60 protein-coding genes, 2 tRNA genes and 1 other RNA gene (1 of these 63 running past the window's edge) are annotated in these 56,159 nt (G+C 63.0%); 35 read left to right on the top strand and 28 right to left on the bottom strand.

From position 1 onward, the window contains the following. Positions 1-6 carry the start of a bifunctional [glutamine synthetase] adenylyltransferase/[glutamine synthetase]-adenylyl-L-tyrosine phosphorylase gene (locus G557_RS0107225; protein WP_028245523.1) on the bottom strand. It extends 2,907 nt beyond the left edge of the window, so the window shows 6 of its 2,913 coding nt (coding positions 1-6); the start codon lies at positions 4-6; its stop codon lies off the left edge, out of view. 17 nt (positions 7-23) lie between these two features. Beyond that, positions 24-1,361 carry a type I glutamate--ammonia ligase gene (gene glnA / locus G557_RS0107220; protein WP_028245522.1) on the bottom strand — a complete coding sequence of 446 codons (1,338 nt, stop codon included), beginning with the start codon at positions 1,359-1,361 and terminating at the stop codon, positions 24-26. 98 nt (positions 1,362-1,459) lie between these two features. Here glnA and panB point away from each other — a divergent pair, with 98 nt between their 5' ends. Next, positions 1,460-2,272 carry a 3-methyl-2-oxobutanoate hydroxymethyltransferase gene (gene panB, locus G557_RS0107215; RefSeq protein WP_028245521.1) on the top strand — a complete coding sequence of 271 codons (813 nt, stop codon included), beginning with the start codon at positions 1,460-1,462 and terminating at the stop codon, positions 2,270-2,272. Here panB and G557_RS0107210 read toward each other — a convergent pair. Continuing rightward, entirely contained in the window at positions 2,266-2,451 is a 186-nt protein-coding gene (locus G557_RS0107210; RefSeq protein WP_028245520.1) for a hypothetical protein, read from the bottom strand. The genes panB and G557_RS0107210 overlap by 7 nt on opposite strands. A gap of 35 nt (positions 2,452-2,486) precedes the next feature. Between G557_RS0107210 and map the strand changes: the two genes are divergently transcribed. Beyond that, positions 2,487-3,368 carry a type I methionyl aminopeptidase gene (gene map / locus G557_RS0107205; RefSeq protein ID WP_028245519.1) on the top strand — a complete coding sequence of 294 codons (882 nt, stop codon included), beginning with the start codon at positions 2,487-2,489 and terminating at the stop codon, positions 3,366-3,368. Between the two features lie 36 nt (positions 3,369-3,404). Further along, a complete protein-coding gene (ppgK, locus tag G557_RS0107200; RefSeq protein ID WP_028245518.1) occupies positions 3,405-4,163 on the top strand; it encodes a polyphosphate--glucose phosphotransferase in 759 nt (252 codons plus the stop codon). 62 nt (positions 4,164-4,225) lie between these two features. Here ppgK and rnpB read toward each other — a convergent pair. From rnpB to G557_RS13430, 4 genes are all read right to left on the bottom strand, one after another. Beyond that, positions 4,226-4,601: RNase P RNA component class A (rnpB, locus tag G557_RS13440), an RNA gene on the bottom strand. Between the two features lie 46 nt (positions 4,602-4,647). After that, positions 4,648-5,454: a Nif3-like dinuclear metal center hexameric protein gene (locus tag G557_RS0107195; RefSeq protein ID WP_028245517.1), complete on the bottom strand. Its 807-nt coding sequence runs from the start codon at positions 5,452-5,454 to the stop codon at positions 4,648-4,650. 22 nt (positions 5,455-5,476) lie between these two features. Beyond that, positions 5,477-6,415 (bottom strand): FKBP-type peptidyl-prolyl cis-trans isomerase, encoded by a 939-nt coding sequence (locus tag G557_RS0107190; RefSeq protein ID WP_169337761.1) that lies wholly within the window; start codon positions 6,413-6,415, stop codon positions 5,477-5,479. A 77-nt stretch (positions 6,416-6,492) separates the two neighbouring features. Then, positions 6,493-7,035, bottom strand: coding sequence for an ECF transporter S component (locus G557_RS13430; protein ID WP_051224824.1), 543 nt, complete (start codon positions 7,033-7,035; stop codon positions 6,493-6,495). A gap of 141 nt (positions 7,036-7,176) precedes the next feature. Here G557_RS13430 and G557_RS12285 point away from each other — a divergent pair, with 141 nt between their 5' ends. The 14 genes from G557_RS12285 (at position 7,177) to G557_RS0107115 (ending at position 18,392) form a co-directional block, all read left to right on the top strand. Then, entirely contained in the window at positions 7,177-8,850 is a 1,674-nt protein-coding gene (locus G557_RS12285; protein WP_156877128.1) for a glycosyltransferase family 2 protein, read from the top strand. A gap of 43 nt (positions 8,851-8,893) precedes the next feature. Then, positions 8,894-9,625, top strand: coding sequence for a ParA family protein (locus tag G557_RS0107175; protein ID WP_028245515.1), 732 nt, complete (start codon positions 8,894-8,896; stop codon positions 9,623-9,625). Positions 9,626-9,726: 101 nt separating this feature from the next. After that, positions 9,727-10,503 carry an ABC transporter substrate-binding protein gene (locus G557_RS0107170; protein WP_051224822.1) on the top strand — a complete coding sequence of 259 codons (777 nt, stop codon included), beginning with the start codon at positions 9,727-9,729 and terminating at the stop codon, positions 10,501-10,503. A gap of 86 nt (positions 10,504-10,589) precedes the next feature. Then, positions 10,590-11,414, top strand: a complete 825-nt coding sequence (locus G557_RS0107165) for an amino acid ABC transporter permease (RefSeq protein WP_028245513.1) — start codon at positions 10,590-10,592, stop codon at positions 11,412-11,414. Then, entirely contained in the window at positions 11,411-12,169 is a 759-nt protein-coding gene (locus G557_RS0107160; protein WP_028245512.1) for an amino acid ABC transporter ATP-binding protein, read from the top strand. Before G557_RS0107165 ends, G557_RS0107160 begins: the two co-directional genes overlap by 4 nt. Further along, a complete protein-coding gene (locus G557_RS0107155; protein ID WP_028245511.1) occupies positions 12,169-12,639 on the top strand; it encodes an acyl-CoA thioesterase in 471 nt (156 codons plus the stop codon). The genes G557_RS0107160 and G557_RS0107155 overlap by 1 nt, the downstream gene beginning before the upstream one ends. Positions 12,640-12,649: 10 nt before the next feature. Next, positions 12,650-13,513, top strand: a complete 864-nt coding sequence (locus tag G557_RS0107150; RefSeq protein WP_028245510.1) for an aldo/keto reductase — start codon at positions 12,650-12,652, stop codon at positions 13,511-13,513. 39 nt (positions 13,514-13,552) lie between these two features. Then, the gene (cmtR, locus tag G557_RS0107145) at positions 13,553-13,921 is read left to right on the top strand and encodes a Cd(II)/Pb(II)-sensing metalloregulatory transcriptional regulator CmtR (RefSeq protein ID WP_028245509.1); all 369 of its coding nucleotides are present in this window, start codon (positions 13,553-13,555) and stop codon (positions 13,919-13,921) included. Beyond that, a complete protein-coding gene (locus G557_RS12280; RefSeq protein WP_051224820.1) occupies positions 13,911-15,794 on the top strand; it encodes a heavy metal translocating P-type ATPase in 1,884 nt (627 codons plus the stop codon). The genes cmtR and G557_RS12280 overlap by 11 nt, the downstream gene beginning before the upstream one ends. 69 nt (positions 15,795-15,863) lie before the next feature. Continuing rightward, positions 15,864-16,841, top strand: a complete 978-nt coding sequence (locus G557_RS14445; protein ID WP_084627060.1) for an NAD-dependent epimerase/dehydratase family protein — start codon at positions 15,864-15,866, stop codon at positions 16,839-16,841. A 252-nt stretch (positions 16,842-17,093) separates the two neighbouring features. Then, positions 17,094-17,345, top strand: coding sequence for a type II toxin-antitoxin system Phd/YefM family antitoxin (locus G557_RS0107130; RefSeq protein ID WP_028245507.1), 252 nt, complete (start codon positions 17,094-17,096; stop codon positions 17,343-17,345). After that, entirely contained in the window at positions 17,345-17,599 is a 255-nt protein-coding gene (locus G557_RS0107125) for a Txe/YoeB family addiction module toxin (RefSeq protein WP_028245506.1), read from the top strand. Before G557_RS0107130 ends, G557_RS0107125 begins: the two co-directional genes overlap by 1 nt. Positions 17,600-17,707: 108 nt before the next feature. After that, on the top strand, positions 17,708-18,061 hold the full coding sequence (locus G557_RS0107120; RefSeq protein ID WP_028245505.1) for a type II toxin-antitoxin system RelE/ParE family toxin: 354 nt from the start codon (positions 17,708-17,710) through the stop codon (positions 18,059-18,061). Position 18,062: 1 nt separating this feature from the next. Then, entirely contained in the window at positions 18,063-18,392 is a 330-nt protein-coding gene (locus G557_RS0107115; protein ID WP_028245504.1) for a helix-turn-helix domain-containing protein, read from the top strand. 143 nt (positions 18,393-18,535) lie between these two features. Here G557_RS0107115 and G557_RS0107110 read toward each other — a convergent pair. Together G557_RS0107110 and G557_RS0107105 are read right to left on the bottom strand one after the other, a co-directional pair. Continuing rightward, a tRNA-Val gene (locus G557_RS0107110) sits at positions 18,536-18,609 on the bottom strand. Between the two features lie 105 nt (positions 18,610-18,714). After that, positions 18,715-19,176, bottom strand: a complete 462-nt coding sequence (locus tag G557_RS0107105) for a peroxiredoxin (RefSeq protein WP_028245503.1) — start codon at positions 19,174-19,176, stop codon at positions 18,715-18,717. A 115-nt stretch (positions 19,177-19,291) separates the two neighbouring features. Here G557_RS0107105 and aceE point away from each other — a divergent pair, with 115 nt between their 5' ends. The 14 genes from aceE (at position 19,292) to G557_RS0107030 (ending at position 31,122) form a co-directional block, all read left to right on the top strand. Further along, a complete protein-coding gene (gene aceE, locus G557_RS0107100) occupies positions 19,292-22,015 on the top strand; it encodes a pyruvate dehydrogenase (acetyl-transferring), homodimeric type (protein WP_028245502.1) in 2,724 nt (907 codons plus the stop codon). Further along, the gene (locus G557_RS0107095; RefSeq protein ID WP_028245501.1) at positions 22,008-23,192 is read left to right on the top strand and encodes a PucR family transcriptional regulator; all 1,185 of its coding nucleotides are present in this window, start codon (positions 22,008-22,010) and stop codon (positions 23,190-23,192) included. Before aceE ends, G557_RS0107095 begins: the two co-directional genes overlap by 8 nt. Positions 23,193-23,301: 109 nt before the next feature. Beyond that, positions 23,302-24,249, top strand: coding sequence for an ACP S-malonyltransferase (locus G557_RS0107090; protein ID WP_028245500.1), 948 nt, complete (start codon positions 23,302-23,304; stop codon positions 24,247-24,249). Positions 24,250-24,279: 30 nt separating this feature from the next. After that, a complete protein-coding gene (locus G557_RS0107085; protein ID WP_028245499.1) occupies positions 24,280-25,281 on the top strand; it encodes a beta-ketoacyl-ACP synthase III in 1,002 nt (333 codons plus the stop codon). A 44-nt stretch (positions 25,282-25,325) separates the two neighbouring features. Next, the gene (locus tag G557_RS0107080; RefSeq protein WP_028245498.1) at positions 25,326-25,574 is read left to right on the top strand and encodes an acyl carrier protein; all 249 of its coding nucleotides are present in this window, start codon (positions 25,326-25,328) and stop codon (positions 25,572-25,574) included. Positions 25,575-25,622: 48 nt separating this feature from the next. Further along, positions 25,623-26,864, top strand: coding sequence for a beta-ketoacyl-[acyl-carrier-protein] synthase family protein (locus tag G557_RS0107075; protein ID WP_028245497.1), 1,242 nt, complete (start codon positions 25,623-25,625; stop codon positions 26,862-26,864). An 81-nt stretch (positions 26,865-26,945) separates the two neighbouring features. After that, entirely contained in the window at positions 26,946-27,506 is a 561-nt protein-coding gene (locus G557_RS13425) for a PadR family transcriptional regulator (RefSeq protein WP_051224819.1), read from the top strand. A gap of 87 nt (positions 27,507-27,593) precedes the next feature. Then, positions 27,594-28,151 carry a YceI family protein gene (locus tag G557_RS0107065; RefSeq protein WP_028245496.1) on the top strand — a complete coding sequence of 186 codons (558 nt, stop codon included), beginning with the start codon at positions 27,594-27,596 and terminating at the stop codon, positions 28,149-28,151. 105 nt (positions 28,152-28,256) lie between these two features. Next, a tRNA-Ile gene (locus G557_RS0107060) sits at positions 28,257-28,330 on the top strand. 168 nt (positions 28,331-28,498) lie between these two features. Next, the gene (locus tag G557_RS0107055; protein WP_028245495.1) at positions 28,499-28,711 is read left to right on the top strand and encodes a helix-turn-helix transcriptional regulator; all 213 of its coding nucleotides are present in this window, start codon (positions 28,499-28,501) and stop codon (positions 28,709-28,711) included. A gap of 97 nt (positions 28,712-28,808) precedes the next feature. Beyond that, positions 28,809-29,903, top strand: coding sequence for a tyrosine-type recombinase/integrase (locus tag G557_RS0107050; RefSeq protein WP_028245494.1), 1,095 nt, complete (start codon positions 28,809-28,811; stop codon positions 29,901-29,903). 37 nt (positions 29,904-29,940) lie between these two features. Continuing rightward, on the top strand, positions 29,941-30,369 hold the full coding sequence (locus G557_RS0107045) for a hypothetical protein (protein WP_028245493.1): 429 nt from the start codon (positions 29,941-29,943) through the stop codon (positions 30,367-30,369). After that, on the top strand, positions 30,366-30,596 hold the full coding sequence (locus tag G557_RS0107040; RefSeq protein ID WP_156877126.1) for a hypothetical protein: 231 nt from the start codon (positions 30,366-30,368) through the stop codon (positions 30,594-30,596). Before G557_RS0107045 ends, G557_RS0107040 begins: the two co-directional genes overlap by 4 nt. Positions 30,597-30,783: 187 nt before the next feature. Then, a complete protein-coding gene (locus tag G557_RS0107030) occupies positions 30,784-31,122 on the top strand; it encodes a hypothetical protein (protein WP_028245491.1) in 339 nt (112 codons plus the stop codon). A gap of 3 nt (positions 31,123-31,125) precedes the next feature. On the opposite strand, the gene G557_RS0107025 is transcribed toward G557_RS0107030, so the two are convergent. The 14 genes from G557_RS0107025 to G557_RS0106960 form a co-directional block, all read right to left on the bottom strand. After that, positions 31,126-31,602, bottom strand: a complete 477-nt coding sequence (locus G557_RS0107025; protein ID WP_028245490.1) for a prepilin-type N-terminal cleavage/methylation domain-containing protein — start codon at positions 31,600-31,602, stop codon at positions 31,126-31,128. Next, positions 31,602-32,048 carry a hypothetical protein gene (locus tag G557_RS0107020; RefSeq protein WP_028245489.1) on the bottom strand — a complete coding sequence of 149 codons (447 nt, stop codon included), beginning with the start codon at positions 32,046-32,048 and terminating at the stop codon, positions 31,602-31,604. The genes G557_RS0107025 and G557_RS0107020 overlap by 1 nt, the downstream gene beginning before the upstream one ends. Positions 32,049-32,110: 62 nt before the next feature. Then, the gene (locus G557_RS13420; protein ID WP_051224817.1) at positions 32,111-32,563 is read right to left on the bottom strand and encodes a prepilin-type N-terminal cleavage/methylation domain-containing protein; all 453 of its coding nucleotides are present in this window, start codon (positions 32,561-32,563) and stop codon (positions 32,111-32,113) included. A 63-nt stretch (positions 32,564-32,626) separates the two neighbouring features. Beyond that, entirely contained in the window at positions 32,627-33,184 is a 558-nt protein-coding gene (locus G557_RS13415; protein ID WP_051224815.1) for a RuvC family protein, read from the bottom strand. Further along, positions 33,181-36,228: a hypothetical protein gene (locus tag G557_RS0107005; RefSeq protein WP_028245488.1), complete on the bottom strand. Its 3,048-nt coding sequence runs from the start codon at positions 36,226-36,228 to the stop codon at positions 33,181-33,183. The genes G557_RS13415 and G557_RS0107005 overlap by 4 nt, the downstream gene beginning before the upstream one ends. 9 nt (positions 36,229-36,237) lie before the next feature. Further along, complete coding sequence (locus tag G557_RS14130) at positions 36,238-37,284, bottom strand: ArdC family protein (RefSeq protein WP_169337759.1); 1,047 nt, start codon at positions 37,282-37,284, stop codon at positions 36,238-36,240. Positions 37,285-37,303: 19 nt separating this feature from the next. Next, complete coding sequence (locus tag G557_RS14125) at positions 37,304-38,101, bottom strand: endonuclease/exonuclease/phosphatase family protein (protein WP_169337758.1); 798 nt, start codon at positions 38,099-38,101, stop codon at positions 37,304-37,306. A 21-nt stretch (positions 38,102-38,122) separates the two neighbouring features. Beyond that, positions 38,123-38,371, bottom strand: coding sequence for a hypothetical protein (locus G557_RS0106990; protein ID WP_028245486.1), 249 nt, complete (start codon positions 38,369-38,371; stop codon positions 38,123-38,125). 257 nt (positions 38,372-38,628) lie between these two features. After that, entirely contained in the window at positions 38,629-39,396 is a 768-nt protein-coding gene (locus G557_RS0106985; RefSeq protein ID WP_028245485.1) for a hypothetical protein, read from the bottom strand. Positions 39,397-39,437: 41 nt separating this feature from the next. Then, on the bottom strand, positions 39,438-39,911 hold the full coding sequence (locus G557_RS0106980; protein ID WP_028245484.1) for a hypothetical protein: 474 nt from the start codon (positions 39,909-39,911) through the stop codon (positions 39,438-39,440). Between the two features lie 134 nt (positions 39,912-40,045). Next, positions 40,046-42,121 (bottom strand): Ig-like domain-containing protein, encoded by a 2,076-nt coding sequence (locus G557_RS0106975; protein WP_028245483.1) that lies wholly within the window; start codon positions 42,119-42,121, stop codon positions 40,046-40,048. A gap of 40 nt (positions 42,122-42,161) precedes the next feature. After that, a complete protein-coding gene (locus tag G557_RS0106970) occupies positions 42,162-43,727 on the bottom strand; it encodes a cutinase family protein (protein WP_028245482.1) in 1,566 nt (521 codons plus the stop codon). Positions 43,728-43,775: 48 nt separating this feature from the next. Continuing rightward, positions 43,776-45,512, bottom strand: a complete 1,737-nt coding sequence (locus tag G557_RS0106965) for a P-loop NTPase family protein (RefSeq protein ID WP_028245481.1) — start codon at positions 45,510-45,512, stop codon at positions 43,776-43,778. After that, entirely contained in the window at positions 45,512-46,423 is a 912-nt protein-coding gene (locus G557_RS0106960) for a hypothetical protein (RefSeq protein ID WP_028245480.1), read from the bottom strand. Before G557_RS0106960 ends, G557_RS0106965 begins: the two co-directional genes overlap by 1 nt. Before the next feature lie 37 nt (positions 46,424-46,460). Here G557_RS0106960 and G557_RS0106955 point away from each other — a divergent pair, with 37 nt between their 5' ends. After that, positions 46,461-46,772, top strand: a complete 312-nt coding sequence (locus G557_RS0106955; protein ID WP_028245479.1) for a hypothetical protein — start codon at positions 46,461-46,463, stop codon at positions 46,770-46,772. 7 nt (positions 46,773-46,779) lie between these two features. Here G557_RS0106955 and G557_RS12255 read toward each other — a convergent pair whose 3' ends face one another. The 5 genes from G557_RS12255 to G557_RS0106925 all read right to left on the bottom strand — a co-directional run bounded on the left by G557_RS12255 (position 46,780) and on the right by G557_RS0106925 (position 53,897). After that, entirely contained in the window at positions 46,780-47,052 is a 273-nt protein-coding gene (locus G557_RS12255; protein ID WP_051224810.1) for a glutaredoxin domain-containing protein, read from the bottom strand. 52 nt (positions 47,053-47,104) lie between these two features. Beyond that, complete coding sequence (locus G557_RS0106945) at positions 47,105-47,680, bottom strand: DUF2637 domain-containing protein (protein ID WP_028245478.1); 576 nt, start codon at positions 47,678-47,680, stop codon at positions 47,105-47,107. Continuing rightward, positions 47,677-52,257, bottom strand: a complete 4,581-nt coding sequence (locus G557_RS12250) for a helicase-related protein (protein WP_051224808.1) — start codon at positions 52,255-52,257, stop codon at positions 47,677-47,679. The genes G557_RS0106945 and G557_RS12250 overlap by 4 nt, the downstream gene beginning before the upstream one ends. A gap of 13 nt (positions 52,258-52,270) precedes the next feature. Continuing rightward, complete coding sequence (locus G557_RS0106935) at positions 52,271-52,993, bottom strand: S8/S53 family peptidase (protein ID WP_028245477.1); 723 nt, start codon at positions 52,991-52,993, stop codon at positions 52,271-52,273. A 613-nt stretch (positions 52,994-53,606) separates the two neighbouring features. Further along, the gene (locus G557_RS0106925) at positions 53,607-53,897 is read right to left on the bottom strand and encodes a hypothetical protein (RefSeq protein WP_028245475.1); all 291 of its coding nucleotides are present in this window, start codon (positions 53,895-53,897) and stop codon (positions 53,607-53,609) included. 102 nt (positions 53,898-53,999) lie between these two features. Here G557_RS0106925 and G557_RS0106920 point away from each other — a divergent pair, with 102 nt between their 5' ends. From G557_RS0106920 to G557_RS13410, 3 genes are all read left to right on the top strand, one after another. Further along, entirely contained in the window at positions 54,000-54,527 is a 528-nt protein-coding gene (locus G557_RS0106920; protein ID WP_028245474.1) for a hypothetical protein, read from the top strand. Positions 54,528-54,538: 11 nt separating this feature from the next. Continuing rightward, positions 54,539-54,871 (top strand): nucleotidyltransferase family protein, encoded by a 333-nt coding sequence (locus G557_RS12245; protein WP_169337757.1) that lies wholly within the window; start codon positions 54,539-54,541, stop codon positions 54,869-54,871. 752 nt (positions 54,872-55,623) lie between these two features. Then, a partial coding sequence (locus G557_RS13410; RefSeq protein WP_156877122.1) for a transposase occupies positions 55,624-56,159 on the top strand: 536 nt, incomplete at its 3' end.

Below are 56,159 nucleotides of genomic sequence, written 5' to 3'. Positions count from 1 at the left end.
GGGCATGGCCTCCGCGGCGGGGCTCACAGGCGGTTCAGATTGTGCCGCAGCTCGTAGTCGGTCACCTGGGCGCGGTAGTCCTTCCACTCCTGCCGCTTGTTCAGCAGCACGTAGTTGAAGACCTGCTCCCCCAAGGTCTCGGCGACGAGTTCTGATTCCTCCATGATGGCCAGCGCCTGCTCAAGGCTGCCGGGCAGGTCGGCGATGCCCATGGCGCGGCGCTCAGCCGGCGTGAGCTCCCACACGTTGTCCTGCGCCTCGGGCGGCAGATCGTAGTCTTCCTCGATGCCTTTGAGGCCTGCAGCGAGCAGCAGCGCATAGGCAAGGTATGGATTGGCGGCTGAGTCGATGGCCCGGTACTCGATGCGAGTGCTCTGGCCTTTGCCCGGCTTGTACAGCGGCACGCGAACGAGTGCCGAGCGGTTGTTGTGCCCCCACGCGATCGAACTCGGTGCTTCGTCTTCGCCCCAGAGGCGCTTGTATGAGTTGACGAACTGGTTGGTGATCGCGGTGATCTCGGCGGCATGGTGCAACACGCCGGCCATGAACTGGCGCGCGGTGTGCGACAGTTCGTACTCGCCGGCCGGATCGTAGAACGCGTTGTTATCGCCTTCGAACAGGGAGAAGTGTGTGTGCATGCCAGAGCCCGGCTGATCAGGGAAGGGCTTGGGCATGAAAGTCGCGTGCACGTTCTGTTCGATGCCCACCTCTTTGACCACTGTGCGCAGCGTCTGAATGTTGTCGGCCATGGTCTGGGCGTCGGCATAGCGCAGATCGATCTCGTTCTGCCCGGGCCCGACCTCGTGGTGCGAGTATTCAACCGAAATGCCCAGCTCTTCGAGCACGCCGACGGCGCGGCGGCGGAAGTCGTTGGCGGTGCCACCGGGCTCGTTGTCGAAGTAGCCAGCCTGATCGGCCGGGCGCAGCGGCCAGTTCTCGACCGAATCACGCTCAAGCAGGTAGAACTCGATCTCGGGATGCACATAGAACGAGAAGCCGCGCTGTGCTGCCTGATCAAGCGCACGCTTGAGCACGTGGCGGGAGTCGGCTGCGGCCGGCTGCCCGTCTGGCGTAGTGATGTCGCAGAACATGCGCGCAGTGGGATCGACTTCACCGCGCCATGGCAGCAGCTGGAAGGTATTGGGATCGGGGAAGGCCAGCATGTCTGACTCGTACACGCGTGAGAAGCCTTGGATCGCCGAGCCGTCGAAACCGATGCCCTCTTCGAAGGCGCCCTCGATCTCGGCCGGAGACACCGCGACAGATTTCAGTGAGCCGACCACGTCGGTGAACCACAGGCGCACGAAGCGCACTCCACGATCTTCGATCGTGCGCAGCACGAAATCAGTCTGCTTGTCCATTGGAGATCCTTTCGCGAGTCCCACTCAAGCGTAACCGCTCGCGGGCTTCATCGAGGGCCTTTCCGTGCGAGTCGCGACTGCGTCGTAGACTTGTCGCCATGACGACGACGCATGAGCCCAAACGAGTTCGCACCCTGCATCTGCAGCGGTTCAAAGACGAGGGCCGGCCGTTCACCATGCTCACCAGCTACGACGCGCTCACTGCACGGGTGTTTGACCGTGCCGGAGTAGACACCCTGCTGATCGGCGACTCGATTGGCAATAACGTTCTGGGGTATCCGAACACGCTGCGGGTCTCACTCCAACAGATTGCTGATGCAACGGCGGCTGTGTCGGGCGCGGTTGAGCGAGCCCTCGTGATCGCTGATATGCCGTTTGGGTCGTATGAGGCTAGTGATGAGCAGGCGGTCAACTCTGCGGTCAAACTGATGAAGGCTGGGGCCCACGCGGTCAAGCTCGAAGGTGGCCAGCGCATCCGTACGCGCATTGCCGCCATCGTCGACGCCGGAATACCAGTTGTCGGGCATCTGGGCTTCACCCCGCAGTCGGAGCAGCGACTGGGGGGCTTTCGCATTCAGGGTCGAGACGAGCAGTCCGTGGCCGAACTCACCGCCGATGCGCTTGCGGTGCAAGAAGCCGGGGCGATTGCCGTGGTGCTCGAGATGGTGGCCGGCGAGGCTGCCCGCGAGATCACCGCGCAGCTGCGCATTCCCACCATCGGTATCGGTGCGGGCAACGGCACCGATGGTCAGGTGCTCGTCTGGACCGACTTCGCCGGGCTGAACACGCAGGGTGTGCCTCGCTTTGTCAAGCAGTATGCAGATGTGGCCGGGGTGCTGACGCAGGCGGCTGAGGCGTATATCACCGACGTGCGAGATCGCGCATTCCCCGACGAGGCACACACCTACTGATCGCGTTCGGCGTCTTCTTCTGCGGCCCACTCGGCTGACCGGCGGCGCACGATCTCTAAGGCATTGCGGGCCTCTTCTTCGGTGGCGAACGGCCCGATGCGGTCGGTCGCCAGAGACTGCGGGCCGTCTTCGACTTCGTGGGTGCGGGTGTTGAACCAATAACGCTTCGTCTCGCTCATGACAGCTCCTCAGGTGCTCGGCGTAGAATCATCGTATGCCCAAAGATTCCTCTGGTCACCTCATCGGCGGCCTTCACACTCCCCGTCTCGCTGTTCCGGCGAGCATCCCACGCCCTTACTACGTTGACGTCAAAGACTTCGACGAGTCTGGCCACGGCGATCTCTACAACGAAGAAGAGATCGAACGTATTCGCGCAGTCTCTCAGATCGCTGCAGAGACCCTCGACATCCTCACCGCAGAGGTGCGTCCTGGGGTCACCACCGATCACCTCGACCGGGTTGCTCACGAATACATGGTCGATCACGGCGCGTACCCCTCTGACCTGGGCTACCGAGGCTTTCCCAAGAGCGTGTGCACCTCAGTCAACGAGGTCATCTGCCATGGCATCCCCGACAACACAGTGCTTGAAGATGGCGACATCGTCAACATCGATGTGACTGCTTTCAAAGACGGCATGCACGGCGACACCAATCGCACCTACCTGGTGGGCGATGTGCGCCAAGAGGTGCGCGATCTGGTCGACCGCACCCGTGAGGCGACACTGCGTGGCATTCGCGCCGCACGTCCGGGACGTCAGGTCTCGGTCATCGGCCGCGCTATTGAGTCTTACGCCAAGCGCTTCGGCTATGGAGTGATTCGTGAATACACCGGCCATGGCGTTGGCCGCGAGTTTCACTCTGGCTTGATCATTCCTCACTACGACGATCCTGAACGCTTCACTGATGTGATCGAAGAGAACATGGTGTTCACGGTCGAACCCATGCTCACCTTAGGCGGGGCAACTTGGAAGACCTGGCCAGACGATTGGACGGTCGCTACCGCCGACGGCTCCTGGACCGCCCAGTTCGAGCACACCATTGTGGTGCGCGCTGACGGCCCCGAGATTCTCACCGCGTCTCCCGCTGGGCTCGACTGAGCTGCAGCCTCATCAATGACGGCCGAAAGGACTGGCATGGCACAGGCGATCGGAGTCGACGTTGGCGGCACCTCCATCAAGGCGGCCGTTGTCGACACGCTGAGTGGCGAGCTGCGCAGCGAACGCGTGCAGGCAGCCACTCCGGCTCAGGCAACACCAGATGAGGTGGTTGAGATTGTGGCGGCACTGGTTGCCGAGCTGCAGACCGGCAGCGGCGAGCTGCCGGTCGGAGTCGCACTGCCCTCGGTGGTGATTGATGGAATCACGAAGTCGGCTGCCAACATCCATGCCAGCTGGATCGGCCACCCCGCCGCGGCACATTTCAGCCAGGCACTGTGTCGACCGGTCACGCTGATCAACGATGCCGATGCCGCAGGCTGGGCCGAGTCAATCAGCGGCTCTGCCAAAGGTCAGCGCGGCCTCACCGTGGTCACCACGCTTGGCACCGGCATCGGCAGCGCACTCATCTATGACGACATGCTGATTCCCGGCAGCGAACTTGGGCATCTCGAGATCGATGGCCACCCAGACTATGAACGTTTTGCCTCTTCTGTAGCACGCGAGCGTGATGGTCTCGACTATGCCGAATGGGGCATACGTCTCACCCGCTTTTATCAGACGCTCGAACATCTGTTGAGCCCCAGCCTGTTCGTCGTGGGCGGCGGTATCTCAAGTGTGGCCGACCAGTTTCTGCATCTCATCGACGTTGAAACGCCACTGGTCGCCGCGCGATTTCACGAGCATGCCGGCATCGTTGGCGCGGCCGGTTACGCGCTGGCACATCGCGAGGTCTGAGGTACCACGCACGAGGCGGGTGCGCTACGCGCTGTGCGGCGCTGATGTTCTGGCGCACTGAGTGGATGGGATGCCCGATACGCCGGGTTTTGTCGCCGCGTCGAGCCGAAGCTCGGGCGGGTGCGATCATCTCTCTCGGCGGGTCATTGCTGACCAGCTCTAGCAACCTACCCGGAGGTATAGGCGGGCCGCCCACCTCCATGCTTGGTCTTGCTCCGAATGAGGTTTACCCAGCTGATCGTGTTGCCACGACCACTGGTGGTCTCTTACACCACCGTTTCACCCTTACCTGGTCGACCGTGATCGACCGGGCGGTCTGCTTTCTGTTGCACTTGCTCGCGGGTTGCCCCGGGTGGGCGTTACCCACCATCCTGCCCTGTGGAGCCCGGACGTTCCTCGGGCCGAATCTCTTCGGCACGCGATCGCATGGGCATCCCATCCGTGCATCATTGTAGCCCTTGGTGCAGTGGGATGGCCGCGCGGCTCACTGCGCGATGGCGAAGTCCCAGGGGTCGGTGCGCAGATCGCTCACAGTGACTTCGATGCCAGGCACTGCGTGGCGCAGCTGGTCTGCTGCGACAGGAAGCCAGACCCACTCGCTGGCCCAGTGCGAGAGGTTGATCAGGCCTCGCTGACCACGAGCTCGGGCATCGATGCTCACGTGATGGCGCAGATCGGCACTGACGTAGACGTCGGCCGCCCGTGCGGCGGGTTCGTCGAGCAGCGAGTCTCCTGCACCGCTGCATACGGCAACGGTGTGCACGAGTTCATCAAAGTCGCCGGCAACACGTACCTGCGAGGCCGTCGACGGCAGTGCTCGTGCAATGTCGGCGGCGAGCTGACCAAGTGCGGTGGGGGGAGAAAGCGGCCCCACCCGCCCCAGCCCTACGCGTGGGTCATCGTCGTTGGGCACGAGCGGTGTCGGCTCAGAGATGCCGATGAGCCCGGCGAGCACATCGTTGACACCACCGGCGGCACTGTCTGCATTGGTGTGAGCTGAAAAGAGGGCGATGCCGTGCTGAACAGCACGGTAGACCAGCCGACCGGGCCAGCTGACTGTAGTCACCTCTGCCGCCGGGCGAAAGAGCGTGGGGTGATGAGTGAAGAGCACATCTGCTCCGAAGTTGGCGGCCTCGGCGAGCGTCGCGTCCGTGACGTCGAGGGCCAGATGCACATGCGTCACGCGCGAATTGGGGTCGCCGACGGCCAACCCTGGACGATCCCACGGCTCGGCCAGTGCGGCGGGCCACAGCTGGTCTGCTGCTGCGATCAGATCGGACAGTGCGGTCATGGCTGCTCCTGAGGTAGATGTGTCACTCTCCGAGTGACACGGAGTCGATGGTGATGACGAAGACCAGCGTCTCGTGACGCAGCTGTTCGGAAAGACTGTCGCCGGGCCCCTCCGATGGCGGCACCACCACCTCAAGGGTGTCTCCGACATGAGCTGTGCTGAGAGCCTGTTGCAGACCCGCTGGCAGATCAGCCAGACGTCGAGAAGAGGCTCCGCTGGCGAAGTCGTCGCCAACGATGCCGCCGTCGCCCCACGCTGCGGTCAATGCACGAAAGGTGACCGTGTCATCTGCGGTCAGTGCATCACCCGTACCATTGCTCAGCGTACGAGAGACCGTCTGCGCTGGCGGGGCCGTCTGCAATGACGGTGCAACGAGCACCGGGCGAGCACCGTCAAAGGTGACCTCGGGCATCTCATCGTCGGTGAGCGTGGCCACCGTGGTACGATCCTTCGCCGGGTACGCAGAGACATCCATCACCACGACGACGCCTTCCTTAGGCTGCAGGTCATCGATCGGACGATCGTCGCCGAAGAACTGTTCGGCTGTGGCGGTGACCACGACGCGGCTTCCGCTAGGCAGACCCGAGACCACGGAGCGGATGCCCGGTTCGGCGTCATTGAGTGACACCGGATAGGCGTACCGCCACTGATCGCCACTTGAAACTGCAGACCCGTCAGAGGCGCGGTAGACCATCGACTTCATGCTGATGGTGTCGTTGTCACGAAGCGCATCACCGCGACCGCGGGTGATGACTGTGCGCTGCATATCGGAGACTTCGAGCGGCGTGTCGAAGGCCGCCGACGGAGCCACGCTCAGGTCGGCTTCGACGTGTACCGCCTCAGACGTGGCTCCGGAGCTCACAGAAGCACAGCCAACGAGCACCCACGCGGTGCAGAGTACGACGAACGCTGCCAGCACACCCCGAAAACGGCAGGGCTGCACCAATAACGAATTCTGCATCTTCACTCCCCCTTGCGACACCGCAGACCTGCGCGGCTGTCGCACTGTCGCCGCGCAGGTGATCATGCCTCGATTCATCATCTGCCCGATGCGCCCACGCCAGCCGCGCGCAGTCTGTCGGCGATGAACCAACCCAGCCAAGAGAAGAGTACGACGCTGACGGTTGTCGCCACCAGCTGCAGCGCAGCGAGGACGATCTGCCCATGGGAGAACTCGAAAATGTAGGCAAACACGCCACCGAGCAGCAGCCCCGACGCAGTGGCGCCGATCAGGGCGACGCGCCGGGTGCGTCGTCGATAGGCGAAGACTGCGTACGGCAGCTCTTGAAGCACCCCGATCAGCGCCATTGGGCCGAATACCGCCCAACCAAGCGACATGACCGGTGAGAGCGCGGTGAGCACAGCGGCGAAGAGAATTGTGACAACGGCAACGCCGGGTAGGCGGAAGAGCCCTTGGGCAATGGCTCCGGGCAGAAAATACAGGCCGATGAGTGCGCCATAAAGCCAAGGCACCGTCGCGATGACAACAGCGTGCAATGCGCCAGTGAGAACGAAGAGAACGCCGGTAACAATGCTGATCGCGGCACAGCTCAGCAGCACACGGGTGGACAGACGAGGCATGCCGCCAGTCTAGGACAGAGTGCCCGGAATCGCTGCCGAACGTGAATGTTGCCGATTCGTTACCAAACCTGCTTGATGCCTTGACACTGCCGCGATTGTATGGGGTGAGCCTAAAACTGGGCACGATGAGAGGATCTCGCGATGAACAACGAGCTGCCGCTGGGCAACCGCACTTCCGGCTATCGCTTCTTCGAGATGCTGCCGGGTCTTGCCAGCCTCGGCACGCTAGTGGGCCTCGTCGTGCTGTCGTTCGTGCAGCCGACTTGGGCAGCCTATGCATTGCTGGCGCTCGTCGCGCTCATGATGCTTCGTGCCCTTCGCTCAGCCGTTGAAATCGTTGCCGGCAACAGTGCGCTCGAACGTGCCCAAGATGTTGACTGGGCTGCTCGGCTGGCACAGCTCGAGCATCCTTACCAGGCTCGCGTCACAGAGGCACCCAAGGCCTATCAGCTCTCGCGCCATCGTGACAACCTAGCTCGCATCAGCCGTGCGCCTGACCAGTATCCGAAGCCTTCTGAGCTGTTCAACGCGGTGATCATCTCGGCCTATAACGAAGCATACGAAGTCATCACTCCGACCCTCCGCGCGCTGACTCGCACCACCTACGACCCGAAGCACATGATCGTGCTGTTCGCATACGAAGAGCGCGGTGGCGCCGGTATTGAGCAGACGGCTCGTCGGCTGCAGCGTGAGTTCGGCAGCGAGTTCGGCCACTTTGAGCTGGTGCGTCACCCCGCCGATCTGCCGAACGAGCTGCCTGGTAAGGGCAGCAACATCACTCACGCTGGCCGTCATCTGCAGGCTTTGCTCGACGAGCGCGGCATCGACTACGACCGCGTGATCGTTACCACGCTCGACTGCGATAACGTGCCGCATCCGGCATACTTCGACAACGTCACCTACGAGTACATCGTGCATCCGAATCGCAAGCGCATGTCGTTCCAGCCCATCTCGCTGTTCTTGGGCAATATCTGGGATGCTCCGGCCCCCAGTCGCGTCATCGCCAATGCCAATTCGTTCTGGAACATCATCAGCTCGATGCGCCCCATGTCACTGCGCAACTTCGCCTCGCATGCCCAGCCCATGTCGGCGCTGGTCGAGATGGATTTCTGGAGCGTGCGCACCATCGTTGAAGACGGTCACCAGTACTGGCGCAGCTACTTCCACTTCAATGGCGACTACAAGGTGATCAGCATTCATGTGCCGATCTACCAAGATGCCGTGCTCACCGAGTCTTACACGCGTACCCTCACCGCGCAGTTCAAGCAGCTGCGCCGTTGGGCCTATGGGGCCTCTGACGTGCCGTTCGTCGCTCAGCGGGTGTTCTCGCGCGACAACCCGGCCCCGTTCTGGGGCTCGCTGCGGCGCTTCGCTCAGCTGCTCGACAGTCATGTCAGCCTCGCGTGCATCGCGCCCTTGATCGCGTTCGGCGCCTGGGTGCCGTTTGTGATGAGTCTGCGACTGTCGTTCATGGACAGCCTCGTGCTCGATCTGCCCTACGTCATTGGGCAGATGCAGCAAGTCGCCATGTTCGGCATCCTGCTGATGATCTGGTTTGGCTACAACATGCTTCCCGAACGTCCGCGCCGCTACGGCAACAGCCGCTCATTCGGCATGATCGCCCAGTGGGTGCTCTATCCCGCCATCGGCCTGCTCTTCAACTCGCTGAGCGCTATGGCCGCCCAGATGCAGCTGCTGTTCGGTCGATACCGCGAGACCTTCGACGTGACCGAGAAGGCCAACCACGAGTCGCTCAACGCAGGCACCAGCACGGCTGCTGCGCCGATGACCTCGGTGACCGCCCGCGCAGCCTAACGCTGTTCACCTTCGCGACACGGCCATCCATTAGTCTGTCGACATGAGAACCATCGCCGTGTTCAGCACCAAGGGTGGGGTTGGCAAGACCACCACCGCGGTCAATCTCGCCTGGCAGGGGGCGCAGACTCAGCGTGTGCTGCTGTGGGATCTTGATCCCCAGGGCGCCACGACCTATCTGCTGTCGGTGCGCCCCAAGCTCAAAGGCGGTGCTGAGGCCTTGGTGCACGGCGATACCTCTATCAAGAAGGCCATCCGTCGCACCGATGTCGAGCGGCTTGACGTGCTGCCCGCCGATGACTCATATCGTGAACTTGAGGCCAGCCTCGATGACGTGCCCAAGTCGCGCAAGCGTCTGCGCCGACTGCTCGATGCGGTGACCGACGACTACGACGTGGTGATTCTGGATGCCCCTCCCGGAGCCTCGCTGCTGGCTCGCGCCGTGATCACGGCCGCCGACACTGTGGTAACTCCCTTGGTGCCAGCTGCGCTGTCTCTGCGCAGCATCGATCAGGTGCACGAACTGGTCGGCGAGAACAACTCCGGGGCGAAGATCGTGGGCTTCTTCTCGCTGGCCGATCGACGCCGCTGGGCTCAGGCTCAGGCTATTGCTGATCTGCCCGACCTCGATGCGAGTATTCGACCGATTGTGGTGCCATCGGCGTCGGTTGTCGAGCAGATGGGCCTGCGACGTCAGGCGGTCGGTGCCTACGCGCCCCGCAGTGAGGCTGCACAGGCGTATCGGCAGCTCTGGCAGGTGGTCTCTGCCGATTGAGCGTCGCGTGTTTCACACAGATGAAACACAGGGTGCACTAGCATGGGGCAACGTGCCCAGCCACGATCGGGCGCGAAGTAACCCCTATGAGATGAGGCATTATGAACACGTTCTCCAAGCTGAGCACGGCCGCGGGCATTCTTGCGGTCGGCGCACTCGCCTTGGGAGGCTGCACCAGCACCGCAGGCAATGACAAACTGATCAGCAGCGACAAGCTCGTCGCCTGCTCAGAGGCGCAGTACGCGCCGTTCGAGAGCATCCAAGACGGCAAGATCGTCGGCATCGACGCCGATATCGCCGCAGAGATCGCGAAAGACCTCAACGTTGAGCTCGAGCACGTGAACTCCGGCTTTGAGGGTCTGCAGTCGGGTGCCGATCTTGACGCGAAGAAGTGCGACATCGCGATCAGTGCTATCACCATTACCGATGAGCGCGCCACCAAGATGGACTTCTCTGAGCCCTACTTCTCAGACAACCTCGCCGTTGTCGCCCGTGCTGACTCGGGCATCACGAGCACGGCACAGGCCACCGACGGTCAGTACAAGATCGTGGTGCAGCAGGGCACCACTGGTGAAGATCTGGCCGAGGCCAACGGCTGGAATGCCTCAGGCCTCGAAGACGCCGCCCTCGCTGCACAGCAGGTCGAGAATGGCACCGCCGACGTGCTGATCGACCAGATCGCGCCCGCCAAGGAGCACCTGGCCAAGTACCCCGACCTCAAGCAGGTCGACACCATCGAGACCAACGAGCAGTACGGCATCGCGATTCGCAAGGGCAACACCGACCTCCTCGATTCGGTCAACAGCACCCTCGACCGCATCAAGTCCGACGGCACGCTCGACAGCATCCTGTCGAAGTGGGGCGCGAACAACGACTGATCCGCGACCAGCGCGACTAGACTGGGCTGGCGTGCGCACTGTGTGGCGCGCCAGCCCCGTCTGTCCGGCAGAGAAAGCAGCCGATTTTGAGCAGCTCCAGACTCCTCAGCAGCCCCCGGCGCCGAGCGCAGGTGATTCGTGGCGTGCAATACGCCGTGTTGATCGCCGTGGTGCTCGTGCTCGCCGTGGTCACCGACTGGCCCAAAGTGGCCACGACCTTCTTCAACCCGGCCATCGCCGCGGCGCAGTTTCCCGAGGTCATCACCACGGCGCTGCTGAACACGGTGATCTACACCCTGCTGTCGTTCTGGTTCGGGCTTGTCGGCGGCACACTGCTCGCTTTCATGCGCCTGTCGTCGGTGGCGCCATACCGCTGGATCTCGACGGTCTACGTCGAGCTGTTTCGCGGCTTGCCCGCACTGCTGGTGTTCATCGCGTTCGGCTACGGCATTCCCACGGCATTCCAGGTCAACTTGAACATCTACGTCACCGTGATGCTCTCTCTCGGCATGGTGTCGGCCGCATACATCTCTGAAACGCTGCGTGCAGGCCTGCAGGCGGTGCCCCCGGGGCAGCTTGAGGCCGCGCGCTCGCTCGGCATGTCCAAGGGGCGTGCTCTGGTGTCGATCATCTTTCCTCAGGCGTTTCGCCTGGTGCTGCCGCCGCTCACCAACGAGCTGATTCTGCTCACCAAAGATACTTCACTGGTGTATCTGCTGGGGCTGACCATCAGCCAATACGAACTCTCCAAGTTCGGGCGTCAGGCTCTCAGCGGCGCCGATGCCGGCCTCACTCCCCTCGTGGTTGCTGGCGCCTGCTACTTGGTGATCACCGTGCCGCTGAGCTATTTGGCCAAGCGGTTCGAGTTCTCCACCACCCGAACCAAAGCCAAGAGCAAGGCGGCGAAATGAGCGCAATCAGCATCCATGGGGTGACCAAGTCTTTCGGCGACAATCACGTGCTTCGCGGCATCGACCTTGAGGTCGAGCCCGGCCAGGTGGTCTGTTTGATCGGACCGAGCGGTTCGGGCAAATCGACCGTGCTGCGCTGCGTGAACCTGCTCGAGACCCCTGACGAGGGCACAATCACCGTCGACGGTGCAGAACTGACCGACCCCGACGTCGACATCGATGAGGTGCGTCGCCGCATCGGTCTGGTGTTTCAGCAGTTCAACCTGTTTCCCCACCTGACTGTGCTCGAGAACTGCACCATCGCTCAGCTCAAGGTGCTCGGGCGTAGTGCAGAAGAGGCCGAGGCCAAAGCGCGCATAAACCTGCGCAAGGTCGGCTTGGCCGAGAAAGAAGACTCGTACCCGCACCAGCTCTCGGGTGGCCAGCAGCAGCGCGTGGCAATTGCCCGGGCCTTGAGCGTCGACCCACAGCTGATGCTCTTTGACGAGCCCACCAGCGCGCTCGATCCCGAACTCGTCGGCGATGTGCTCGCCGTGATGCGCGAACTGGCCGACGCTGGCATGACCATGCTCGTGGTCACCCACGAGATGGCCTTCGCCCGCGAAGTCGCTGATCACGTCGCATTCATGGACGGTGGGGTCATCGTCGAACAGGGCCCCGCGGCCCAGGTGATCGACACCCCGCAGCATCCACGCACGCGCGAGTTTCTGCGCCGGGTGCTGCACCCGACCGAGGTCACGCTGGCAGAAGACTGATGTCGTACCTCGATGTGCCCATCCAGCTGCGCTGGAGCGATGTCGACGTCTACGGCCATGTCAACAACGTCGCCACGCTGGCGCTGGTTGAACAGGCGCGGGTGAGTTTCTTTGCGCAGGCCCGCTACGGCGAGCACCATCTCCCCCAGCTGCAGCATGTCGAACCCGATATGCCACAGGTGTTTCTGACCGGACAAGCCATCGAATATCGACATCCGATTCGACTGCGACTCGAGTCGGTGCTCGTGCGGCTGTGGGTGACCAGAGTGGGTGCGGCTGATTTCGAGCTCGGTTTCGAGATTCGTCAAACGGTGGATGGCGATCCTGCCGTTGTCTGCGCACATGGTCTGAACGGATTGGTGCTTGTTGACCCACAGAATGGGCGGCCCATGCGCCTGAGCAGTGATGATACGGCCCTCCTGCAGCAATACTTGGGTGCAGCCCCACATCTGCGGCGTCTGGGCCGCTAACGTGGTGGGTATGACAGACGTACCCACCATTGCACTGAACTCCGGCACTTCGATCCCCCAACTGGGGCTCGGCGTATGGCAGACCCCCGACGACGATGCTGAGCGCCTGGTGCGCTTCGCGATCGACGAGGCAGGGTACCGACACATCGACACTGCCAAGATCTACGGCAACGAAGAAGGCGTCGGCCGCGGCATCGCTACCTCGGGCGTGCCTCGCGAAGAGATCTTTCTGACGACGAAGCTGTGGAATGCCGACCATGGGCGCGATCGTGCCCTCGCAGCCTTCGACGAGAGCCTGCAGCGTTTGGGCACCGATTACGTCGATCTGTACCTGATCCACTGGCCACTCGGTGATGACGCCGAGTTCTTGGCGACGTGGCATGCACTTGAGCAGCTGCACAGCGAGGGTCGAGCGCGAGCCATCGGGCTGAGCAACGCGACCATCCGCCATCTCGATCTGGTGCTGGCCGAGCACAGCGTGGCGCCAGCGATCGACCAGGTCGAGCTGCACCCGCACTTTCAGCAGCTGCCGCTTCGCCAGCATGCGCTCGAGCACGGCATCGCCGTCGAATCGTGGAGCCCGCTGGGCGGCACCGGCAACTCGGGCTGGGGCAAGAACAGCCGACCCAACACGGTGCTGGCCAACGAGACCATCGCAGAAATCGCTGCAGAGCACAGCGTCAGCCCGGCACAGGTCGTGATTCGCTGGCACCTGCAGAATGGGCTCGTCGTGATCCCGAAGTCGACGCATGAGCAGCGCATTGCGCAGAACATCGACGTCTTCGGGTTCGAACTGACCGAGCGCGATCTGCAGCGCATCGCTGCACTCGACACCGGTGAGCGGGTTGGTGCTGACCCAGATACTGTGCGGTAGTTCTGTAAATAATTCAGCAGTGAGTGTACTATTCACCACATGCTGAATATTGCTTCGCGTCTCGACGTGATGAGTCGACTGGGGCGTGCGATGTCTGATCCGACCCGGGCGCGCATCCTGCTTGCCCTGCTTGACGGGCCCGCCTACCCCGCTGAGATTGCCCAAACGCTCGAACTCACCCGGCCGAATGTGTCGAACCACTTGGGCTGTCTGCGCGGATGCGGGTTGGTGATTGCGCAGCCAGAGGGGCGGCGAACGCGCTATGAGATCTCCGATGCGCATCTCGCTGCAGCGCTGGAAAGCCTGCTTGAGGTGACGCTCGCTGTCGATGAGGGCGAGCCGTGCCGCGATGCCGGCTGCACTGTGCCCGGTTGTTGCGCGAGCTGTGGCAGCGACGATGCCCTCTGAACTGAACAGAGCCATCACCAGCGGTGTGCTGCTGCTTGCGGGCTGGCTTACTTGTCTGATCGTGGGTGACGCCTCAACGCCTCCGTCGTGGGCGGCCCACGCATTGCTCTGGGCGGCGCTGATCTGCGGAGCGTCGACCTTTGTGCCGGGTGCGCTGACCCGTTTGGGCCGCGGCAGGCTCGGCGTCGGGCTGCTGATGACCATTGCTGCCGTGGGAGCTGTGTGCCTCGGGTATGTGCTTGAGGCCGCGGCGCTGGCCTTCTTGTACTCGATGGCCGAGGCCTTGGAAGACCGTGCCATTGACCATGCGGAAGATGGGTTGGGCGCGCTGCTGTCGTTGATTCCGAGAACTGCACAGGTGCGCCGAGACGGACGCTGGCAGAGCCTGAAGGTGACTGATGTGAAGGCCGGCGATCTGCTGATGGTGGCCGCCGGTGAGCGTATTCCCACGGATGGTCACGTGCGACTGGGGCATTCGAGCCTGGATGTCTCCGCCGTCACCGGTGAGTCACTTCGGGTGACGGTGGCCCCCGGGGAGGCGGTGCTTGCCGGATGCATCAACACGACCGGGGTGCTGCAGATCGAGGCAACGGCGAGTGGTCGCGACAACTCGCTGACGCGCATTGTGGCGCTGGTTCAGGATGCCCGCATCACCCAGGGGCGTCGGGCTCGGCTGGCAGATCGGATTGCCGCGCCATTGGTGCCCGGGGTGCTCATGCTCGCGCTCGGGGTCGCGCTGATCGGTGCGGTGAACGGCGACTGGTCGACATGGATCGAGCGCGCCTTGGTGGTGTTGGTGGCGGCTTCACCCTGTGCGCTGGCGATTGCCGTGCCGGTCACGGTGATCAGCGCTATCGGCGCTGCCACTCGCGGCGGCATGGTGATCAAATCCGGGGCTGCATTCGAACGTCTGGGCAGCGTGCGTCGGGTTGCCTTCGATAAGACCGGCACGCTCACCGTGGGGCGACCGGAGGTCGTTGTCGTCGTTGCCGCCAATGGTGACGAAGCCGAGGTGGTGCGACTGGCGGCGCTGCTCGAGGTGGGCAGTGCGCATCCGCTCGCTCGGGGCATCCTGCATGCTGCGGAAGACGAAGGGTTCGATGCCGAAGCGAGGGGTGAAGCAGCTGGTGAGCGCGTCGCCGATATGACCGAGGTGCCCGGGCAAGGAGTATCCGGCATGATCGATGGACGACAAGTCTGCGTCGGGAATGTCGACTGGGTCGATCGCTCAGCGGCAATGCAGCAGCCCGCTGAAGAACTCGCTGTGCGCGGAATGAGCGTGGTCGCAGTCGCACTGGCTGATGCGAATGGTGTGCAACAGATGCTTGGGTTGATCGGGCTGCGCGATCAGGTGCGCCCGGAAGCCGCGGAGGCGGTCGGCATGCTCAGTGCGCAACGGGTCGCGTCGGTGATGCTGACCGGAGACCGTGTGCGAACGGCCGACGCCATCGCGGCCGAGGTCGGCATCGATCATGTTCAGGCCGAGCTGTTGCCGGTGCAGAAGGCCGACTGCGTCAGGCGGCTCAGCGCGGAGCAGCCCACCGCGATGATTGGCGACGGAATCAACGATGCACCGGCACTCGCTACGGCAACTGTGGGCATTGCCATTGGCGCGCACGGCTCGGCTGCGGCGATCGAGTCGGCAGAGGTGACTTTTGTCGGCGACGACCTGCGATTGATTCCGCCGGCATTGCAGCATGCGAAACGGGCACGCCGCATCATGACGACAAACCTCGTGATGGCGCTGTGCGTGATCGCAGGCTTGATGCCCCTGGCGCTGTGCGGGGTGCTCGGGCTCGCGCAAGTGGTGCTCATTCATGAGCTGGCTGAGGTGGTGATCATCGCCAACGGCATGCGGGCGGCGCGACGCTGAAGGCGTTGTCGGTCTCTCTTTTCTTTGCCTGTGCGGAGGTTTCTGTGGGGAGTCGTGGGGTTCAGCAGGATGTGGCGAGGAGTACATCGTTACACTGTGACCATGACTACTGCTGTGATCGGCGCCACTGGACAGATTGGCTCGGCCGTTGTCTCTGCGCTGTTGCACACAGGGCAACGCGCTGTCGCGATTGCCCGATCTGCACCTCGTCTGGCAGGCAGAGAGAGAATCGAAGGCCGCCAAGTCAGCGCGTACACCGGCGACGAACTTGCCCCTGCCCTCAAGGCATGCGATCGGGCGGTCGTCACCTTGGGGTTGCCATACTCCGCCAAGGTCTGGCTCCGTGACTGGCCACGGCTAATGCGTGAGATAGCGCGCGCTGCGTTGGACTCTCAGATTCCGTTTGTCGTGCTCGACAATCTCTATGTCTACGGTCGATCTCACGGCACTCCATTTACCGAACGCACACCGCTCGAGCCCTGTAGCGCCAAAGGTAGAGCTCGACTGCAAGGGTTCAAAGAACTTCAGCGGGCGCGATCGCAGGGAGCGCAGATCACGGTGTGTCGGTCGGCTGACTTCATCGGCCCCGGTGCCGAAGTCACCGTTGTTCCGTGGAGTGGCCTGCATGCAGTGCTTTCCGAGAACCGTCACTCCCTGCGGTGGATCGGTGATCCGCGGTGTCAGCACTCCTATGCTGATCCACGGCTGGTGAGCCGCGGACTGCTCGCCGTTGCTGCGAGCTCTGGATTGCAATCGCACGACGTGGTCGTTCTCCCTCCGGCAGAGGCATTCAGCGGGGACGACTTGGCACAGGCGCTTTCGCATCGCATTGAGCGCCAAGTGCGACTGGCTCCAGTCGGGCAACGCATGATTCGAGCAGCCTCTCTATTCTCGCGCGCGGCACACGAACAGGTGGAGATGATGTATCAGGTGACTGCTGATTACACAGTTGATGATGCTCTGTTTCGCACGTACCAACCTGACTTCCCACGTTTGTCAGTGGACGACCTGGTGCAGGCTTGGGCACGGAGCCCAGCGAGAGGATGAATCGGAGATCGCGTATCTTGCTGCGTACGTCACCGGGTCAGTCCAATCCTGCGGTTGCACCTCCGGTTGATGATGCGTTAGTTGTCGGTGCACTTGCTGCCACAAGCGGCACTAGTAAAAAGCAACAGTCGACTTCCAGTGCAACCGCGACGTCGCGGACACACTGTGGTACGGGTCCACGACAGTGACTCCGTCTCCAATGACTCGTACGATAATCGGGTACGACTCATCAGATGATTGGAGGTCTCAGCAATGTCCATCAACGCAAGTGAGGCCCGAAAAACGCTCTTCTCATTGATCGAGCGAATCAATGCCGATCGAGATGCGGTAGAAATCGTATCCCGTAAGGGCAACGCCGTCTTGATGCCGGCCGATGAATATGCGGCGTGGCAGGAGACGGCTTACCTCTTCCGGTCTCCCGCAAATGCGCGCAGGCTGCTCGACTCCTACGAGCGGGCACGAGTCGGCGAGGTCGAGGAGCACGAGCTCGACAGAGGCGAATGATGCGTCTTGTCTGGGACAAGTCCGCTTGGGAAGATTACCAACATTGGCAGTCTGCTGATCGTCGCATGCTGAAACGCATCAACTCCCTGATCGATGCATGCCTGCGCGAACCATTCGAGGGCATCGGAAAACCGGAGGAGCTGAAGTACGGCGCGCAAGGAGCTTGGTCACGGCGCATCACCGACGAGCATCGGCTGGTCTATCACGTCTCCGGAGAAGACTTCATCATTCTCCAAGCTCGCTACCACTACTGACCGGCGGTTTTGCGTGGCTCAGACATGTGAGCGGCTGAATGAGAACACGTCGCGAACAATCGCGATCATTTACTTGAGTCAATATCGAGTTGAGTCTATGCTGGTTGCATGTCTTGGGAAGTGCGACTCTGGGAAGACGTGGAGTCGTGGGTGCTTGGGCTAGATGACGAGACCTTCGATCTCATCGCTGCCGCGATCACCCGACTGGAGTCCGAAGGACCCACGCTCGGGAGGCCGACCGCCGATCGGATCAAGAGGTCTCGGCATCACAACATGAAGGAGTTGCGGCCCGGATCGGCAGGGCGCAGTGAAATCAGGATTCTGTTCGCCTTCGACCCGAAACGCAGGGCCATCCTGCTCATTGCCGGAGACAAAGCAGGCAGATGGAAGCAGTGGTACGACCAGAACATCCCAATAGCCGACGACAGATTTGATGAGTGGCTGAACAGCGAGGAGGAGTGAGATGAGCACCAAGACGAAGACCACCGCGTGGAGCGAAGTGCGCGCCAAGCGCCCCATCCACGAGCAGGCCGTTGCCGAGCATGTCGCACGTATGGAGGCTGAGGAGCGCGCCTACCGGCTCCGTGAGATCCGTGAGGAGCAGGGCGTGACTCAGAAGGAACTCGCCGAACGCATGAAGTTGACCCAGCCCACGATTTCTGCGCTGGAGTCTGGTGACCTTGACCGTTCCGGGCTAGCGACTCTCATGTCCTACGTCGAAGCCCTCGGTGGCACCGTAGAAGTCACGGCTACGTTCGGCAGCCGGAAGCTCCTTCTATCCACTCGCGCATAACACTTGCTCAGCTTGACGGCGGCATGTCTTTCGCCGTGCAGCACGTCGACTCCACCGGCGACGAACAAGCACTTCCCCAGTTCGCCGACTCTACGAAACGACAATGTGAACCCCAGAAACGAGTTCGACTACGTCTGAAATTGTGGGCCCAGAGGGACTCGAACCCCCGACCCCCTCGGTGTAAACGAGGTGCTCTAACCAACTGAGCTATAGGCCCCACGCCCTGACGGGCACTCGCAACACATTACCGTATCAGCACCCGGCTGAGGCGCATCACAGGCACGGCGGCATAATGGATGCCCTACTCGCCACCGCGACAGGCTTACTTGCGCAGCTCGGCGAGTTGTTGCTGGTACCACGCGAAATCGCGGGCCTGACCGGGGGCGGTCACCAAGCGGCCCCGCACGATGCCGTCGCCGTTGATCACGAAGGTGGCACGGTTGGCGACACCGGTTTCTTCGAGGAACACGCCATATTCACGAGCTACGCCGCCGTGCGGCCAGAAATCAGCGAGCAGCGTGAAGTCGTAGCCTTCCTGCTCGGCGAACGCGCGCAATGTGTGATGCGAGTCGACGCTGATGGCGAGCAGGTTCACGCCGGGCTCGCTGAACTGCGCGTAGTTGTCGCGCAGGGTGCACAGCTCGCCGGTGCAGATGCCAGAGAAAGCCAGCGGGTAGAAGACGAGCACCACGGGCTGGCCGCGGAAGTCGTCAAGGCGCACTTCTGCGCCGTGCTGGTCGAGCAGAGAGAAGTTGGGTGCTGGGGTGCCGATATCGATGGTCATACGCCCACAGTACCGGGTTGCGCACTTCGTATACGACACGTGACGCTGCACGGGAGCTTTGGTTCAGTCGCTTAGACTGTCTTGTGGATACCAACCAAAAGAAAGTGAGGCAGCGATGACGGTCAACAACCAAGACCCGTACGCCCCTGACTACGTCGACCTCGACCCGAGTGAGACGCAGGAATGGACGCAGTCGCTCGATGAGCTGGTGCAGGCGCACGGTCGAGGCCGAGCCCGCGAAATTCTGATGAGCCTGATCAAGCGCTCCAAAGACCTGCAGCTCAATGTGCCGATCATCCCCACCACCGACTACATCAACACCATCGCTCCCGAGAACGAGCCTGCCTTCCCGGGCGACGAAGAGCTCGAGCGCACCTACCGCCGATGGATTCGCTGGAACGCCGCCGTGCTCGTGCACCGCGCTCAGCGCCCTGGCGTCGGCGTCGGCGGTCATATCTCGACCTATGCCTCTTCGGCAGCGCTCTACGAGGTCGGCTTCAACCACTTCTTCCGCGGCCCCGATCATCCGGGCGGCGGCGACCAGGTCTTCTTCCAGGGGCATGCCTCCCCCGGCATTTACGCACGCTCGTTCCTCGAGGGGCGCCTGAGTCAGGCCGAACTCGACGGCTTCCGCCAGGAGCACTCTGTTGTGGGCGGACTCCCCTCGTACCCGCATCCGCGGCACATGGACGGCTACTGGCAGTTCCCCACCGTGTCGATGGGCATCGGCCCGATGAACGCCATCTATCAGGCACAGGTCAACCGCTACCTGCTCAACCACGGCATCAAAGACACCTCAGACCAGCATGTTTGGGCGTTCCTCGGCGATGGCGAGATGGATGAGCCTCAGAGCCGCGGCCTGCTGCATGTGGCTGCCAACGACCAGCTCGACAACCTCACCTTCGTGATCAACTGCAACCTGCAGCGACTCGACGGCCCGGTGCGCGGCAACACCAAGATCATTCAAGAGCTCGAGTCATTCTTCCGCGGTGCAGGCTGGAATGTGATCAAGGTCGTCTGGAGCCGTGAATGGGATGAGCTGCTTGCCCGTGACACCGACGGTGCGCTGGTGCAGCTGATGAACAACACCCCCGACGGTGACTTCCAGACCTACAAGACCGAAGACGGCGCATTCGTGCGCGAGAACTTCTTCGGCCGCGACCCGCGCACTCTCGAACTGGTCAAGGACTACACCGACGACCAGGTCTGGGCGCTGCAGCGCGGCGGCCACGACTATCGCAAGGTCTACGCCGCCTACAAGTCGGCGATGGATCACAAGGGCTCCCCCACGGTCATCCTTGCCCACACCATCAAGGGCTACGGCCTGGGTCCCTCGTTCGAGGGCCGCAATGCCACGCACCAGATGAAGAAGCTGACCGTCGACGATCTGAAGAAGTTCCGCGATCACATGCGCATTCCGATCACCGACGCCCAGCTCGAAGAGAACGATCACTGGTCACCGCCGTACTACCACCCCGGTTTCGACGCGCCCGAGATTCAGTACATGCGGGAGCGCCGCGCCGAGCTCGGCGGCTACGTGCCGGCTCGCCCCAACAATCCCACGCTGATCGACCTTCCTCCCAAGAAGGCCTACGAGGGCGTCAAGAAGGGTTCCGGTAAGCAGGAGATCGCCACCACCATGGCGTTCGTGCGTCTGCTCAAAGACCTGCTCGCGCAGAAGGGCTGGGAGAAGCGCTTCGTGCCGATCATTCCCGATGAGGCACGTACCTTCGGTCTCGACTCCTTCTTCCCCACCAAGAAGATCTACAACCCGCACGGGCAGAACTACATCTCGGTCGACCGCGAACTGCTGCTGGCCTACAAAGAGAGCCCGCAGGGGCTGATCTACCACGTCGGCATCAACGAAGACGGCGCCGCCAGTGCATTCACCGCGCTCGGCACGTCGTACTCGACGCACGGTGAGCCGATGATCCCAGTCTACCTGTTCTACTCGATGTTCGGCTTTCAGCGCTCGGGCGACGTGCTGTGGGCTGCGGCGGATGCGCGAGCACGCGGATTCCTTCTCGGCGCGACCGCTGGGCGCACCACGCTTACCGGTGAGGGCCTGCAGCACGCTGATGGTCATTCACTGTTGCTGGCCGCCACGAACCCTGCCGTGGTGGCCTACGATCCGGCGTACTCGTACGAGATCGCCCACATCGTCGAGTCTGGCCTGGAACGCATGTACGGTGGCAACCACCCCGAGCCCGACGTGATGTACTACCTCACCGTCTACAACGAGCCGATCGTGCAGCCTGCCGAACCAGCCGATGTCGACGTCGATGGCATCATCCGCGGCATTCACCGCATCTCGACTGCTGCGTCTGGCAAGGCTCAGGCCCAGCTGCTCGCATCGGGCGTGGCGGTGCCATGGGCGCTCGAGGCGCAGCAGCTACTGGCCGCAGACTGGGGTGTGCAGGCCGACGTCTGGTCGGTCACCAGCTGGAACGAACTGCGACGCGACGGCATCGCCGCCGACGAGCACAACTTCCTGCACCCGGAGCGCACACCACAGCGGGCCTACATCGCCGAGAAGCTCGATGGCACAGCCGGGCCGGTCATCGCCGTCAGCGACTTCACCAAGGCGGTTCCCGATCAGATTCGTCAGTTCGTCGAGCAGCCCTTCGCCTCGCTCGGTGCCGACGACTTCGGCTTCAGCGACACCCGCGAGGCAGCGCGACGCTACTTCAAGATCGATGCAGCATCGATCGTGGTGCGCACGCTCCAGCAGCTGGCCGAGGCGGGTGTGGTCGCCGAGAAGGTGCCGGCCGAGGCCATCGAGCGATACGACCTGCTGAACGTGAATGCGGCTCAGCCGCACCCCACGGCGCATGAGTGAATCTGACAAGGAGCGCACTCTTGCGCGTCTGCGGCAGGTCAGCGGAGAGATGGCGACAGCGACGCTGCGTCGTCTCGACGAAGACCTGCCGTGGTACCGCGAGCTGGCCCCGGCCAGACGCTCGGCCATCGGGCTGGTCGCCCAGTCGGGCATCCAGTCGTTCATCAACTGGTTCGACAACCCCGAGGCCGAAGGATGGGTCGCTTCAGACATCTTCGGCAACGCACCTCGCGAGCTGATTCGGTCGGTTTCGCTGCAGCAGACCCTGCAGCTGATTCGCGTGGTCATCTCTGTGGTGCAAGACCAGTTCACCGCCGACGACCCCGAACTGCATCTCGCGTTTCTCAACTACTCGAGAGATGTGGCTTTCGCGGCGGCCGACGTGTACGCACAGGCGGCCGAGGCTCGCGGCCAGTGGGACGAACGCCTTGAGGCGCTCGTGGTCGACTCGGTGGTCAACGGCGAGTCTACTCACGAGCTGCCCAGCCGTCTGGCCGCCCTCGGCTGGTCGACCACCGGGCCGCTGTATGCGGTGGTGGCCGCCAGCAGCGGACTGCCCGATCTGGAGCTGCTGCGGCGTACCGCTCGGGCGGCCGGCGCCGAGATTCTCACCGGGGTGCAGACCGATCGGCTGGTCATGATCCTCGGACAGTCGGCGCCTGAGAACGTCGGCGAGCAGCCACACTCGTTCTCGATCAAAGCCGTGGTGCGAGAGCTTTCGTCGCTGTGCGCCGACGGCCCCATCGTGATCGGCCCGCCCGCGGCCACGGTCATTGAGGCGTCGACCTCGGCCCGTGCGGCGCAGGCTGGCTACCGCGCAGCGGCCGGATGGAAACTCGCACCTCGCCCAGTGCTCGCCGATGATCTGCTGCCCGAGCGTGCACTGGCCGGTGATCCGCTGGCACGTGTGACGCTTATCCAAAAGGCCTATGTGCCGCTGAGCAGACAGTCGACCGACCTGCTGGGCACCCTGCGCTCGTACCTCGACAGCGGCCGCTCGCTCGAAGGCACGGCACGCGACTTGTTCGTGCATCCCAACACCGTGCGTTACCGGCTGCGGCGCATCACCGACGTGCTCGGCTGGGATCCAACCGACCCACGCGACGCGCTTATTCTGCAGATGGCGCTGATTCTCGGCTCGATTAACGCCGATCAGGATGAAGCGGTAGCGCCGTGATGCGCAGCTTTCGACCCGCGGTTTGTGGGGTTCATCCAAAGCGATCTGTCACTTTTGGTGCAGCGATACCACAGGGTCACCGTGACCGATGCGACCAGACTAGGCAGTGATGATTCTTCTCGCCGCGCCCGGACAGGGCTCACAAAAACCCGGCTTCCTCACTCCCTGGCTCGAACGCGAGCAGTCGCGTGAGCTGCTCGAGACCCTTTCTGAGGCTACCGGCATCGATCTGATCGCCGCGGGCTCCACTGCCGACGCGGAGACCATTCGCGACACCGCCGTTGCTCAACCGCTGATCGTGGCCGCGAGCCTGGTCAGTGCCCAGGCGCTGCGCGACGCACTGGCCGCCGCTGGTGTTGCCGCGCCGCAGTTCGGATATGCCGGGCACTCAGTTGGTGAGATCGCTGCAGCAGCACTCGCTGGCGTGTTCACCCCCGAGGTGGCCGCCAAGTTCGTGCGCGAACGCTCGCAGGCGATGGCCAAGGCCTCAGCCGCGCGCCCCACCACCATGGCAGCGGTGATCGGCGGCAATCGAGATGAGATCTTGGCCCGCCTGAGTGAGCTCGGTGCCAGCCCGGCCAACTTCAACAGCGATGCACAGCTGGTGGCCGCCGGCACGGTTGAGCAGATCGAGCAGCTCGCCGCTGAACCCCCGGCAAAAACACGGGTGATCCCGCTGTCAGTTGCCGGTGCCTTTCACACTGAGCACATGCTCAGCGCACGTGAGCACTTGGAGTCGCTGCGCGAGGAGTTTCCCGCCACTGATCCCACGGCACCACTATGGACCAACGCCGACGGCACGATCATCACCTCAGGCACACAGTATCGCGACCTGCTCATTTCGCAGGTGGCATCGCCCGTGCACTGGGATGCCGACCAGCGTTCGTTTACCGAGCACGGCGTCACCGGGCTGATCGAGCTGCTGCCCGGCGGCACGCTCCTCGGCATTGCCAAGCGCCAGCTGCGGGGTCTGCCCGCTGTGGCGATCACCACTCCCGAAGACCTCGAGGCCGCCGTCGCGCTCATCGCCGAACACGGTGACACCGTGGCCGCCTGAACAGCACACACAGAACAAACGAGGCACCCAATGAGCACCACCCTGCGTACGGCAACCGGCCCGCAGTACTCCCGCATTCTCGGCATCGGCGCACAGCGCGGCGATGTCGTGGTCACCAACGACGAGCTGGTCGGCCCGATCGACAGCTCCGACGAATGGATTCAGCAGCGCACGGGCATCATCGACCGGCGTCGCGCCTCAGCAGAGGTCGGCGTCAAAGACCTCGCTTTGGGGGCCGCACGCCAGGCCATCGAGCAGGCGGGCATCGAGCCCAGCCAGATCGGCGCGGTGATCGTGGCGACCGTTACGCATCCATACCAAACCCCCTCGTTGGCCGCATGGCTCACCGAGCAGATCGGCGCCACCCCGGCTGCCGCGTATGACATCTCGGCGGCCTGCGCCGGTTACTGCTATGGCATTGGCCAGGCGGATGCGCTGGTGCGGTCGGGCCTTGCTGACTACGTTTTGGTGATTGGCGCCGAGAAGCTCTCTGACATCGTAGATCCGACAGACCGCTCAATCTCGTTTCTGCTCGGCGATGGCGCCGGTGCTGCCGTGGTCGGCCCGAGTGAGACGCCGGCCATCTCCCCCACACAGTGGGGTTCAGACGGCTCGCACTGGGACACGATTTACATGACCAACTCGCTCAACGAGTTTCGTGAGGGTGACGTGCCGTGGCCGACACTGCGCCAGGTGGGCCGCACAGTCTTTCGCTGGGCGGTGTGGGATATGGCCAAGGTTGCTCGCCGCACCATTGATGCTGCAGGGCTCACCCCCGACGACATCGACGTGTTCGTGCCGCATCAGGCGAACATGCGCATCATCGACGAGTTCGCCAAACAGCTGCATCTGCCCGAGTCGGTCGTCATCGCCCGTGATATCGCTCACAGCGGCAACACCTCGGCAGCATCGATCCCGATTGCGACCCGTGCCCTGCTCGACAGCGGCCAGGCCAAGAGCGGCGATGTCGCCCTCGAGATCGGCTTCGGCGCCGGTCTGGTCTATGGCGCCCAGATCGTCGTGCTGCCGTAGAGCCTTTAGACTGTCCACCGCCAACCAACACAAGGAGAAACACCATGGCACACACCACTGAAGACGTCCTCGCCGGCCTGGCCGAGATCGTCAACGAAGAGACCGGCGTCCCCACCGAGAACGTGACCCTCGAGAAGTCGTTCACCGACGACCTCGACATCGACTCGATCTCGCTGATGACCATCGTGGTCAACGCAGAAGAGAAGTTCGACGTGAAGATTCCCGACGAAGAGGTTCCGAACCTCAAGACGGTGAAAGACGCCGTCGACTTCATCGTGGGCGCCAGCAAGTAGTCGCACCCTCGGCGGGCCTGAGCACAGAGCATCGAGAACTGGAGAGTCATGAGCAAGAAGATCGTCGTCACCGGACTGGGCACCTCAAACCCGTTGGGCGGAGACGTCGCCTCCACATGGCAGGCGCTGCTCGCCGGCGAGTCCGGCGTGTCTACCATCGATGCCCCGTGGGTTGAGCAGTATGACCTGCCCGTGCGTTTCGCCGGGCAGGCCAAGGTTCGCCCCACCGAGGTGCTCACCACCGTCGAGGCCAAGCGCCTCGACCCGTCGGCGCAGTTCGCGATCGTCGCCGCGCGCGAAGCCTGGCAAGACGCTGGTGCTCCTGAGATCGATCCGACTCGTCTCGGTGTCGATTTCGCCACTGGCATCGGCGGCGTCTGGACCCTGTTCAACTCGTATGACGCACTGCGCGAGAAGGGGCCGCGTCGCGTGCTCCCCCTCACCGTGCCGATGCTGATGGCCAACGCCTCGGCTGCTGCGATCTCGCTGGAGTTTCAGGCGCAGGCGTTCGCCCGCACCGTTCTCTCGGCTTGCGCATCATCGGTCGAGTCGATCGTCAACGCGTACGATCACCTGCAGCAGGGCTTTGCCGACGTGATCATCGCCGGTGGCACCGAATCGACCATTCACCCGTTGCCGCTGGCCGCCTTCGCCTCGATGCATGCACTCAGCAAAGACAACGACAATCCGGCCGGAGCATCCCGCCCGCTCGATGTGAGCCGCAACGGCTTCGTCATGGGTGAGGGTGCTGCGGTGCTCGTGCTCGAAACCGAAGAGCATGCCCTGGCTCGCGGCGCGCGCATCTACGCCGAGATCACCGGCGGTGCAGTCACCTCTGACTCGTATCACATCACGGCACCCGACCCCGAGGGGCTTGGGGCAGCGCGTGCCGTCAAGGCCACACTGAAGCAGGCGAACCAGGCCCCCGAGACGGTTGCGCACATCAACCTGCACGCCACCTCAACCCCCGTCGGCGACCCTGCTGAATACAAGGCGCTGCACAGCGTGCTGGGCGATGCCCTCGCCAGCATCCCCGTGGCCGCGACCAAGGGCAACACGGGCCACCTGCTGGGCGGTACCGGCGCCCTTGAGACGCTGTTCACCATCAAGGCTCTGCAGGATAGGGTCGTGCCGCCGATCATCAATCTGCACGAGCAAGATCCCGAGATCCCCTTCTTGGCTCCGACTGGTGAGCCGTACGCGCTGCCCGCCGAGGGCGAGCTGTTCGCCATCTCGAACTCGTTTGGCTTCGGCGGTCACAACGCCGTGGTCGGCGTGCGCACCGTCTGAACCATTCCCCACAGCTGCCTCGTGTCATCGTCCGCGGACCGAGTGCACCCGGTAGACTGATGCACCGGATGAGGAGGCAACGTGGTCGTGCGCTATGGCATCCTCGGCATCCTTGGCGAGTCGCCGTGCTACGGCACACAGCTGCGCACTGAGTTGCTGAGGCGCACTGCTGGGCTGCTCGATGTCAACGCAGGGCAGATCTACTCCACGCTCGATCGCTTGGCCCGCGACGGCTATGTGCGGCAGCTGGGTGAGCCTCAGCATGGCCGTGTGCTCTATGAGCCCACTGAAGCTGGCACTGATCTGTTTCACAACTGGCTAAACACCGTTGACGATTCTGCTTCGACCATCGATACGATCCGCAAGGTCTCGCTGGCAATGTCGCTGCCGAGCGTCGACGGGCAAGCGGTGGCCCAGCGCCATCTCGACTCGTGTCTACAGCGCTCCACTGCTCCTCGCGAAGGGCTGCCCGAACCCATCACCAGCATGGTCTGGCTGGGCTATCACAGCGTGCTCAACGCCGAGACCAACTGGCTGCGCCAGGTCATTCAGCAGGCGGCGCGCACCTCAACGGCCTTTCCCGTCGACCAGGAGCGCCCGCGGCGCGGCCGCCCGCCCAAACGCGTGACGAATTCTGACTGAATTGTTCTGCCATGACTGGCGCGAAAGGCATTTGACACCTACAATAGTTGTAGTATCAACAACATCTTGATTCGAATGGAGCCCCTCATGAGTGAGATCACCGCAGCAAGCATCCCCGGCTACGCCACCGGCACCTGGCAGATCGACCCCGCACACAGCAGTGTCACCTTCAGCATCCGCCACCTGGTGTCGAAGTTCCGTGGCCAGTTCACCGATTTCAGCGCCACGCTGACCACCGCCGACAACCCCACCGATTCGTCGGTGAAGGCCACCATTCAGACTGCCAGCATCAGCACCGGCAACCCCGACCGCGACGGCCACCTCAAGACCCCCGACTTCTTCGACGTCGAGAACAACCCCACCATCGAGTTCGTCTCCACCGGCGTGCGCGTCGACGGTGACGACTGGGCGATTGACGGCGAGCTGACCCTGCTCGGCGTGACCAAACCGGTCACCCTCGAGGCCGACTTCGGCGGCATCACCACCGACGGCTACGGCCGCACGGTCGCCGGCTTCGAAGCCGAGACCAAGATCAAGCGCGAAGACTTCGGCCTGACCTGGAACACTGCACTCGAGACCGGCGGCGTGCTGCTCGGCCCCGAGGTCAAGATCAACATCGAAGCTGAGTTCACCCTCGACAAGTGAGCTGATCGCCGATTACGCTGACGGCCCTCACTGCGGAATTGTTCGCAGTGAGGGCCGTTTTGCTTTGCAGTCGGTAGAATCGATTGTCGGTGCCATGCGCACCTCGGGGCGTTAGCTCAGCTGGTTAGAGCACGGGACTCATAATCCCTTGGTCGCGGGTTCAAGTCCCGCACGCCCCACGTTTTGCCCCGGAATCATGCGGAACGCTCCTGAGTCAAAAGGGCCGCGCATGCTCAAATCCAGCAAAAACCCAGCAAAAACCCCTCGTCAGGGGGGCGGTCGATCTCAAATATCCCGATATATCCCGTTATGTCGCTCATTTGGCAGCCACGCGCATAGACAGTCACATGACACAGAACACCACGGCGGAGCTTCCACTGCTGACCATCAAGGACCTTGCCTCCCTCTTGAACGTTTCCGAGAAGACGATTCGCAACCTGCGCGCAAAGGGCCAGGGTCCACGCGCGGTGAAGATTGGTGGCTCCGTTCGCTGGCGGCGCGAGACGGTCGACCGATACCTCGAGGACATGGAGGCTGCGGACTTGCAGGAAGTGGCCTGAACAGATGAGCAGGCCACCGAAAGCGCCGGGAACTCATTCGCCGATCAGGGCGAGTCGATCGGGCAGAGGATGGATTGCTCGGTGTCGCGTGTATCTGATGGACGGAACTGCACGTCAGGTCGAACGAAAAGGAGCAGACGAGAACGCCGCGCTGGAATCGATCCACAAGGCTTTGGCACAGATTCTCGGCGCCACGCAAGCGCTTGACTCAGGGTCAACGCTCGAAGAGGCCGGACGTCAGTGGCTTGAGGCGTATAAGCGCGCTCACCCGAACGCGGCGGCTGGGACGTTAGCCCAGTATCGGCGATGCCTGAATCGGACTCTGCAGAGCCGCTTGGCACAGATACGCATCAGCGACCTCAATGTACCGCTGCTCGAGGGCGTGGTCACAAGCATCTCCGACGAGAGGGGCGCGTGGAACGCCAAAATGGCTCGTATCGTACTGAGTATGGTGTGTCAGCACCTTGTCCGAATGGGGCATATCGAGCGCGACTTCGCCGCTGCAACGACTCCAGTCCGGCCGGCGAAGACTGAACGGGAGGCGCTAAGCGCCCACGACGTTGACGTGGTACGTCAGGTGCTCATCCAGTGGGAGTCGACGAAGCGCCGCGGAGTGGGTCCGAACCTCGATATCCGCCGAATCCTTGACATTGTCCTGGGAACGAGCATGCGACCCGGTGAGGTGCTGGCCCTGCGCAAACGAGATGTGTTGGTTGTCGACGACCAGGTGTTTGTGTCTGTGAATGGGACGATGCAGCCCAACGGTGAGCGCAAACCCACGCCGAAACGTGCGCGTCAGATGCGAATCATCTGCCTACCGAGATTTGCTGCCGACATCATCATGGCGAAGATGCAGATCTGCTCCGACGCAGAGGACTACCTGTTCCGCACGCGTAAGGGAACCCCCTACCAGCTGAATAATTTGGATCGAGCATTTCGGAAGTTCCGGAACTGGGCGACCGGACAGCAGCTGTTCGACGCTCTTGAGGCGCCGGTCGAGAACGTGCTTTTCTCCACGATGCGTAAAACGGTGGCTACAGAGATCGCTTCTCTCGGTGACGTGGAGCTCGCTGCACGGTTACTCGGGCACGCGTCCAGTGAAACGACTCGTCGGTTCTACATCAAGGAACTGCCGTGGGTCGACAAACGCACAGCGGATCTTCTGCAGAGCGCTTTCGGCTACAGCGACTGAGCAGGCACATTTTTGCCCCGCCGCGCACATGAGTGGTATGAGCAACTTCGACCCCACACAGCATCCGCGCGGCAACACCGTCACCGGCCATGCCGGTCAGTTTGCAGCGAAACAGCATTTCACCCCTGAACTCGGATTGGATACGGCGGTGACGCCTGATGAACTCGCTGAGCAGGTGACGAACTGGGCGCAGGCCAACGGGCTGAGCATGACCACATCGGAACCAGACGTAGTCAACGGTCTCGGCGCCGCACATACGATTGACAGCGCAGACGGGCGACGTTCCGTGGTGATCCAAGACAACCGTCTCAGCGACGAGTCCGACGCGACCGGGTGGGTGGGCTACTCCTACGAGCGCGTTGACGGCGAGACCGTCTCCGGGCAGGTCGGCTTCGGCGACGGCACCGCCGGTCTCGACACGTTTCTACGGCAGGGGCTTGCGTGCGAGAACGAGGAGGCAGCGTGATGGAGCAGTTCGCAGCGGGTGTTCAGGAGCTGGTGGCGTGGCTGTCCGGGATCACCGGACTGTCCGCTGGCACAGTGCTGATGATCGCGGCGACGACAGGAATTGCGTGGGCGAAGAAGCTGGCGAAGATCGCCGCCTTCGTTCTCATCCTCGCCGTACTCGTGTTCGGCTACTTCCACGGCTGGTTCACACAGTTCGGGATCGATCCGAACCTGTATCAGGGATAGTGCCCGCATAGACATTTGCATGAGCAAACCACATGCAGAAGAATTTGACGGAGTGCGTCCCGAGGGTGTCCGGTTCATGAGGGGTCTCGCCTACGGGGTGGCGTTCAGTTTGCCCGGGTGGGCCGCGGTTGCTGGGCTCATCTGGTGGTTCTCGGCGTAGGAACGTGCGCAGCCCACATTCGCTGGTATGAGCGCATTCGACCCGACACAGCATCCCCGCGGCAACGCACGCACCGGCCATGCCGGACAGTTCGCAGCCAAGCATCAGAGCGGTGCGGAGATCACTCTCCCCGACGTTCCAGGCATCCCGGCCATGCCGCCTGTACCGCCTGTGCCGTCCGCTCCCCGGTTCGCGCCGGGCAGCGACGCTGACGACATCGAAGCCATGGTCTACCGAAAAGGTGAGCCACGCTCAGCGGACAACGCCGTCATCGAGCGCATGCCTCTCTTCGGGCTTCCCCCGCGGCTTGACCGGAAGACCGCCCCTCCGCGTATTGGTCGCGCACCGATGCCGCCGCGCATCTGATGCCTAGAATGTGCCGCAGGTCGACGTGCTCAGGTAGCTTTCGACGGTCGTGCATTTGAACGTACCGGTCTTGCTGGTGTACCACCAGTAACGACCGGATGAGGCCTGCGCTTTCAGCACCCACGTGTCGTAGGACTTGAACGGTGAATATGAAGCGGTTGACGATACGACGTAGAGGCTGCTGCTGCGTGCAGAGCCGACATAGGCAAAGTCAACACGCGCTCCTGAATCATCGGTCCACAAGGAGCGCTTGTCATACTGAATTTGCGCGGGGGTGTAATCGTCGAGCGATCGAGTGGCCGTGGCTGATTGGAGATGCTCGCTGGCGGTCTGCAGTGCAGCTTTTGCAGTGGTATCGCTTCGATAGATCCGGAACCCCAAATATGATCCGATACTGACTGCAAGCAGGATGAGTGTGATCGAGACAGTGACGATCAGCTCAACCAAAGTGAACCCGGCATCGGGGCTTCGTTTGCGCATCACTCAGTGATCTCCTCGGTCTCCAGCTCCGAGCCACTTGCGTCCATACTCAATGCAGCGGTCGAGCTGGAAACATCGCCGGGGTCGCTGAAGTCACCACCAGCATCAACGGTGCGGCACGTACTCTCTAGGCAGGCGGTGAGCTCCCACACCTCGAGATTCATGACCTGCGATTCGCCAGGCTGGGCAGACCATGTCAGCCCGGTGTCTAGGGAGCCGCTATAGTCCGCGAGCACCTCATTGACGGAAAGATATCGATCGTTGTTGTCCTCCTGCGCCTGCCGGACAGTGTCAGAGGCCTGCGACAACGCAGACTCAAGACGCGCAGTGTGCTCGGCGATTTCGCCCGAATGCTGCAGGGACACGGCTGCGCCGACCACTCCCGCAGCTGCGAGCACGGTCGCGCCGACAACGAGGAGTCGTCGCCTGCCAACGGTGTGTGTCATGTTTCCTTCCTCAGGTCGGAGAGTGGTGGCGGATGCCCCTCATGCACCCGCCGCCAGTCACGTCAGCTCACCTTGGTGATCTCACCTTTTTCGTTGACCGTGTACTTGTAGAGAATGGTGCTGCCGTCGACAGTGAAGCCGGCGGTCAAGGTGTAGGCCGTTGCGCTCACCCCGGACGCCTCAATGAACACAACGTGCCCTTTGCCTGCGGCGCTCGCAGTGGTCTTGTAACCAGCGTCACTGATCGCGGCGTTGATCATGCTGGTCGAGACCGTGTTGTCCAGAGCCTTGGTTGCGATGTTGTTCTGCACCGATTGCAGCGCCGACTGCACGGTTGAGCGGCGGGCGTTTTCCTGCTGGCTCAGATAAATCGGGATGGCAACTGCCGCGAGGATGAGCAGGACCACGACGACCACGAGCAACTCCACGAGAGTGAAACCGGTCTCGCCGTTGGCGCGCTTGATCTGATAGTTGTGGACGCGGTTTGCAAGCCCGCTGTGAGTCTTCTCCAACATGGTGGTTGCCTTTCGTTTTCTGGGCGCTTCCCAGTTCCACTGCAGGCTTATGCGGAGGGGCGATCAGACGCCCCAGAACGGTCCGGTTTTCGTCAGGAATGTGGTGTAGGCCTGCTGTCTGGCCTGAGAGAGCTCGCCATCAACAGGAGAGCCGGCGAGCCTGGAAGCCACACATGCGAGGCCGAGCGCATCGGCGACATTGTTGTTGTTGACGTCGACGTCTGGGAACCTTCGCACAGTGGCAGCGATCATCGCGTCCTTCGTGGAGGTGCCCTTGCCAGTGACGTATTTCTTCAGTGTCGCGGGCGCGAGCTCGGCTACGGCCACACCGCGAGTTCGAAGTCCTGTCACCACCAGCCACCACAACCCAGAACGGTCATGGGCATGACCACCCGAGCTGTTGTACGACGGAGACTCCACCAAAGCGGCCAGCGGTGAGCCGACCCAGTCGAGGATTTCACCTGCCAGCGTTTCGATCCGAGTCCGACGCTCATCCAGCGAGGCGTCCCTCTTACCTTCGGCACCGAACAGCCCAACCTCTATGCCGTCTGCGCCGATGCGCGCCAGTCCGGTGCCGGTCAGGCTCAGATCAATGCCGACAACCTCAGTGCTGATGCTCACGCCTGATCCCCCTCGAGAATTTCGTCCAGCGACAGCGGCACGCCCCAGATCCGCACGTTGGGAGTCCGTCGAATCTGCACGGACACGCGTCCGGTACGTTCCAGCGTCGACTGGTAGTGAGGGTGCACGAGGTGCTCGGCATACAATGTCCGGAACATCGTGGAGCCGTCGCTGCCATGACCGATTGTCGGGTCAAACTTCAGAGCCAGCCCCGAGGTCGGTTTCTGCATGATCACGGCAAGCCGCTCCCCTTCCCCGTCCGGGGCTTCCGTCACCACACCGATCATGTATCGGCCACGTGGCCGCCACTCCCCCTCCGGTGTCTTCTGCCACCCCAGCTGGGCATTGCCGGCGTCCGCTGCGCCACCAAGCGGTGGAGTGCCGTCACCGGCCGCGGAGTCCAGATAGGCGTCGCCGGAGATGAGCATGCCACGGATCGCCTCCACGAGCGTCTGACCGGGCGAACGACGCTGCTGTCCGAGTGCGTTATCAGCCACCAGATTGCCCAGCTGCTCGAACAAGCCCCCCTTGGTATAGGCGGAGACCGCCTCGTACTCACGTTCCAATCCGCCGACGGCGTCACACAGCGAGAGCATCGCCTGCAGGCCGAGCGCAAGGTCGGCGCCGATCTTCGCCTTACGAGCGACGTTGGAATTGTTCACCCCGCGCTCCTGCATCAGCACACGGTAGTCGGACTCTAAGTCGGTACGCAGCTCACGCTCGTCACGCACCATCTTGGCCCACTCCCCGGGACCGGCTGTGATCGCTTGGATGAATTGCACCAGAGCACCGGCGATCAGCGCGGGTGCATCATCCTCGTCACGGAATGTGGAGACCCGCTCCACCAGATTGCCGTCAGATCCGTTGGACAGCGACCCCTCTCCAAAGGTCACTTCCAACGTGCGGTCGCGGACACTGCGCAGCTGGGCATTATTCTCAGCGGTGAGCACCAGAAGCGCTCGCGGGGTGCGAGTCTTAGCCAGTCCTCCGCTGCCGTTTCCACGCTGACGTGACGCGGCGTTGTGGATGGCGCGGATCATGTCGGCGATCTTTGACGCCTGCTCTTCGGCTTTGCGCCGGTCGAGTGTGGGTGCGATGTCGTCGACGATCCAGAGGTTGGCTTTGGATACTGCGATCTCTGTCGCGTAGGCTGTCGCGTTCGCACCCGCCGGAAGGCTGTTGTTGTCGAACAGCCCGGGAGAGGACTGGTGGAAGCTGGCGATCGCCGCAGCCGTCCACGACTTCCCTTTCCCGGGAGGGCCTTGAAGGTAGACGACCGAATGTGTGCGCAACGGCAGATAGGGGCGCAGACCGGCTGCCAGCACGACGGCCGCTGTGCCGGGGTCTGCCCAGACGCCGCTGAAGACATAAGAGTCGAACATGCGCCTGATCGCGTCCCGAACTTCGGATTTCCAGTCCTCGGTGAGTGGCTCCCCGGCAGGCAGTCGGACACCGAAGCGGCTCGCTGCGGGTAGATCGGTCTCGGTGACGGCGGACACGACTGCCTCTCGCGTCTGCCGGTCGGGCGCGATGACTTGTCCAGATCCCGCAATGAATGCGCAGGTGTCACTGTCCGGAACCGGCACCCATCCGAGCGTGTCCCACGCAGTCAGCGTCTGTCGCTCGTCGGCTCGGTGTGACTTCACCGCGTTCAACCAATCACGACCATCTTTGCCGGGTGGAAATTGGGGGATGTCGAAGACATCGACGGGAAGATCCACGTTCGCAGAAGCCCTCCCCCAGTCCTTGGGCTCTTGGTACGCGACGACGGATGCCGGACCTTCGATCCGGGTGCTTCTGGGCTCCCCAGTGAACTGGTCGACCCAGCCGATCTCGACGACCGCAGTCATCTTCAGCTCCGGGCTGTCCTTGGGCGTCCAGCCCTTCTCGTAGACGCCGGATTCGATCTCTGTCTGGGTGGGGCTGCGCGTGGAGACGACTTGCGCCAGTCGACCGCCGAATGGGAATTTGGTCTCCCAACGCAGGTCACCGGAACCGGAGCCGAATTCGTTGCGCACTTCGTGGCAGACCTGCGTGGAGGTGCCGGCAGGATGTTCGTCGGTGGCACCGGCGATCCGCCATGCGCCCTCACGTGCGACGACGGAGTCCTTCGGGCGCTCCGGGAGGATACTGTCGAGATTCTGGTAGGCGATCAACGCCGACCAGTCCGTGTAGCGGGCAAGGGCGTCGTCGATGCCGAGCTTGCCTTTGCCGCCGGCGGCGACATCAGCGAGGTTGGCCTCCTCGAGACTCAGATACTGCACCCGTGCGCCGCGGTCGGTGAGGAAGGTGGTCAGCCGGTCCAGTTGCGTCCAGACGTTGATGTTCGTCGCTGCGTCCGCGTCGAAACCCAAGATGACGTTGGCATCCTTCGTGGGGATGGCGCTGAACTCCAACGCGTTGCGATGCCAGTTGCCGACGCCGACAAGAGCGAGAATGAGCGTGCGATCTTGAACGGGGATCGCGTCCATCACCTCCGTCAGTTTCGAACGGGCTACACTCGGCTGATCTGATTCGGCCAGCGCGGCTTTATCGACGCCAGCCGCTGCGAGCATGCCAGTCACCGCTGCATCAGCTTTCAACAGTCCCTCGGTGATCAGGATGTTCGCCACACCACCGGGCTCGAACCACGACTTCGGCGTGGCGGGGTGAACATCAATAATGGAGGGGTCTCCCAACCGCATCTCATACTTGGCGATGTGCCCGTCACCGAACGCACGCGGACGCGTCGGTCGATACTGCAGAGCATCGAAGCTGGCCTCGATACCGTGAGACTGTGCCTCGAGCACCCGGTCCACACGGAACCACGGCATCACCATCGCCCCCGTGTCGTTGACGACCTGTGCCAGCTGACGAACGACTTTCGTATTGCCCGCTCCCATGTGGTGGTCCTTGGCGAAGCCTTTGACTGCAGGCTCCTGAAGCCAGCTGTAGCCGCGTGCGGCGGCGACCAGCGGTGCCACTGCTGAGTCTGCCAGTTTCAGGGCGCCGGAGTCTGTGACATTCGGGGCGTACTGTTCCGGGGCGTATGACGGGTTGCTCATGCGACAGGGCTATGCGCTGCGCCCCGGGATCTTGTCCAGCAGGTATTTCGCGGCGCGGCCAGCATCGTGAAGCGCCTGCTGGACTTCGGCCTCGGCATCTTTGCTCCCGCGCGCATCTGACCAGCTTTTCAGGTAAGCGGCGGTCTGAGCCGGCTCATAACCGACCTGTGTCTCCGATGAGATCAGGAACGAGGACAGCTCTGCGACAAGCTCTTCGCCAGCGTAGTCGTGGTCGCCGAAGCTCTTGCCGTGCACACGATTGAGCCGAGACGGATGCCCGGTCCAGTGCGAGAGTTCATGAAAGGCGGTCGAGTAATACGAGCTGGCGTCGGGGAACTGCTCGCGCGTCGGAAGCGTGATCTCGTCGGTGGAAGGCCGGTAGAAGGCCCTGTCTTGGCTGACGTGGTGAATAACCGCACCAGATGAGTCGATGACCGACTGGCCAACACGGTCGTCCTCCCATGCGCGCTCTGTAGGTGCGGCGTCAGCGGGGGTTGCCTTCTCTGGGAGGCCGTCAACTTGGGCGATGTTGAACACAGTGGCCGTGGACGCGAATACACCTGTCATCGGTTTTCCGTGGTCGTCCAGCATTGGAGAACCGTCTTTGTCGCGGCGCTCAAAGGTCTTGTAGATCAGGATGCGAGTGCCGTGCTCGCCTTTGCGTACTTGTCCGCCGAGTTTCTTCGCCTGGTTGAAGGTCATCCACTGGTTCGATGGGTAGCCTGCTCGCGTCGCCGAGATCATCAGCCACAGCGTGTTCTGTCCGCTGTATGGGCGCCCCGTCGCAGCATTCGACGGGCGATAGGCCGACAGCTCCCCCGGCGCCCACGGGCGCTGCCATGGTGCGGTACCCTCGCGCATGGCCGATAGGAGCTCGCGTGCGACCAGGGCCTTATGCTCGTCCGCCTTCGTCAGCTTCTTCTCGGGCAAGGCGCTGCCTGCCTCGGCATCGAGACTTACCTCGGCGCTGCTCTGATGCTTGATGTCGAAGCTGCCGGGGGTGCCACGGCCTGGTGCTCTCCCCCGGTCACGTCCTCGCACTCGTGTTGTTGTCATGCAGTCGGATGTGCGCTGCTCAGCCGAGCAGGAGAACGTCAGCGCCCACGCCGTAGTGGTCGGAGATGCCGCGCCCGTCGGGGATGGTGGAGTCCGCGAAGCGGAATGTGCGGGTGAATGCGCCGTTGACGCCATATCGCCACCCGTCGACGAGCAGGTGGTCGATTGTGCGGTCCGGCATATCGTATGGGCGGACAATCCCCACTCGGCGAGACTGTTCCTCAGCCCATCCGCCATCCGTTCGAGTAGTGGCGAAGGGTTCACGACCACTCCACGCGGATGTCCACGCCGCATCCGCCCCGTCGACGTTGTCGAGGCCAGTGAGAAAGCGCATCGTCCGCGATGAGGGTTCCGCGTTGAAGTCCCCGCCGAGGAATACCGGGCGTTCTCCACGTAGCGGTTCGAGCCACCGACTGATGCGCACTGCTTCTGCAACTCGCTCGCTCTCCCGGCCAAGCCCCCACGCGAGGTGAACACTTGCCCAGATTCCATGGTCTGTGGCGACAACAGGCGCGATAGCGGGGAAATCCACAGGTGTGGATCGAAGAACAACGTGCTCGCCGTCACGTGTGGCCACAGCCTGCAGATCACCTGCACCTGTCAGCTGCGGGCCGGCTGAGATCTGCCACCCGGCCAAGCCATGGCGAAGGCTTTCGAGGGCATGCCGAGTCACCTCTTGCAACAGGAGGACGCGTATATTGGCCGCATCGAGCTCCCACGACAGCGCCTGTACCCGTTCGTCGATGCACTCGTCGAAGTGCAGGAGGTTCAGAGTTCCGATTCTGAGAATCGATTCGCGAGCGTGTGTGGCGGCCATATCAGCCATGTGGGCTGCGGCTCAATAGATCGCGTCCTCTGCTGCCGACGATTCCGGTTCGTAGGCCTCGCCCTCTTCGAAGTGCTCGCCGACGACGACGTCGACTGCTGCACGGAGGATCTCGAATGCGCGCTCTGCGATGTCTTCTCTGTCCTCTGCTGGAATGTGGTCGAGCTGCTGTGAGCTGAGCAGCTCACTGATGTCGACCGGCCGTTGCAGGGTCTCGAGTGCGGTCAGCGCGGCGAGGGCTTCTTTGAGCTGTTCATCCATGGTCTCTCCCGAATACGACGGTCATGACACACTTGTATGCGGTCATGGACGAACAAGCGCACCTGTTCCGCATAGGTATACGTTGGAGGGCCTCGTCCGCTTCTTGTTCAGACCCATGAGTTCGAGCTGGCGTGGCCCTCCCCCCCCCCCTTTTTTTTACGGGGCCGATCGGTTTCGATGGACACAAGCCATGCGCACCTGTGCAGACGGAAACACCCCGGGCTGCAAAGCTCCGGGGTGTTTCTGTGCTGTCGAGATCAGTCACCCAACAGGGGCGATGGAGAGCCGAGCCGAAGGTTGTTGGATACGCTCGGCTCATGTTGACCACGTTCTGGCAGGCGCGCCAGCCATTCGTCAAGTGATTCCTTCTCGGGGTCGAAGGCGATGGTCTGCGGCGCTGGTTCGCTCGTTGGTGCGACCTCATCCTCGACTGACCCTGCAGCGGGCTCCTCCAGTGTCAACGGGGTCGGCTCGGGGACGACGGGGATGACCTCGGTCGGCAGATCCCAGTCAAGTGGCTCTTCCGTGATGGGGGTCTGCTCGGCGGGTGCATCGGGGACGCCCGCCTCGGGCGTGGGCAGCTCTGGCAACAGCGACGCAATCGACTGCGCGGGTTCGCGAATGACCGCTTCGGCAGGAAGCGCCTCCACCGGGGGAAGGATCGACCCAGGGGCGGGTGCGTCTTCCAACGGGGCAGCTGCGACAGGCTCGGCCAGCTGTCGATCTGGACCGTAGAACTGTTCTCCATGAAGCAGCGCATTCACAGCCTGGGCGAAGACGAAGTCACGCAGGTCGTCGCCGCTGGCGCCGAACGGGACTGTGTAGGGGCCGCCTGCGACGACATCGACACGAAGGGTGTCACCCCTCAGCAGCACGCCGGTGACTTGCCTGCCATCAATGACGGTGAAGTCATCCAGCCAGACGACGTTGCCGTCACGGATGGTATAGGCCTGCTGCGGCTGCAGCAAACCTGCGGCGGCATCGGCGATGAGTGCGGCAAGAGTCGCTTCGGTGCTGGTGGTCATGATCCTCCTCAAGGGCTTCTCACCAGCCCTATGCGGAGGACTTATTCCGCGGTCGTGTACGAGAACTCTGATGCTGCACCAAGCGTGGTCAGCAGAGACGTCTCGGTGCTTGGGTCGATCCAGATGATTCGTCCGGTCGGCGGTTCGTCATCGCTGTACGGTTCGTAGGTAGTGGTCACCTGAATGAGGTCGATCGGCCCGTCATATTCGCCGGAGACAGGCTCGCTCTTGCCTGTGGTGAGGAATAGGCGGTCGTCCTCCCCGAGCGACTCCAAACCCTCATCGGCGGCGAGTCCGAGCAGCAGCAGCGACTGTACGGTCGCGGCATGCTCCTCTGCGAAGTCGACTCGCGCCTCGAGCGCGGCCACATCGTCCAGTGCGAGGTAGTCAACCGGCAGCAGCGCGTCGACCAGTTCAGTAGTCGTGTCTGCCTGCAGTACTTGGCCGTCACTGAGGGTGACGCGGTGGGGTCGGACGGTGGTTGCTTCGGCTTCGGTATCGAAGTGCTCGAACATGATGTTCCTCTCGTGAGCTTGTTAGCTAGTCTTACACAATGTCACTCTGGCACACTGTGCACCCACCTTGTGCGCGGACACGAAAAAACCGGCAGATGCGCTCGTTCACGCACCTGCCGGCATCTCCGTCAAGGTCAATGACGTCCGAGAATGCGGCGGACGATGAGCGCCGCTCCGCCAAGCAGCGCGGCCGCCCCTGCAGCCACTGCAGCCCACAGTAGCCCTGAACTGGCGCCGGTCACCGCGAGCTCGCCATCCGTGACCGCAGTGGTGTCTGTGGTGGAGGACGAGCTGCCATCGCTGGTCTGCTGAGTACTGTCAGTGCTCGGACCGTCGGTTTCACCGGCGTCAGCGTTACCGACAGTCACAGTGACCGAGGCGGCGGCTGAGTCGACGCCCTCGATCGTCTGGACTGCCGAAATGGAGTGAGTACCATCAGCCAGTGTCGTGCTGATCGGAAGTGACCAGGTGCCGTCTTCACCCACAGTGGTCTCAGACGAGTGCCCGTCGATACTCACGGTGACCGTTGCGCCGGGCTCACCAGTACCAGTGACGCTCGTTGGCGGCTTCCCCGACTCATACTGCGCGTCAGACATGGGGCTGGAGATCGTCGGGGCGGCCGGCGCTACGGCGATCTCAGCACTCGTCTCGGCGGAGGTGACACCGTTCTGGGTCTGGGTGAGCTTCAGCGTGTGCTTCCCGTAGCCGAGTTCCGCAGGTGCCGTCCATGTGCCGTCGGAGCCGACGGTGGTGGAGGCCGTCACGTCACCCATAATGGTGACGGTCGCTCCGGGGACGCCGGTACCTGAGATCTCAGTGAGGCCGCCGACGACGGCTGCCGGCGTAGTCACCACCGGCACACCGAGGTCGACGGCAATCTTCTTGGTCACCGAGTCCGAGGTACTGAACCCACTGGCCGCCTTCAGCGTCAGCGTGTAGTCACCGGGCGTGGCGGGTGCTTTGACCGACCACGCGCCGGACGAATCAACCGTGGCCGTTTGTGTGTCAACACCACTTCCAGACACAGTCACCGTCGTGCCAGCCTGGCCTGTCCCGCTCAAAGTCGCACCAGTACCGACATGCCCGCCGTCAGCAACCGAGGTCAGTTCCGGTGCATCCACGATCACCGCGACAGTGTAACCGCCGGTGTAGCCGATAGAGTCGACCAATGAGGCAACCCACGAGATCTCAACACCATCGGTCGTCTCTCCGCCGCCAGAGAGTACGCCGACTGCAGCATTACCCTGCACGACCGAACCGCCCGAATCCCCGTGATCAGAGACCGCAGTCGTTGCAAACCCACGAACATAGTGTCCACTGACCTGAATCCAGCCATCGGTCAGATAGGTGCCGTCGGAATTCTGCAGTACCTTGCCCGTTGTCACACCCGAAGTGCGTCCGGAACGGGTCACCGTCTTGCTCGGATCGACCGATGCCACCGAGCGCACTTCCGTGGCGCTCGCGGACAGATCCCCGGAGCTGGCGGTCGTCCAGTCAGTGACCAGCGCTCGAGGCGTCACCTCCTGGTTGGTGATGTTCACTGTGGCGATGTCCAGTGAGTCCACTGCTCCGTTCTGCCCGGTCGTGTTGCCGGGGCCGCCGTACTGGACGAAGGATGCAGTACCGATCGCGTCGATCGGGTTCCAGTAGCCGCTAGTGTCGCCCGCGGCGGCTTCCTGCTTCGGGTCTGTGCGGTAGACGCTCGCACCCTTTGCCGCGTCAGACAGGCAGTGCCCTGCGGTGATGATGGCTGGAGCGCCCGTTTTCGACCATGCCGCGAAACCTGTTGAGCAGGTGTATCCACCTGTGCTGGTTTTATAGCCGATACCCGCGCCGCCGACAAGGTCGTTGGCCGAATACGCGGAGATCTCGCCGTCGAGCTGGAGGACCTGAATGTCCGCACCGGAGGCATTGCGGTTGTCGATGGCGTCGAGCAGCTGCGCGGATGAGGCGTCTGCGGTGTCGACGAAGGCGACTGTGCGACCGGCAGAGTCTGTTCCGGCACCTTCAAGCGCTGACGCCCCGGCTGTGTCGCCTGCTGCAGTGACCTCGGAGATCAACCCCTGAGCGCTGATAGATGGGCTTTCGTCGGCGACTGCTGTGGTGAACCCGAAGGCACCAGTGGCACCGACGAGCGTGGCGGTGACGGAGGCGAGGGCGAGCCCCCTAGCGATTGTGGCACCTTTACGAGGTGCGGTCTGTGTGGACATGGCTCCTTTCGGGTGACAGATCTTCTGGTACAGACATGGACTATGCGCGTGTGCGCCGACGAGCGAACACAAAGCCCGCGCCCGCAGCGGCGAGGGCGGCGGCACCGGCGGCGGCGACCCCGTCGAGGTCTGCGCCGGTGCGTGCGAGTTCCCCTGTTTGCGGTTGCGTTGTCGCGACGGTGTCAACGGTGGTCGCCGGAGTGCTGTCGTCGATGATGGCATCGTCATCACCGTCGAGGGCCTCGGGAAGATCGGGTGTGGTCTCCCCCGGCTCGGTGGGAGTCACCACAGGGGGCTCTGCAGCGTTTTCCGTCACGTTCACAGAGAAGCTGTCGTGGCGACCGTCGTCAGTGACCAGCACAAGGTCGTAGGTGCCGGCTGCGAGGCCGGACAGATCAATTTGCACACCTGAGGCGAGCTCGCTCGTCTGCCATGACCCGTAGACACCCTTGACCAGACTGGTGACGCCCTGCTGGAGACGGACAGCCGCTCGCGTGGTGTCATCCGCGCTGACATCGGCCGTAAGCGTGCCGTTTGTGCAGGTCGCGCTGATCTCGGTGGCGCTGTCTCCCATGTTCGGGTAGGAGTGTTCGTCTGCGTATGCAGTGACGTGAACAGGGATCTCCGTGCCGTCGACCGTCACCTTGTGGTCGCCAGCGCTGAGGTCCAACAGCCCGGCGGAGGCGGTGAACTCTTGCGCTGTCGCACCGTCCACGGAAACCTCGTGCGTGGTAGACAAGCTGCCGAACCTGATCGGCACACTGGCCTTGTCCGTGGCAATGCCAGCCACCGCTGGTGCGACGCTTGCCTCAGTGCTCGCCCCTGCCGCATCCTGAATGTCCTGCACGATCTCGGAGACCTCGGTGGTATCCGTGGCGTAGTTGGTGTGCTCGGCCACATCGGTGATGACAGAGGTGATGCCGCGTCGCCAGTCGTGGTCGGAGATCGGATCGGTCTCATGCGAGTACGACGCTGAGACCGTGGAATCGTCCAGACCCGAATCGTCGGTCGACCACCAGCGGACGATGCCCTCGCGTTCGGCTTCGCTGCCAGACTCCTGGTAGGGGTCGCCGAGCACCACAGCTCCAGTGACCACATCTGGACGCAGCTGCGCGAGCGTGCGAGCGGCCATCGCGCCCTGTGAGTAGCCGAGGGCAACCACCTTTGTGCTCGGGCAGGCGGCCACGAGCGCATCCAGCTGCTCGGAGGCAGAGGCGGCACCTGCATTCGCCGATTCGATCAGCCGCGGCATGATGGACGCGGTGTCATTGAAGTCAATGCTGGTGGCATTGATGGCGATGGCCTCATAGCCGGCCTTCGCAGCATCATCCCAGCCGACACCGATGACGTTCGAGTTGTCGCCGTCGGCTCGCAGACCGGAGATCACCCGGTTGAGCGTCGCACCCTCCCATCCGTTCGTCTCGGTGGCACTCCCGTCGACCTGTTTCTCACCAGAGCCGCGGAAGGCGACAATGGTGGTGTCAGTGCAGGTTGATGTCGTCAGCGCATCCGCCTCGTCGGCAGCGAATGCGGTGACGGTTGGCGTGGTAATCAGGGCGGCGGCGGCGAGGGTGGCAGCGAGGGTGCGTGGAACGAATCGGCTCATACTAGGCACATATGCGTAGGTGCCGAACAGGAGCTGAAAACCGTGCTCTCAGCCACCGAGCGCATGCCGGGCGGCGTTAGCTCGGGCGAACCCGGTCAGCGGTTTACCCGTTTCCGGGTCGAGTTCCCATTCCTCGGGTGCGCTCTGTTTGGCGCCGAAGCGTTTCGTCGGCTCCGGCAGTGTGGCTGCGGGCTCGCCGTCTTCGTCGAGACCGTCGTCCAGGCGCGGCACATACCGGTCGATCTGGGCTGCAGTCGGCTCAGGCGTGTGATTGCGCTGGACACCGAGAGCACTGAGCGCCTTCAGATAGGTGTCCGTGGACGCGAAGAAACTCTTGAACACGCAGGGCACCTGCCCCTCAAGCTCAGCGACACCGACACCGCGGGACTGGCCTTTATCGGCACTGATCCACTCTGGGATGTGCGGGGCAGCATCAGGATCGTTGAGCGCGTGCCCCCGGGCTGCCTTCGACGGTTTCGCCCCCTGCAGTACGCGGTTGGCGAGGTTGGTCTTCAGCGGTACCGAGATGCCGGTGTTCGCCTGAGCCATCTGGGTGGCCAGAATGATGCGGATGCCGACAAAGCGCAGCTCGGCGGGGATCTTTGCCGTGACCATCTTCAACAGGTCCGTTTCCATCGCGTGCTGCTCAGCTTCCACACGTTCTGGGTGATCTTTCGGCAGCGCCTTGGGGATCGGGTCAGAGGCGAACAGGCCAGTTACCTCATCCATGATGACGAGAATCAGCGGGTTCTCGGCTCGGACCGGAGCCGGCAGCTCCTGCCATTTCTGCACACCGTGCTCAGCGAGCAGGGCCGCCCGCCGCTCCCCCTCCGCGTAGACAAGTTTCAGCGCGGTCAGGCTGGAGGCCTTCGACGCGCAGCCGAAGCCGTTCTCGCGTACGTACGGCTTCACCCATTCGTAGTCGATTGCCTTGTGCGGCACGTCGACGACGACGAGTTCCCAGCCGCGCTGGAGCGCACCGAAGATGAGTGCGTTGACCGTGACGCTCTTACCGGAGCCGGCGGTACCTGAGACCAGTGCGCCCGGGGTCGCGTCGAAGTCGAAGTCCAGTCGAGTGTTCGGTTCCCCGGGGCCGCCGAGGCGCATGCCCAGTGGAAGTTGGAGGGAATCCTCAAGACTCTTCGGACGCAGATGTCCAAGGTCTGGGTACGGGTAAGCCTTGTCGAAGGCGGGCAGCTCAGCGGGGATGATCTGTGCGGTGAGCTTCGCCGGCTGCGTGCGGACAAACCAGCCTGGACGCCCGACAACAGTGGTGGCCACTTCGTCGAGCTTGTCGTCGTGTTTGGATGGGGTGTACGTCGGAGGCAGCTCGATGTCGAACCCGCCTGAGGACTTGGCGAACACCTGAACATCCCATGGCTTGCAGCCGAGTGCGTTGGCGATTGCATCCCGGCATCGGACCTCTTCAGGAGCCATTTTCGTGACGGTGGCCTGCAGCAGATAGGGGTCGAAGCGGGTCATCTGGAAACCGGGATATGTGTCGGCGTAGCTGGCGGCGTACTTGTCAGCCTCAGCTGGCTTCGTCCCGCGGGGCAGGCCGATGACTTTCATCGGGCGTGACCGCACCGTGGACTCACTGACCTCACTGACTGCTGCTTGCCTGATCGCGGTGACGGTGTGCTCTTCGACCGAGATTGACTGCAGCTCCCAGTCGGGACCGAACACCGACGAGTGTTTCACCCATTGTCCGAGACGGTCACTGTGTGCCGCCATATCGAACTCCGCTGGGAGCCGGGCGACCTTACGCTCGATTCGTGTGGCCATTACTCGGCTTCCAGTGCGGGCTGAGCTGCGGTGCCCGGCATCGACTGGTCGATCAGGTGTGTGTAAATGTCGGCCGCAGGTTGGGTGGTGTCTCTGATCTCTTCGAAGACATGAACGAAGAACGCCCACGGACCGCCCGCGGCGGCGACCTGTGCAAGCTGGTATTTCGGCCATGTCGGCACGGAGGTGCGCAATACCGCTTCGAGCACAGCTAATGAGGTAGGCTTGCCCGCTTCGAGGGTCGGCAGGTCTGCGAACACGCGCTGGCTGACCGCGATCACCCACTCGGCCGCCGAAACGAGGTCACGTGTGCTGTCCGCATTTGCCTGCACACTGGCCAGTAGTTCAAGGATGTCGTCGGCGGCGAGATGCCATGCGACCGCGGGGTAGATGGGCTCCAGCTGGTCGGCCAGATCAGCGGCAACAGAGGCATTCGCTTGGGGGTATAGCAGGTCTGGCAGACTGGTTAGAAGTTCGTCGGGCTCACCGAGAAGGTGGCGTGCTGCTCGCTCATATGTGGCCGCCTCCTCGGAATCAAGGCCCACCACGGCGAGTGCGTCCAACCATTCGCCCTGCTCGGGCTGATACAGGCCGTTGAGCGTCGTCTCGAGCGCGTTGCGCAGCAGCCAGTGATCCGGGGTTTCCCCATCGAGACGCGTGGCGAGTCGTTCTGGACGCCACAGCCACGGCAGCCAGAGGGCGTCGATGACGAGGTCCTCGCTGAGGATGCCCCCGGAAACCGGCAGCGGAAGCGCGAGCATGGGCGACTCCGCTGTCGCGTCGCGGCTGATGCCCGTCTGCTCGGTGAAGTCATCCCAGTGTTTTACGAGAGCAGCTGACCCGCCGGGCAGGATCAGCTGTTCGCCCTCTTCAAGGATGAATGGGAAGAACTGGTAGACAGGTTCGCTCATACCGGACACCTATGCGGAGCAGCGCACATGTTCCGGTATGACGACCTTTGACCAGCACGGCAACCTCCATGGCAGCGGCGGACGTTTCGCCCTGCAGCACAAGACGCCGGCCGACGTGAGCCTCGACGCAGCGGTGACTCACCTCAGTGGAGACGACGCCGATCTGGTGTGTGCTGGAGCGGACACCTTGGAGCTCAGCAGCGCACCGGATGGATGGAAAGCACATGCGAGCTTCGAGTTTCTGGGCGATGTCCAACTGGCGGACGGATCGACGGTGACCCCACACACAGACGTGCGCCTGAACCATCCCGATCTGGAGACGGCCCGGCGCACGTTTGAAGGCGATTGATCCTCGTTCAGGCGACTGCTAGAGCGGGCGTGCCCGGTGTGTTTGGCCCGCCAGCTGACAGCGCCTTGATGAGATCTGGTCGGAATCCTGACCAGTTTTCCCCTGTCTCAGTGACCACTACCGGCGCCTGCGAGTAGCCGAGGGTCTGAGTCACATAGGCGTGAGCGGTGGGATCCTCAGAGATGTCGACCATGCGGTAAGCCACCTGTTCACGAGCCAGCACCTTTGCAGTCAACTTGCACTGCGAGCACCCTGGGGTGCTGTAGACGGTCACGGTCATCTGATCCTCCTCAAATGTCATCTGTGCTCACGGATGTGAGCTGCCAGACGAACTATGCGAGGGATTGTTCGGCTCGAGCCGCGTGCTCTCGATACCGCTCTGACTCTGCCTGCGCGGACTGGCTGTTGACCACCTCGGCGTGTGCCGCGGCCAGCGCCCGAGTCAGCTCGTCGACACTGCCGGCAACCTGTTCGGCATCCGGTGCGCGCTGTGGTTTCGCCAGCAGTGCGCCCAGCGCCTCAGTGGTCAGCAGCACCAGCACCGGCGCCATGGCAGACAGGCACGAGCCGACCACACCCTCGAGCGTGTCCAGCCCCCGAATGGAGACCACGTGCAGGAAGTTCGCGGCGGCCGAGACGACAGTGAGGGCATACCCGGCGAGACTGAACAGCCAGTAGCTCTCCGCCCGTGAACGTCTGGCGAGCCCACCCATGGTGAACACCACAATGGGCAGATCGATCATCAGAGGCATCAGCCACAGCATCCCGCCGGGAAGCTCGGCCCACACACCCACGAACGTCAACCCATTCCAACTGACCAGAGTGGCGGCCAGCGCGGTCAGAACCACACCCACATTGACCAGCCGGTAGACCAGCCGGTTATCAGCGCTCGATCGAATCTCGCTCATGCTGCCACCTTTATTTTCTCCGGGGCGCCCACCGCCGGTTCGTTCGGAATCTCGGCAGGTGCGGCAGCCGCTTCCAGCGCGCGTTCCACCGCTGCGAGATCACGAACACACTGGTCAAGCTGAACCTGCTGGGCGAACACGAAGTTCTCAGCCGCACGTGCCCGCTCATCAGACTGTGCGAGGGCACCAGCTGAACGTGCATGCAGGGTCTCGATTGCCTCGGCATCGACCGACCGCGTCACCCATGCGTCGAAGATCCGTCGTGCGGAGGTGGCCGCACGTTCGGCATCCGATCCGCGAGAGGTGAATGTGCCGATCTCCAGTGTGATCGACCCGATGCGCGTCCTCATCGTTACGGGTGCGCCCGGGACGGGGCGGGAGAGGTCGACGCTGATGCCGCGAACGGTCGCACTCGCGTACCCGGCGTTATATTCGAACATCCTCCGCAGCGCCCATACGAAGCGCTCACGCTCGGCGCGGGGATCCTCGGGCGCCGGCTGGATGCGCCGCAGAAGCGTCTCATATGCGCGAGCTTCAGTGCCGAGTCGTTTCGCTTCGGACGCAAGTGCACCCGACTCCTTGCGAGCCCTCGCTGCACCTTGAGACTGCACCGCGCGCAGCACCTGAAGTCGACGAACCTCAGAGCGGAGCCGGGCATGCTCCAGCAGCATCGGATTGCCGGTGGCGATCGCCTTGACCTGAGAGAATGTGAGCACCGCCTCGGCAATGTCCTCGACCTCACGCTGGCCGGATGAGGCACTCATCAGCTGGGCGATGAACCGGGCTTTCCGTTCCAGCGTCTGGAAGCTGTACGAGTCAAAAGTGCCACGGGCGACATACCGATAGATCTCAACATGGTCGTTGAGGTTGCCCGGGCGCAGTGCACGCCCCTCCCTCTGGGTGATGTCAGACGGGCGCCACGGCGGGTCCATATGATGCACAGCCACCAAGCGATCCTGGATGTTTGTCCCCGTCCCCATCTTCTCTGTGGAGCCGATCAACACAGCAACATCGCCGTCCCGACACTGCTGGAACAGGGCATCCCGCTGACGCCCAGTGCGCGCATCGTGAATGAACCTGATCTGCTCGGCCGGCACACCGGCGGCAACCAGTCCTGATCGCAGACGCCCGTACGTCTGGTCGCCGCGGTCACCGGGAGTGCCGAGATCGCAGAAGACCACCTGCAGTGCACCGGGCTTGACTCTACTGCCGTAGACGCGCTCGCGAGTGTCCGACCAGATGCGGGCGATGCGCTCGACCGCTGCATCGACTTTCGGGCTCACATCGGCCAGACCGACTAGCTGAGGATCCAGTGCAACCTTGCGACCGTCATTGCACACCAACAGCATGTTGTCGTCGGCAGGATCGACCGACCCGCTGTGGATCTTCTCCGAACGCTCGGCCAGTTCTCGCACGAACGTATCCTGCTCGTCGGTGGGGTCGACCTCCACAGTGGTCTCGGTATGATCCGGACGAGCGAGACCGATCTGCTCCGGGGTGAGCACATCGGCGACGTCGGCGAACATGCCCATCAGCTCGGGCAGGTTCTGAATGACTGCGGGGCGTCGCTGCAGCCGGAAGCTCGAACCGTCCGGTGAGACCTCGACCTGCGATTCGAAGCGCACGAACGTCGCCGCCCACGCCGGGAAGTTGGCAACCTCGGCACGAACCAGACGATCTGGCTGGAGCAGGCGTTGCCAGACGAACGTCTCCACGATCGAATTCGACCACGGCGTGCCAGTCATCAGAGCCACCACCGGGCGGTCGCCGCGACGGCTGGCCAGCCACTCGATCTTGCGCTGCAGATCCCAAGCGCGCTTGGACGATCCGGAGGCGAACCCCTGATCCCGGCCGGCATCGACGTCAAGGCGTTTGAACATGTGCGCCTCGTCGATGGTGATGTGGTCGACGCCGAGCTGGTCGAACATCACCTGCTGCGCGTCGGCGACACCGTCGGAGAGTTTCCGGGCTTTCGTGCGAAAACGGCGAATCGCCTTCTCCTCACGTTTGACATTGACTCGCCCGGCAGCGTAGACGCGATCCATCGCCTGATCGCACTGCAGCTGAGTGACCCTCTCATCTGCTGCGGCAGATAGGGGCAGGGACGAGAACGCCTGATGCGTCATGATGACCGCGTCCCAGTCACCGGTGGCGCAGCGGGCGGCGAACAGCCTGCGGCGATCAGCGCTCAGGTCCTCTTTGGTCGCAACGAGGAAGCGTCCGGTCGGATACAGCTGATGGGCCTCACGGGCGTACTGCTCCAGCAGGTGGTTGGGTACGGCGATCAGTGGCTTGCTCGCCAGCCCCAGTTGGCGCAGCGTGACCGCCGCCATGATGGAGGTGCTGGTCTTGCCGGCGCCGACGGGATGCCCGCACAGCACTCGGGGCTGGGAGATCACGCGTTCGACCATGCGGCGCTGGTGATCCCACGGGGTGAAATCTGCGGACATTCCGGGGAAGCTCAGCCATGAGCCGTCAAAGCTTCGAGGTACGAATGAGTTGAAGCGTTCGTTGTAGATGTCCAGGACACGCTCAGCCCGGTCCCCGTCCTCCCACATCCACGTGGTGAACCGAGCCGAGATCGCCTCCATCTGCTCCTCGCAGGCCAGAGTGGCGCGCTGGTCACGCACCTTCAGCGGACGCCCCCACATGTCTTCCGGGTTCGGCACCTCGCGGACGATCACCGGTGACGTGTTGTTCAGCAGATGCTCAAGCAGCTGCTGCGGATCCCGATCATCGGTCCCAAAGTGGATGCGAGCGTCACCGGCGGCCCACCCACCCTCAACACTCCAACGTCCGGTGGTCACCTCCCGGCTGACGTTCGAGCGGGACCCGAACACCTCCGCGGTGAAATCTGAGACGACGCTGGTGGGAACCCATGAGGCGCCCGGACGCACGGTCACATCCAGCTCGGTCAGGCGTGGCGGCACCACCTCACGCAACGCGAGGACATTCGCATGGGCTCCAGCAGCTTCCGCTGCGGCGAGCTTGGTGGCGACGTCCCCGGAGAGGTACTCGTCTGCGGTGACCAGTTCATCGTTGACCGGGTCCCGGAAGACCAGTCCACTCAGCTGCTCCAGTGCCGTCGGCACATCGGTGCCGAGCAGCTCAGCGATGCGATCCAGATCGATTCCCCTGCCCTCACCCCGTGAGATTGCCAGCGCGTCAGCTGGCGTGTCCGCGTGGGTTGCGGGGACAGGCGCGTGGTTGACACGGTGCAGGAGAATCGGCGCTGGGCGAGCCTCACCCGTATCCTGATCGAACACCTCGAGCGCTAGTACCAGTGCGGCGTCAGGGTCACGGCGGAACCCGCCCATGGCTGGGCGGCGCCAGTTCAGCTGTGCCAGTCCTGTCTCAGGGTCGATTCGTCCCTCCGACATGTTGCCTCGCCCCAGTGCACCCCAGCGCGCGACATAGGCTTCATAGGCTTCGCGTGTCTGAGTACGGATGGCCTCTAGGTCTGGGGTATCTGCCGTCTCTGCGTCCAGCAGCCGAATGGCGAGATCACGCAGCTCCACCAGTGCACGCAGCTCTTTCGACTCGCGTACGCCGACAGCGCCGTCGGCGGTGATCTCCACGATGCCGTCGGCGGTGATTTGGAAAGACCCGATTGGACGACCTGCAGCGTCAGCGACCGCGACGGGCGCATCCGGCACATCCGCACTGATACGTGTTCGCGCCGGGGCACGGGAGACCATCTGGAGTGCGTGCCCCAGTGCGGTGTGAATGTCGGTGGCATCGCCGTCAACACGAATGCCGTTATGCCAGCCGGTCCCAGAGACTTTGCCGGCGACCAGCTCCGGATGCGAGTCGAACCAGCCGGTCAGGCGGGAGGCGTCGTCCGTGCCCGGGCGCAGCACCAGAATGTCGGCGACGACATCCGTGCCATCGAAGACGCCGGAGGGTAGGCGCACAGCGGTTTCCAGATACCCGTGTCGGGCAAGGGCGTCGGCGTTCTTGTATGCGTCCAGCATGTGACGGGAGACGACCACAACCATGCGCCCGTCGCGACGCAGCTCTGTCAGCGCGCGGGTGATGAAGTATTGGTGGACGGAGTCGCTGGGCAGGTGTGTCTGCTCGTCCCAGACGCGAGTGTTTGCGAACGGCACATTCCCGATGACCAGATCGTAGCGACCCGGCGCGTGCACCAGCGACTCATATGGGCGCTCGGCGATTACCGCTGCCGGGTTGAGCAGTCGAGCCATGCGCGCGGCCAGCGGATCCGACTCAATGCCGGTCCAGTGGAAGCCAACGGGGTCGGCGGCAATGAACAGACCAGACCCGCACCCGGGCTCCAGCGCTGCGCCACCGTCAATGCCGGTAGCGCTCGCCAGCTCCCAGCAGGCGTCAATGACTGTTTCGGGCGTGTAGAACGAATTGTCGATGTTCTCCGGAGAGAACAGCGCACCGAGCTCACGCATTCGCACCACGTCCGGGGTGGTGTCTTCAAGGTCGTGCATCCGGTCGATCAGCGGAGCCACCGGCCCCCAACCACGCCAGCCACGAACGATACGAGCATCAGGATGCGGCGTGCTCATCTGTTCGAGTGCGTCGAGGTATGGGGTGAACCTACTCATGATGCTCCTTGTGTCAGTTCGTTTCTGCTGTGTCTGCAGGAGACTGTGCGCGGGGCGCTAGAAGCGACGCCGTTGCCGGGTTGATCGCAGACCCGACCGCGGCTGCGGCCAGCACACAGGATGCGTCTGCCCTGTTGGCAGCGATCAGCCCGGCCACCACCGGGGCGGCGAAAGAGGTGCCGTCTCGGAGCCCGGGCATCCACCGCATTCCGAGAACGGGCATGCCGACACCTTGAGCGGAGACGTCGATGTCCGGGTCGTCGGCAGCCAACTGATCGGGAACCACCCCGGATGCGTCGACTGCCTGGACACCGATCACACCGGGGAGGTCGAACAGCCAGGACGCGGACGACACACTGGTCTGGGGGCGAGCGGCAACGATCGTTGCGCCGCGCAGCTGGGCAGCGATCACAGCGGCATCAAGCTCCGGAGATCGGCCTACAGAAGACGTCACCACGATCACGTCCGCGTCGGCAGACTCGTTGACGGCCTGCGCAAATGCACGTGTCCGGTCGGTGCTGCAGGCGATGGTGCCGTCCAGGCGGGCAGTGCCGACAGGGTGAGCTTCGATGCGCGCGTCCGGGGCAATCGATGAGACGATCCGGGCAACACTGGTGGCATGCCACGCGAGTACACCGTCGTCGGTGTCTGCATCACCGCCACAGGTGTTCGGCCAGATTTGATCTATGTGGGTGCGAGCGCTGGACACCGCAGTGTCGACGATCGCGACCGTCACCCCCGCCCCTGTAGCGCCGGTATCATGCATCTGCGCGAGCCCCCGCGCCCACGACGCATCCACCGTCAGTAACACTGTGTCGGCGGGAGCGGATGCTGATCCGCTCAGCAGACATGACAGCGCACAGGCGATCGCGCAGCAGAGCGTTCGGGGGCGGGGCACACCTGAGCGCTATGCGTGCGTTCAGGCGGCGCGATGTGCCTCGCCCGGGGTCTCCAAGATTCGATAGTGCAGCCTGCCGACGTGCAGCCAGCCGCACGGGCAGCGGTACGGACGCAACAGCTCCCCCGTCTCTTTCCGGAGCCTTTCGCAGGCCAGCTGAGCATCGCGGTCGGTCATATACACGCGTTTGTCCGGACGGCGGCAAGCCATGCCGATAGCTCGCTGCTTCTTCGTCCACTCCCGATGCTTCACACCGCAGGCGGGGCTGTGATACGAGGGTGGCAGATTCACCCTCGGGTGCCCGGTGGCCCGCCACTTGAACCAGCATCCGCACCCCTCACAGTGAATGCTCAGCAGCATGCCCTCGCTGACGAGGTCGTAGAACCCCTGTCGGCGCGGATTGTGTCGATTGCCCATTGTCTACCTCCCGCTCATGCATCGTTGCTACGGGCTATGCGCGTGCGCCCGACGGCTCCATAAACATCGGTAGACCGAGCTCGTTCTGAATACGCTCGGCCTCGGCGAAACCGCCGGCCCAGCGGATGCCCCCGTCGTCGAGCAGGTTGCCGTAGCGCGGCGGGTGGGAGACGGTCAGCACTGCCGCCGACAGCTGATCCCACCACTGGCGGTCGTGCTCGCTGACTGCCGTGTCCGGGTGCAGGTGGCGGACGGCCTCTGCCGCGAGGTGAATCCGTCGGTGCAAATCGCGGTTCTCGTCATGCAGGTAGTCGAGCTCGTCCATATTCCCTCCAGAGACACTTATGCGGCGAGACGGATGTTGGGCTCGGAAACGTTCGATGATAGTCATACTCTCCTGTGTGCGCGGACCGCATAGTCCCCGAATATGGAAGAGCTTGCGCGAGCACTATCGACCGGAGACGGAAACGTCCGCACCGGTCACGACGCCGACCTGGTGCGAACATGGACGGCGGGCGAACTCGAACGCGCCGGAGCCCGGCACATCCGCACCGGCGTGCCGCTGAAGGGGCGCTTCTATACCCGCCGGGTAGATGTGGCCGCCGACAGCCTCGGAGTTCTGTGCACCCGAATAGACCGCAGCCTCGGTAAGAATGTCGGCAACAGGTTGGAGCAGCTGGTGGCCTCTGCCGCGAACCTCGCACCAATGCCTCTCGGTTTCTTGGTCGTCGTGTCCGCACACGAGTGGGAAAGCTCCGGGGCGGCCGCAGATCGACTGCATGCGGGCCTGTCTGCGATGCTGAGTGCTGGCCTCTACACCTCCGGCGGCCTGGTCATCTGGGACGCGGAGAAGAAGCTGTGTCAAACCGCCTCAGGCGAGCTCGACGCGAGCACTCTGGCAGCACGGTTGTGTGGCGGTATAGAATCACGAACGAAGGCAGTGGGACGGGAATGAGGGAGGTAGGGATGGCTGACCGAACGCACGTATCTTCGGTTGTCAGCGCTGCACGGCCATCTGAAGTACTCGAAAGCCATCGTGATGAGATCTTGGAATTCCTGCACGCTCGAGGTTTCAACAACATCCATGTCTTCGGATCCTGCCTGACCGGGCTCGACCGGCCGGGTTCAGACGTGGACCTGTTCGTCGAGGGCGGCAACGGCAGTGGATTCGCCGTCGTTGAAGCAGCGCTCGATCTCTCCGAACGGTATGGAGTGCGGTTCGATCTTCGTTGGGTTTCGCCGGAGCAGATAGCTGGCTCTGGTTTGGAACATGCGTGGGCTGACAGGATGCAGCTTTGACCGAACAGCCACGCGCTGCAAATGGCCGCTGGGGTAGGATCGAGCACTCGCCAGCTGAGATCCAGATTGGGCTGAACGATAACGACAGAGACAAGCTCCTCGGAGACATCCGAACCTTCTGCTGGCAAGCTGGCGAAATCGTCTCCGAGCACCACCGTGAGGGGTGAGCAGGGTGCCCCCGGCTTTAGCCGTGGGGAGGAATGCGTCCGTTGAGGGCCGCCGCATAGTCCTGTGGTGAGAGAGTTTTGGAGGGGCTGGTTTCGGTGAGTCAGCGGGTCAGGATCACGCGGGTGTCGGTGAAGGGCGCGAGCCCGTTCATCGGCCTGTCTGATAACAGTGACCCTGATTCGCAGCGGTTGTATTCGCGTGATCCGGATGAGCTCATGCGGTGGTTGTGCGGTGCGTGGCGGACACGGTTCAACATGCATCGTTCGCGTCGCTGCAGGTACGACAAGGATGGGAATCTCGTTCCCATTGGTGGCGAGCCTGACCTGAGGACCCCGAAGCTGTCGAGGTTGACGCAGTCGTGGACGGCAGCGGTACCAACGGCAGTGTTGGAGAGCCCGGACAGTTTGGAGCGGCAGGATTGGTTCGCTGCCGTCAAGCGGCGTGAGACTTTGAAGCAGCAGGGCAGGGATCCGGGCAGGATGCCCCGGTTCCGGTCTCGGAAGCACTCTCCAGACATCTTCGCGTGTTGGTACAACAACGGTAGGAATGCGCGTTTCCAGCGGGTTGGGCGCAGAAGCGGGATCGTGTTCATCACGGGGCAGAACCCGGGCCAGTACACGGCCTCGGGGAAGCGCGAGAGTTTCGTGATCCGCATCCATGTCAGGCTCTCGGAGCCTGTTCGTGCGTATACGTCCGTGCGGGTGAACTGGGATCGACGAGAGCTCGTGTTCGTCAACGACCCGCAGGCAATCACACGGCAACCGACACACAAGGCTGTCGGCATCGACCGGGGCGTGGCAGTTGCCGTGGCCACCAGTGACGGGGCCATGCTGAGACTGCCGAAGAACGATCTCAAACGCGCAGACCGGTTGGTGCGCATGCATCAGCGTGCCCAGGCCAGAGCGATCAAAGCCTCAGGCAAGACCACCAAGGACTACTACCGTGGACAGGTGTCGAAACGATTCCGTGCCCACGCCAGAGCCATCAGTCGCCTGTCCGGCAAAGCCAGCCGCACGGTCGCCGATCGGCAGCAGAAATGGTCGAACTCCCTCGTGCGCGACTATGACGCGATCTTCATCGAAGACCTCAACATCGCCGGCATGACCAGTAAGACTCGGCC

It is taken from the genome of Pseudoclavibacter soli DSM 23366, from assembly GCF_000423505.1.
GTDB classification, from domain to species: Bacteria; Actinomycetota; Actinomycetes; order Actinomycetales; family Microbacteriaceae; genus Pseudoclavibacter_A; species Pseudoclavibacter_A soli.
The sequence above is the reverse complement of the archived record's forward strand: the minus strand, read 5'-3'. Positions and strand labels throughout refer to the sequence as shown.

Bases quoted from the DNA above. Each gene is read 5' to 3' on its own strand.
- G557_RS0107030 (WP_028245491.1), top strand. From the start codon at position 30,784: ATGAGCGCATTCGACCCGACACAGCATCCCCGCGGCAACGCACGCACC.
- G557_RS12245 (WP_169337757.1), top strand. From the start codon at position 54,539: ATGGCTGACCGAACGCACGTATCTTCGGTTGTCAGCGCTGCACGGCCA.
- G557_RS0106985 (WP_028245485.1), bottom strand. From the start codon at position 39,396: ATGACCACCAGCACCGAAGCGACTCTTGCCGCACTCATCGCCGATGCC.
- G557_RS0107210 (WP_028245520.1), bottom strand. From the start codon at position 2,451: ATGAGCGAGACGAAGCGTTATTGGTTCAACACCCGCACCCACGAAGTC.
- cmtR (WP_028245509.1), top strand. From the start codon at position 13,553: ATGCTGAATATTGCTTCGCGTCTCGACGTGATGAGTCGACTGGGGCGT.
- G557_RS0107170 (WP_051224822.1), top strand. From the start codon at position 9,727: ATGAACACGTTCTCCAAGCTGAGCACGGCCGCGGGCATTCTTGCGGTC.
- G557_RS0107065 (WP_028245496.1), top strand. From the start codon at position 27,594: ATGAGTGAGATCACCGCAGCAAGCATCCCCGGCTACGCCACCGGCACC.
- G557_RS0107045 (WP_028245493.1), top strand. From the start codon at position 29,941: ATGAGCAACTTCGACCCCACACAGCATCCGCGCGGCAACACCGTCACC.
- map (WP_028245519.1), top strand. From the start codon at position 2,487: ATGCCCAAAGATTCCTCTGGTCACCTCATCGGCGGCCTTCACACTCCC.
- G557_RS0107055 (WP_028245495.1), top strand. From the start codon at position 28,499: ATGACACAGAACACCACGGCGGAGCTTCCACTGCTGACCATCAAGGAC.
- G557_RS13430 (WP_051224824.1), bottom strand. From the start codon at position 7,035: ATGCCTCGTCTGTCCACCCGTGTGCTGCTGAGCTGTGCCGCGATCAGC.
- G557_RS0107085 (WP_028245499.1), top strand. From the start codon at position 24,280: ATGAGCACCACCCTGCGTACGGCAACCGGCCCGCAGTACTCCCGCATT.
- G557_RS14445 (WP_084627060.1), top strand. From the start codon at position 15,864: ATGTGGCGAGGAGTACATCGTTACACTGTGACCATGACTACTGCTGTG.
- G557_RS0106925 (WP_028245475.1), bottom strand. From the start codon at position 53,897: ATGGACGAGCTCGACTACCTGCATGACGAGAACCGCGATTTGCACCGA.
- G557_RS0106945 (WP_028245478.1), bottom strand. From the start codon at position 47,680: ATGAGCGAGATTCGATCGAGCGCTGATAACCGGCTGGTCTACCGGCTG.
- G557_RS0107075 (WP_028245497.1), top strand. From the start codon at position 25,623: ATGAGCAAGAAGATCGTCGTCACCGGACTGGGCACCTCAAACCCGTTG.
- G557_RS12255 (WP_051224810.1), bottom strand. From the start codon at position 47,052: ATGACCGTGACCGTCTACAGCACCCCAGGGTGCTCGCAGTGCAAGTTG.
- G557_RS13420 (WP_051224817.1), bottom strand. From the start codon at position 32,563: ATGTTGGAGAAGACTCACAGCGGGCTTGCAAACCGCGTCCACAACTAT.
- G557_RS12280 (WP_051224820.1), top strand. From the start codon at position 13,911: ATGCCCTCTGAACTGAACAGAGCCATCACCAGCGGTGTGCTGCTGCTT.
- G557_RS0107160 (WP_028245512.1), top strand. From the start codon at position 11,411: ATGAGCGCAATCAGCATCCATGGGGTGACCAAGTCTTTCGGCGACAAT.
- G557_RS14130 (WP_169337759.1), bottom strand. From the start codon at position 37,284: ATGACAACAACACGAGTGCGAGGACGTGACCGGGGGAGAGCACCAGGC.
- G557_RS0107020 (WP_028245489.1), bottom strand. From the start codon at position 32,048: ATGACACACACCGTTGGCAGGCGACGACTCCTCGTTGTCGGCGCGACC.
- G557_RS0106960 (WP_028245480.1), bottom strand. From the start codon at position 46,423: ATGAGCGAACCTGTCTACCAGTTCTTCCCATTCATCCTTGAAGAGGGC.
- ppgK (WP_028245518.1), top strand. From the start codon at position 3,405: ATGGCACAGGCGATCGGAGTCGACGTTGGCGGCACCTCCATCAAGGCG.
- G557_RS0106965 (WP_028245481.1), bottom strand. From the start codon at position 45,512: ATGGCCACACGAATCGAGCGTAAGGTCGCCCGGCTCCCAGCGGAGTTC.
- G557_RS0107095 (WP_028245501.1), top strand. From the start codon at position 22,008: ATGAGTGAATCTGACAAGGAGCGCACTCTTGCGCGTCTGCGGCAGGTC.
- G557_RS14125 (WP_169337758.1), bottom strand. From the start codon at position 38,101: ATGGCCGCCACACACGCTCGCGAATCGATTCTCAGAATCGGAACTCTG.
- G557_RS0107090 (WP_028245500.1), top strand. From the start codon at position 23,302: ATGATTCTTCTCGCCGCGCCCGGACAGGGCTCACAAAAACCCGGCTTC.
- G557_RS0107115 (WP_028245504.1), top strand. From the start codon at position 18,063: ATGAGCACCAAGACGAAGACCACCGCGTGGAGCGAAGTGCGCGCCAAG.
- G557_RS0106980 (WP_028245484.1), bottom strand. From the start codon at position 39,911: ATGTTCGAGCACTTCGATACCGAAGCCGAAGCAACCACCGTCCGACCC.
- panB (WP_028245521.1), top strand. From the start codon at position 1,460: ATGACGACGACGCATGAGCCCAAACGAGTTCGCACCCTGCATCTGCAG.
- G557_RS0107105 (WP_028245503.1), bottom strand. From the start codon at position 19,176: ATGACCATCGATATCGGCACCCCAGCACCCAACTTCTCTCTGCTCGAC.
- G557_RS0107120 (WP_028245505.1), top strand. From the start codon at position 17,708: ATGTCTTGGGAAGTGCGACTCTGGGAAGACGTGGAGTCGTGGGTGCTT.
- G557_RS0107005 (WP_028245488.1), bottom strand. From the start codon at position 36,228: ATGAGCAACCCGTCATACGCCCCGGAACAGTACGCCCCGAATGTCACA.
- G557_RS12250 (WP_051224808.1), bottom strand. From the start codon at position 52,257: ATGAGTAGGTTCACCCCATACCTCGACGCACTCGAACAGATGAGCACG.
- G557_RS0106975 (WP_028245483.1), bottom strand. From the start codon at position 42,121: ATGTCCACACAGACCGCACCTCGTAAAGGTGCCACAATCGCTAGGGGG.
- G557_RS0107080 (WP_028245498.1), top strand. From the start codon at position 25,326: ATGGCACACACCACTGAAGACGTCCTCGCCGGCCTGGCCGAGATCGTC.
- G557_RS0107125 (WP_028245506.1), top strand. From the start codon at position 17,345: ATGCGTCTTGTCTGGGACAAGTCCGCTTGGGAAGATTACCAACATTGG.
- G557_RS0107050 (WP_028245494.1), top strand. From the start codon at position 28,809: ATGGACGGAACTGCACGTCAGGTCGAACGAAAAGGAGCAGACGAGAAC.
- G557_RS0107175 (WP_028245515.1), top strand. From the start codon at position 8,894: ATGAGAACCATCGCCGTGTTCAGCACCAAGGGTGGGGTTGGCAAGACC.
- G557_RS0107130 (WP_028245507.1), top strand. From the start codon at position 17,094: ATGTCCATCAACGCAAGTGAGGCCCGAAAAACGCTCTTCTCATTGATC.
- G557_RS0106990 (WP_028245486.1), bottom strand. From the start codon at position 38,371: ATGGATGAACAGCTCAAAGAAGCCCTCGCCGCGCTGACCGCACTCGAG.
- G557_RS0107150 (WP_028245510.1), top strand. From the start codon at position 12,650: ATGACAGACGTACCCACCATTGCACTGAACTCCGGCACTTCGATCCCC.
- G557_RS0106970 (WP_028245482.1), bottom strand. From the start codon at position 43,727: ATGAGCCGATTCGTTCCACGCACCCTCGCTGCCACCCTCGCCGCCGCC.
- G557_RS0107195 (WP_028245517.1), bottom strand. From the start codon at position 5,454: ATGACCGCACTGTCCGATCTGATCGCAGCAGCAGACCAGCTGTGGCCC.
- G557_RS12285 (WP_156877128.1), top strand. From the start codon at position 7,177: ATGAACAACGAGCTGCCGCTGGGCAACCGCACTTCCGGCTATCGCTTC.
- glnA (WP_028245522.1), bottom strand. From the start codon at position 1,361: ATGGACAAGCAGACTGATTTCGTGCTGCGCACGATCGAAGATCGTGGA.
- G557_RS0107155 (WP_028245511.1), top strand. From the start codon at position 12,169: ATGTCGTACCTCGATGTGCCCATCCAGCTGCGCTGGAGCGATGTCGAC.
- G557_RS0107190 (WP_169337761.1), bottom strand. From the start codon at position 6,415: ATGCAGAATTCGTTATTGGTGCAGCCCTGCCGTTTTCGGGGTGTGCTG.
- G557_RS0107025 (WP_028245490.1), bottom strand. From the start codon at position 31,602: ATGCGCAAACGAAGCCCCGATGCCGGGTTCACTTTGGTTGAGCTGATC.
- G557_RS0106920 (WP_028245474.1), top strand. From the start codon at position 54,000: ATGGAAGAGCTTGCGCGAGCACTATCGACCGGAGACGGAAACGTCCGC.
- aceE (WP_028245502.1), top strand. From the start codon at position 19,292: ATGACGGTCAACAACCAAGACCCGTACGCCCCTGACTACGTCGACCTC.
- G557_RS0106955 (WP_028245479.1), top strand. From the start codon at position 46,461: ATGACGACCTTTGACCAGCACGGCAACCTCCATGGCAGCGGCGGACGT.